General features: G+C 41.9%; 56 protein-coding genes and 1 pseudogene (1 of these 57 running past the window's edge). 25 read left to right on the top strand and 32 right to left on the bottom strand.

From position 1 onward, the window contains the following. The 9 genes from rpsD to AACZ11_RS08335 form a co-directional block, all read left to right on the top strand. Positions 1–211, top strand: partial view of a 30S ribosomal protein S4 gene (rpsD, locus tag AACZ11_RS08375; protein ID WP_290628528.1) — the end only. The gene continues 395 nt to the left of window position 1, outside the view; 211 of the gene's 606 nt are visible here — the last part of the coding sequence; its start codon lies off the left edge, out of view; its stop codon occupies positions 209–211. Between the two features lie 21 nt (positions 212–232). Further along, entirely contained in the window at positions 233–1,225 is a 993-nt protein-coding gene (locus AACZ11_RS08370; RefSeq protein WP_034259279.1) for a DNA-directed RNA polymerase subunit alpha, read from the top strand. Positions 1,226–1,285: 60 nt separating this feature from the next. After that, positions 1,286–1,771, top strand: a complete 486-nt coding sequence (gene rplQ / locus AACZ11_RS08365; protein ID WP_290628531.1) for a 50S ribosomal protein L17 — start codon at positions 1,286–1,288, stop codon at positions 1,769–1,771. Positions 1,772–1,887: 116 nt separating this feature from the next. Beyond that, entirely contained in the window at positions 1,888–3,009 is a 1,122-nt protein-coding gene (gene carA, locus AACZ11_RS08360) for a glutamine-hydrolyzing carbamoyl-phosphate synthase small subunit (RefSeq protein WP_290628533.1), read from the top strand. Further along, complete coding sequence (gene eno / locus AACZ11_RS08355; RefSeq protein WP_339832124.1) at positions 3,006–4,292, top strand: phosphopyruvate hydratase; 1,287 nt, start codon at positions 3,006–3,008, stop codon at positions 4,290–4,292. The genes carA and eno overlap by 4 nt, the downstream gene beginning before the upstream one ends. Positions 4,293–4,458: 166 nt before the next feature. Next, positions 4,459–5,745 (top strand): citrate synthase, encoded by a 1,287-nt coding sequence (locus tag AACZ11_RS08350; RefSeq protein WP_290628536.1) that lies wholly within the window; start codon positions 4,459–4,461, stop codon positions 5,743–5,745. A gap of 66 nt (positions 5,746–5,811) precedes the next feature. Further along, complete coding sequence (locus AACZ11_RS08345) at positions 5,812–6,732, top strand: arginine deiminase family protein (RefSeq protein WP_290628537.1); 921 nt, start codon at positions 5,812–5,814, stop codon at positions 6,730–6,732. A 37-nt stretch (positions 6,733–6,769) separates the two neighbouring features. Next, on the top strand, positions 6,770–7,588 hold the full coding sequence (locus AACZ11_RS08340) for a transporter (RefSeq protein WP_290628538.1): 819 nt from the start codon (positions 6,770–6,772) through the stop codon (positions 7,586–7,588). A 181-nt stretch (positions 7,589–7,769) separates the two neighbouring features. Next, on the top strand, positions 7,770–8,678 hold the full coding sequence (locus AACZ11_RS08335; protein ID WP_290628585.1) for an arginine deiminase-related protein: 909 nt from the start codon (positions 7,770–7,772) through the stop codon (positions 8,676–8,678). Between the two features lie 13 nt (positions 8,679–8,691). On the opposite strand, the gene AACZ11_RS08330 is transcribed toward AACZ11_RS08335, so the two are convergent. Further along, on the bottom strand, positions 8,692–10,122 hold the full coding sequence (locus tag AACZ11_RS08330; protein WP_290628539.1) for an SDR family oxidoreductase: 1,431 nt from the start codon (positions 10,120–10,122) through the stop codon (positions 8,692–8,694). A gap of 112 nt (positions 10,123–10,234) precedes the next feature. Here AACZ11_RS08330 and AACZ11_RS08325 point away from each other — a divergent pair, with 112 nt between their 5' ends. Continuing rightward, positions 10,235–10,441, top strand: a complete 207-nt coding sequence (locus tag AACZ11_RS08325; protein WP_290628540.1) for a hypothetical protein — start codon at positions 10,235–10,237, stop codon at positions 10,439–10,441. A gap of 3 nt (positions 10,442–10,444) precedes the next feature. Here the strand turns inward: AACZ11_RS08325 and AACZ11_RS08320 are convergent, their stop codons facing one another. Continuing rightward, a complete protein-coding gene (locus AACZ11_RS08320) occupies positions 10,445–10,876 on the bottom strand; it encodes a hypothetical protein (protein WP_290628541.1) in 432 nt (143 codons plus the stop codon). A gap of 151 nt (positions 10,877–11,027) precedes the next feature. Between AACZ11_RS08320 and argS the strand changes: the two genes are divergently transcribed. Further along, positions 11,028–12,803, top strand: a complete 1,776-nt coding sequence (argS, locus tag AACZ11_RS08315; RefSeq protein ID WP_290628542.1) for an arginine--tRNA ligase — start codon at positions 11,028–11,030, stop codon at positions 12,801–12,803. On the opposite strand, the gene AACZ11_RS08310 is transcribed toward argS, so the two are convergent. The 9 genes from AACZ11_RS08310 to AACZ11_RS08270 form a co-directional block, all read right to left on the bottom strand. After that, positions 12,804–13,484 (bottom strand): hypothetical protein, encoded by a 681-nt coding sequence (locus tag AACZ11_RS08310; RefSeq protein WP_290628543.1) that lies wholly within the window; start codon positions 13,482–13,484, stop codon positions 12,804–12,806. A gap of 5 nt (positions 13,485–13,489) precedes the next feature. After that, positions 13,490–14,134 carry a response regulator transcription factor gene (locus tag AACZ11_RS08305; RefSeq protein WP_290628544.1) on the bottom strand — a complete coding sequence of 215 codons (645 nt, stop codon included), beginning with the start codon at positions 14,132–14,134 and terminating at the stop codon, positions 13,490–13,492. Then, complete coding sequence (locus tag AACZ11_RS08300; RefSeq protein WP_290628586.1) at positions 14,131–16,092, bottom strand: ATP-binding protein; 1,962 nt, start codon at positions 16,090–16,092, stop codon at positions 14,131–14,133. The genes AACZ11_RS08305 and AACZ11_RS08300 overlap by 4 nt, the downstream gene beginning before the upstream one ends. A 43-nt stretch (positions 16,093–16,135) precedes the next feature. Continuing rightward, positions 16,136–16,675 carry a hypothetical protein gene (locus AACZ11_RS08295; RefSeq protein ID WP_290628545.1) on the bottom strand — a complete coding sequence of 180 codons (540 nt, stop codon included), beginning with the start codon at positions 16,673–16,675 and terminating at the stop codon, positions 16,136–16,138. Between the two features lie 45 nt (positions 16,676–16,720). Next, positions 16,721–17,272 (bottom strand): hypothetical protein, encoded by a 552-nt coding sequence (locus tag AACZ11_RS08290; RefSeq protein WP_290628546.1) that lies wholly within the window; start codon positions 17,270–17,272, stop codon positions 16,721–16,723. Between the two features lie 139 nt (positions 17,273–17,411). Then, positions 17,412–17,951 carry a hypothetical protein gene (locus AACZ11_RS08285; protein ID WP_290628547.1) on the bottom strand — a complete coding sequence of 180 codons (540 nt, stop codon included), beginning with the start codon at positions 17,949–17,951 and terminating at the stop codon, positions 17,412–17,414. 124 nt (positions 17,952–18,075) lie between these two features. Further along, positions 18,076–20,634 carry a carboxypeptidase-like regulatory domain-containing protein gene (locus tag AACZ11_RS08280; RefSeq protein WP_290628548.1) on the bottom strand — a complete coding sequence of 853 codons (2,559 nt, stop codon included), beginning with the start codon at positions 20,632–20,634 and terminating at the stop codon, positions 18,076–18,078. Then, positions 20,615–21,523 (bottom strand): FecR domain-containing protein, encoded by a 909-nt coding sequence (locus AACZ11_RS08275; protein ID WP_290628549.1) that lies wholly within the window; start codon positions 21,521–21,523, stop codon positions 20,615–20,617. The genes AACZ11_RS08280 and AACZ11_RS08275 overlap by 20 nt, the downstream gene beginning before the upstream one ends. Before the next feature lie 61 nt (positions 21,524–21,584). Beyond that, complete coding sequence (locus tag AACZ11_RS08270; protein WP_290628550.1) at positions 21,585–22,094, bottom strand: RNA polymerase sigma factor; 510 nt, start codon at positions 22,092–22,094, stop codon at positions 21,585–21,587. A 108-nt stretch (positions 22,095–22,202) separates the two neighbouring features. Here AACZ11_RS08270 and AACZ11_RS08265 point away from each other — a divergent pair, with 108 nt between their 5' ends. Together AACZ11_RS08265 and AACZ11_RS08260 are read left to right on the top strand one after the other, a co-directional pair. Then, complete coding sequence (locus AACZ11_RS08265; protein ID WP_290628551.1) at positions 22,203–24,002, top strand: hypothetical protein; 1,800 nt, start codon at positions 22,203–22,205, stop codon at positions 24,000–24,002. A gap of 10 nt (positions 24,003–24,012) precedes the next feature. Beyond that, positions 24,013–24,495, top strand: a complete 483-nt coding sequence (locus AACZ11_RS08260) for a hypothetical protein (protein WP_290628552.1) — start codon at positions 24,013–24,015, stop codon at positions 24,493–24,495. 80 nt (positions 24,496–24,575) lie between these two features. Here the strand turns inward: AACZ11_RS08260 and AACZ11_RS08255 are convergent, their stop codons facing one another. From AACZ11_RS08255 to AACZ11_RS08240, 4 genes are all read right to left on the bottom strand, one after another. Continuing rightward, the gene (locus AACZ11_RS08255; RefSeq protein ID WP_290628553.1) at positions 24,576–24,983 is read right to left on the bottom strand and encodes a hypothetical protein; all 408 of its coding nucleotides are present in this window, start codon (positions 24,981–24,983) and stop codon (positions 24,576–24,578) included. Positions 24,984–24,985: 2 nt separating this feature from the next. Beyond that, positions 24,986–26,467: a M28 family peptidase gene (locus AACZ11_RS08250; RefSeq protein WP_290628554.1), complete on the bottom strand. Its 1,482-nt coding sequence runs from the start codon at positions 26,465–26,467 to the stop codon at positions 24,986–24,988. A 16-nt stretch (positions 26,468–26,483) separates the two neighbouring features. Continuing rightward, complete coding sequence (locus AACZ11_RS08245; RefSeq protein ID WP_290628555.1) at positions 26,484–27,113, bottom strand: carbonic anhydrase; 630 nt, start codon at positions 27,111–27,113, stop codon at positions 26,484–26,486. 151 nt (positions 27,114–27,264) lie between these two features. Beyond that, a complete protein-coding gene (locus AACZ11_RS08240) occupies positions 27,265–27,801 on the bottom strand; it encodes a nuclear transport factor 2 family protein (protein ID WP_290628556.1) in 537 nt (178 codons plus the stop codon). Positions 27,802–28,057: 256 nt separating this feature from the next. On the opposite strand from AACZ11_RS08240, the gene AACZ11_RS08235 reads away from it, so the two are divergent. Beyond that, positions 28,058–29,317 carry a DEAD/DEAH box helicase gene (locus AACZ11_RS08235; protein ID WP_290628557.1) on the top strand — a complete coding sequence of 420 codons (1,260 nt, stop codon included), beginning with the start codon at positions 28,058–28,060 and terminating at the stop codon, positions 29,315–29,317. A 21-nt stretch (positions 29,318–29,338) separates the two neighbouring features. Here AACZ11_RS08235 and AACZ11_RS08230 read toward each other — a convergent pair whose 3' ends face one another. Continuing rightward, positions 29,339–30,112: a hypothetical protein gene (locus tag AACZ11_RS08230; protein WP_290628558.1), complete on the bottom strand. Its 774-nt coding sequence runs from the start codon at positions 30,110–30,112 to the stop codon at positions 29,339–29,341. Between the two features lie 688 nt (positions 30,113–30,800). Between AACZ11_RS08230 and ffh the strand changes: the two genes are divergently transcribed. Further along, positions 30,801–32,129, top strand: coding sequence for a signal recognition particle protein (gene ffh, locus AACZ11_RS08225; RefSeq protein WP_290628559.1), 1,329 nt, complete (start codon positions 30,801–30,803; stop codon positions 32,127–32,129). A gap of 30 nt (positions 32,130–32,159) precedes the next feature. Further along, positions 32,160–33,041, top strand: coding sequence for a bifunctional 5,10-methylenetetrahydrofolate dehydrogenase/5,10-methenyltetrahydrofolate cyclohydrolase (locus AACZ11_RS08220; protein ID WP_290628560.1), 882 nt, complete (start codon positions 32,160–32,162; stop codon positions 33,039–33,041). On the opposite strand, the gene AACZ11_RS08215 is transcribed toward AACZ11_RS08220, so the two are convergent. The 8 genes from AACZ11_RS08215 to AACZ11_RS08180 form a co-directional block, all read right to left on the bottom strand. After that, a complete protein-coding gene (locus tag AACZ11_RS08215) occupies positions 33,038–33,463 on the bottom strand; it encodes a YkvA family protein (protein WP_290628561.1) in 426 nt (141 codons plus the stop codon). The genes AACZ11_RS08220 and AACZ11_RS08215 overlap by 4 nt on opposite strands. A gap of 103 nt (positions 33,464–33,566) precedes the next feature. After that, positions 33,567–34,598, bottom strand: a complete 1,032-nt coding sequence (locus tag AACZ11_RS08210; protein WP_290628562.1) for an AI-2E family transporter — start codon at positions 34,596–34,598, stop codon at positions 33,567–33,569. Between the two features lie 6 nt (positions 34,599–34,604). Further along, positions 34,605–35,024 carry a VOC family protein gene (locus AACZ11_RS08205; protein ID WP_290628563.1) on the bottom strand — a complete coding sequence of 140 codons (420 nt, stop codon included), beginning with the start codon at positions 35,022–35,024 and terminating at the stop codon, positions 34,605–34,607. A gap of 16 nt (positions 35,025–35,040) precedes the next feature. After that, positions 35,041–35,751 carry a hypothetical protein gene (locus AACZ11_RS08200; RefSeq protein WP_290628564.1) on the bottom strand — a complete coding sequence of 237 codons (711 nt, stop codon included), beginning with the start codon at positions 35,749–35,751 and terminating at the stop codon, positions 35,041–35,043. 223 nt (positions 35,752–35,974) lie between these two features. After that, entirely contained in the window at positions 35,975–36,214 is a 240-nt protein-coding gene (locus AACZ11_RS08195) for a Rho termination factor N-terminal domain-containing protein (RefSeq protein ID WP_290628565.1), read from the bottom strand. Positions 36,215–36,256: 42 nt separating this feature from the next. After that, complete coding sequence (locus AACZ11_RS08190) at positions 36,257–36,454, bottom strand: hypothetical protein (RefSeq protein ID WP_290628566.1); 198 nt, start codon at positions 36,452–36,454, stop codon at positions 36,257–36,259. Between the two features lie 97 nt (positions 36,455–36,551). After that, complete coding sequence (locus AACZ11_RS08185; RefSeq protein WP_290628567.1) at positions 36,552–37,115, bottom strand: hypothetical protein; 564 nt, start codon at positions 37,113–37,115, stop codon at positions 36,552–36,554. A gap of 25 nt (positions 37,116–37,140) precedes the next feature. After that, on the bottom strand, positions 37,141–38,673 hold the full coding sequence (locus tag AACZ11_RS08180) for a helicase HerA-like domain-containing protein (protein ID WP_290628568.1): 1,533 nt from the start codon (positions 38,671–38,673) through the stop codon (positions 37,141–37,143). An 81-nt stretch (positions 38,674–38,754) separates the two neighbouring features. Here AACZ11_RS08180 and AACZ11_RS08175 point away from each other — a divergent pair, with 81 nt between their 5' ends. After that, complete coding sequence (locus AACZ11_RS08175; RefSeq protein ID WP_290628569.1) at positions 38,755–39,252, top strand: RidA family protein; 498 nt, start codon at positions 38,755–38,757, stop codon at positions 39,250–39,252. Between the two features lie 38 nt (positions 39,253–39,290). On the opposite strand, the gene AACZ11_RS08170 is transcribed toward AACZ11_RS08175, so the two are convergent. Together AACZ11_RS08170 and AACZ11_RS08165 are read right to left on the bottom strand one after the other, a co-directional pair. Then, positions 39,291–40,028, bottom strand: a complete 738-nt coding sequence (locus tag AACZ11_RS08170) for a hypothetical protein (protein ID WP_290628570.1) — start codon at positions 40,026–40,028, stop codon at positions 39,291–39,293. A gap of 1 nt (position 40,029) precedes the next feature. Next, complete coding sequence (locus tag AACZ11_RS08165) at positions 40,030–40,770, bottom strand: hypothetical protein (RefSeq protein ID WP_290628571.1); 741 nt, start codon at positions 40,768–40,770, stop codon at positions 40,030–40,032. Between the two features lie 264 nt (positions 40,771–41,034). Between AACZ11_RS08165 and AACZ11_RS08160 the strand changes: the two genes are divergently transcribed. Next, positions 41,035–41,664: a 7-carboxy-7-deazaguanine synthase QueE gene (locus AACZ11_RS08160; protein ID WP_339832103.1), complete on the top strand. Its 630-nt coding sequence runs from the start codon at positions 41,035–41,037 to the stop codon at positions 41,662–41,664. A gap of 17 nt (positions 41,665–41,681) precedes the next feature. Here the strand turns inward: AACZ11_RS08160 and AACZ11_RS08155 are convergent, their stop codons facing one another. Beyond that, positions 41,682–42,227 carry a DUF2911 domain-containing protein gene (locus tag AACZ11_RS08155; RefSeq protein WP_290628573.1) on the bottom strand — a complete coding sequence of 182 codons (546 nt, stop codon included), beginning with the start codon at positions 42,225–42,227 and terminating at the stop codon, positions 41,682–41,684. Positions 42,228–42,497: 270 nt separating this feature from the next. Here AACZ11_RS08155 and gyrB point away from each other — a divergent pair, with 270 nt between their 5' ends. From gyrB to secDF, 6 genes are all read left to right on the top strand, one after another. Beyond that, positions 42,498–44,438, top strand: a complete 1,941-nt coding sequence (gene gyrB, locus AACZ11_RS08150) for a DNA topoisomerase (ATP-hydrolyzing) subunit B (protein ID WP_290628574.1) — start codon at positions 42,498–42,500, stop codon at positions 44,436–44,438. A gap of 162 nt (positions 44,439–44,600) precedes the next feature. Further along, positions 44,601–45,527: a malate dehydrogenase gene (mdh, locus tag AACZ11_RS08145; RefSeq protein ID WP_290628575.1), complete on the top strand. Its 927-nt coding sequence runs from the start codon at positions 44,601–44,603 to the stop codon at positions 45,525–45,527. Positions 45,528–45,651: 124 nt separating this feature from the next. Further along, positions 45,652–46,023: a hypothetical protein gene (locus AACZ11_RS08140; protein ID WP_290628576.1), complete on the top strand. Its 372-nt coding sequence runs from the start codon at positions 45,652–45,654 to the stop codon at positions 46,021–46,023. A 75-nt stretch (positions 46,024–46,098) separates the two neighbouring features. Further along, positions 46,099–48,153: a TonB-dependent receptor plug domain-containing protein gene (locus AACZ11_RS08135; RefSeq protein ID WP_290628577.1), complete on the top strand. Its 2,055-nt coding sequence runs from the start codon at positions 46,099–46,101 to the stop codon at positions 48,151–48,153. A gap of 22 nt (positions 48,154–48,175) precedes the next feature. Then, positions 48,176–49,033 (top strand): hypothetical protein, encoded by an 858-nt coding sequence (locus AACZ11_RS08130; RefSeq protein ID WP_290628578.1) that lies wholly within the window; start codon positions 48,176–48,178, stop codon positions 49,031–49,033. A gap of 135 nt (positions 49,034–49,168) precedes the next feature. Further along, positions 49,169–52,174 carry a protein translocase subunit SecDF gene (gene secDF / locus AACZ11_RS08125; RefSeq protein ID WP_290628579.1) on the top strand — a complete coding sequence of 1,002 codons (3,006 nt, stop codon included), beginning with the start codon at positions 49,169–49,171 and terminating at the stop codon, positions 52,172–52,174. Positions 52,175–52,276: 102 nt separating this feature from the next. Here secDF and AACZ11_RS08120 read toward each other — a convergent pair whose 3' ends face one another. From AACZ11_RS08120 to folE, 5 genes are read right to left on the bottom strand one after another with little or no spacing between them, the layout of a single operon-like run. Then, positions 52,277–52,771, bottom strand: coding sequence for a DUF192 domain-containing protein (locus tag AACZ11_RS08120; RefSeq protein WP_290628580.1), 495 nt, complete (start codon positions 52,769–52,771; stop codon positions 52,277–52,279). Continuing rightward, positions 52,768–53,598: a prolipoprotein diacylglyceryl transferase gene (gene lgt, locus AACZ11_RS08115; protein WP_290628581.1), complete on the bottom strand. Its 831-nt coding sequence runs from the start codon at positions 53,596–53,598 to the stop codon at positions 52,768–52,770. Before lgt ends, AACZ11_RS08120 begins: the two co-directional genes overlap by 4 nt. A gap of 60 nt (positions 53,599–53,658) precedes the next feature. Further along, on the bottom strand, positions 53,659–53,901 hold the full coding sequence (yidD, locus tag AACZ11_RS08110) for a membrane protein insertion efficiency factor YidD (RefSeq protein ID WP_290628582.1): 243 nt from the start codon (positions 53,899–53,901) through the stop codon (positions 53,659–53,661). Next, positions 53,902–55,386 carry a cysteine--tRNA ligase gene (cysS, locus tag AACZ11_RS08105; protein ID WP_290628583.1) on the bottom strand — a complete coding sequence of 495 codons (1,485 nt, stop codon included), beginning with the start codon at positions 55,384–55,386 and terminating at the stop codon, positions 53,902–53,904. It abuts the gene before it with no gap. A gap of 18 nt (positions 55,387–55,404) precedes the next feature. Then, complete coding sequence (gene folE, locus AACZ11_RS08100) at positions 55,405–56,082, bottom strand: GTP cyclohydrolase I FolE (protein ID WP_290628584.1); 678 nt, start codon at positions 56,080–56,082, stop codon at positions 55,405–55,407. A gap of 147 nt (positions 56,083–56,229) precedes the next feature. On the opposite strand from folE, the pseudogene AACZ11_RS08095 reads away from it, so the two are divergent. After that, positions 56,230–57,671, top strand: a pseudogene (locus tag AACZ11_RS08095) (hypothetical protein); the annotation flags it as partial.

Raw genomic sequence — 57,671 nt, 5'->3', positions numbered from 1 at the left:
CCAGTTACAAGCAGGGGATGTCGTTGCTGTAAGAGAGAAGTCAAAATCTCTTGAAGCTATTCAAAATTCGTTGGCGAACGCAAGTCATGTCTACGAGTGGATCACTTGGAACGGCGAGAAAATGGAGGGAACGTATGTTTCTATTCCTCAGCGTCTTCAGATCCCCGAGAACATTAACGAGCAGTTCATCGTTGAATTATATTCTAAATAATTAAAACACACGAGTCACACTATGGCAGTATTTAGTTTTCAGAAGCCTGATAAAGTTATCATGATTAATTCAACCGATTTCGAAGGGAAATTTGAATTTCGTCCTTTGGAACCCGGATACGGATTAACCGTTGGTAACGCATTAAGAAGAGTACTACTTTCTTCATTGGAAGGATTCGCAATCACTTCGGTACGTATCGAGGGTGTTGATCACGAATTCTCAACGATCGCAGGAGTTGTGGAAGATGTAACCGAGATCATCTTGAATTTAAAACAAGTTCGTTTTAAAAGACAAATTGATGAGATCGATAATGAGACCGTTACTATTTCTGTAAGTGGATCTGATCAAGTAGTTGCTGGAGATTTCCAAAAATTTATTTCAGGATTTCAGGTGTTGAACCCGGAATTGGTGATCTGTAATATGGAAAAGAAGGTGAACCTTAATTTCGAGATCACGATCGAAAAAGGAAGAGGATACGTTCCTGCCGAAGAGAACAAGAAAGCAAACGCTCCTCTTGGAACCATCTTTACAGATTCTATCTACACGCCTATTAAAAATGTGAAATACAGCATTGAGAATTTCCGTGTAGAGCAGAAGACCGACTACGAAAAGTTAGTTTTCGAGATCGTTACAGACGGTTCTATTCATCCTAAGGATGCGTTGACCGAAGCGGCCAAGACCTTGATCCATCACTTTATGTTATTTAGTGATGAGCGAATTACGCTTGAAGCTGATGAGATCGCACAAACGGAAACCTACGATGAGGAATCATTGCACATGCGACAATTGCTTAAAACAAAGTTAGTTGATATGGACCTTTCGGTACGTGCACTTAACTGTTTGAAAGCGGCTGAAGTGGATACACTTGGAGACCTTGTTTCGTACAATAAGAACGATCTGATGAAATTCAGAAACTTCGGAAAGAAATCATTAACCGAACTTGAAGAGTTGGTAAATGTGAAAGGACTAAACTTCGGGATGGATCTTTCAAAATATAAATTAGATAAAGATTAATACGTCATATTTTGCTCCTCAAAGCGGGTTGTAGCAAGATGATGATTAAAAAACAATGTCATGAGACACGGAAAAAAGACAAATCACTTAGGTAGAAAAACAGCGCATAGAAAGTCTATGTTGGCGAATATGGCCTGTTCCCTAATTGAGCACAAGCGAATCAACACAACGGTTGCAAAGGCAAAAGCATTGAAGCAGTTTGTAGAACCTGTAATTACGAAATCTAAAGAAGATACCACGCATAACCGTCGTATCGTGATGGCAAAACTCCGTCAAAAGGATGCCGTTACCGAATTGTTTAGAGACGTGGCAGTTAAAGTTGGCGATCGTCCGGGAGGATACACCCGAATTATTAAATTGGGAAATCGATTGGGAGATAATGCAGACATGGCGATGATCGAGCTAGTAGATTACAATGAGTTGTATAACGCAGGAAAAGCTAAGAAAACGAAGTCTACACGTCGTAGTCGTCGAGGCGGTAGCTCTAAAGCCGCTGCAACAGCTCCGGCTGCGAAGGCAACTGAAGCTAAAAAAGAGGAAGAATAAATGAAGCCTCCTTCATAAAATTCAAAAGGGATAAACTTTCAAGGTTTGTCCCTTTTTTTATGCCTGCATTGTACAGGTTTATCTTTTAAAGTATTTTTGCAAAACATTTTTAAGGTATGAAATATCAAACACGTAAAAAAGCAATCATTTTATTGGCAGACGGTACAATTTTCTATGGCAAGGCTGTTGGTGGAAAAGAAGGCTCTGCCTTTGGCGAAGTCTGTTTTAATACCGGAATGACCGGCTATCAAGAGATCTTTACAGACCCTTCCTATTTCGGACAATTAATGGTCACTACCAATGCGCACATCGGAAATTACGGCACTCATAAAGACGAGGTGGAATCTGAAGGGATCAAGATCGCCGGACTTATATGCCGCAACTTCAGTTATCATTTTTCACGTCCTGCCGCAGACGATTCTTTAGAGTCGTTCTTGAATCAGCATAACCTTCTTGCCATTAGCGATGTGGATACCCGTGCGCTCGTAAGTTATATACGGGATAATGGCGCAATGAATGCTGTGATCTCTACGGAAGTTGATAATATTGACGGTTTAAAAAAGCAATTGGCGAAGGTGCCCGATATGAAAGGGTTGGAGTTGGCATCCAAAGTTTCAACGGACGCTCCGTATTTCTTCGGAAACGAGGATGCGACATATAGGATATCTGCTTTGGATATTGGGATCAAAAAGAATATCCTTCGCAACCTGGCCGAACGTGATTGCTACATCAAAGTATTTCCATACAATACTTCGTTCGAAGAGTTAAAAGCGTTTCAACCCGATGGATACTTCTTATCAAACGGCCCCGGAGATCCGGAACCACTCAAAGAGGTGATCGAGACCACCAAAAAGATTATAGCGTCCGGTGCGCCACTCTTCGGAATATGTCTGGGACACCAGATTTTGGCCTTGGCAAACGGAATTTCAACCTATAAAATGCACCATGGTCACCGAGGAATCAATCACCCCATCATGAACCTGCTAACGGGTAAAGGGGAGATCACTTCACAGAACCACGGGTTTGCAATCAATCGTGAAGAAGCTGAAGCGCACCCCGAGATAGAGATCACGCATCTGCATCTTAACGACAAGACAGCGGCAGGAATTCGTATGAAGAATAGACCGGTCTTTTCGGTACAATACCATCCCGAAGCCAGTCCCGGACCGCACGATGCTTCGTATCTTTTTGATGACTTTTTAAATTATATTAAATCTCATAATCCACAACCAGCATGAGCATCATTATAGACATCCACGCACGACAAATATTCGATTCACGGGGGAACCCCACTATTGAGGTAGATGTGATCACCGAAAATGGTTTTATGGGGCGTGCTGCGGTGCCTTCGGGAGCGTCCACAGGAGAACATGAGGCAGTAGAGATACGTGATGGTGGCGATGCATATATGGGGAAAGGTGTCTTGAAGGCCGTTGAAAAAGTAAACGGAAAGATCGCCGGAACGCTTTTGGGGATCTCTGTGTTTGAACAAGCACTCATCGATCAGATCATGATCGATCTTGACGGTACTGCCAATAAATCTAAATTAGGGGCGAATGCTATTCTAGGTGTTTCTTTGGCGGCGGCAAAGGCAGCTGCGAACGAGCTGGGGATGCCATTATATCGCTACGTTGGGGGTGTGAGTGCAAAAACGTTGCCCGTGCCCATGATGAACATTATAAATGGGGGTTCTCACAGCGACGCGCCTATTGCGTTTCAGGAATTTATGGTCATGCCCGTAAAAGCAAAAAACTTTACGCATGCGATGCAAATGGGAAGTGAGATCTTTCATCATCTAAAAAAAGTGTTACACGACAGAGGGCTTAGTACCGCTGTGGGCGATGAAGGTGGTTTTGCTCCAACACTCTCGGGAACCGAAGATGCTCTGGATACCATCAAACGAGCAACTTCAAAAGCCGGATATCAACTTGGAGAGGATGTTATGATCGCTTTGGATTGTGCTTCAGCCGAATTCTACAAAGATGGCAAGTACGATTATCGTATCTTCGAAGGCGATAAAGGCACCGTGCGTTCCTCCAAAGAACAAGCCGATTATTTGGCCGAGCTTTGCGCCAAGTATCCAATCATTTCTATCGAGGACGGTATGGATGAGAATGACTGGGACGGTTGGAAATATCTTACTGAAAAGGTTGGGGATACGGTACAGTTGGTTGGAGATGATCTTTTTGTTACCAATGTAGATCGTTTGTCGCGTGGTATTTCTGAAAAGACAGCTAACTCTATACTTATCAAAGTAAATCAAATAGGAACGCTTACTGAAACCATTGCAGCAGTAAATATGGCACACAACGCCGGTTATACTTCTGTGATGTCTCACCGAAGTGGAGAAACTGAAGATTACACCATTGCAGATCTTGCCGTGGCGCTAAATTGCGGCCAAATAAAGACCGGTTCGGCATCGCGTAGTGACCGTATGGCTAAATACAACCAATTGCTTCGTATTGAGGAGGAGTTGGGTGAAGTTGCCTATTACCCCCAACGAAAAGCGTTTAAGGTATAAATACGGACTCCTTCCTATTGTAAGGAAAGGAAAGCTTTCAGAAATTATTCTGACACAACACTTATTTAAGGTTTTTTTAACCTAACAAGTGTTAGTAGTTGTTAAAAATTCGTTCAATATTTTGTAATTTTACAATTCCGAATTTTTATAAAATCAAATTAAGTATATGTCAAAAACTGCCATCCTCGAGATCGACGGAAAAAAGTATGAATTTCCAATTGTTGAAGGTACCGAGAACGAACTCGCTATAGATATAAAATCACTTCGTGGGGACACGAACGGGATTACAACATTGGATCCCGGATATAAAAATACCGGCTCCTGTGAAAGTGCCATTACGTTTCTTAACGGGGAGGAAGGAATCCTTCGTTATAGAGGGTATTCTATTGAAGAATTGGCAGAAAAGGCTGATTTCTTGGAAGTGGCCTATTTACTAATTTTCGGAGAATTACCCACTAAGTCTCAATTAGAGAAATTTCATAATGATATTAAAGCGCAATCCCATGTGGATGAAGATGTAAAGAAGATCATCGATGGGTTTCCAAAATCAGCCCATCCCATGGGCGTGTTGTCTTCGCTTACTTCGGCATTGGTAGCATTCAACCCTTCTTCCGTAAACGTAGATAGCGAAGAAGAAATGTACAATGCCATAGTTCGTATCCTAGCGAAATTTCCGGTATTGACAGCTTGGGCCTACAGAAAGCGTGTTGGCCTGCCTTTGGATTACGGTGATGATAATCTAGGCTACGTTGAGAACTTCCTTAAAATGATGTTCAAAAAACCAAGTGGTGAGTATGTTTCAAATAAAGTAGTAGTAGAATCTTTAGATAAACTGCTAATTCTTCATGCAGACCACGAACAGAACTGTTCTACTTCTACGGTACGTATGGTGGGATCTTCGCATGCAGGACTTTTCGTATCAATTTCGGCAGGTATCGCTGCTTTGTGGGGACCACTTCACGGAGGTGCCAATCAAGCTGTGATCGAAATGTTGGAAGCCATCAAGGAAGATGGTGGAGATACTAAGAAATTCATGGCCAAGGCTAAAGACAAGGACGATCCTTTCCGTCTTATGGGCTTCGGACACCGTGTATATAAGAATTTTGATCCGCGTGCGAAAATTATAAAAAGATCTGCAGACAATGTCTTGGACGCATTGGGGATCGAGGATCCGGTCTTGGATATTGCTAAAGGATTAGAAAGAGAAGCATTGGAAGACTCTTACTTTGTGGATCGTAAGTTGTACCCCAACGTCGATTTCTATTCAGGGATCATCTACCGTGCATTAGGTATTCCTGTAGAGATGTTCACGCCTATGTTCGCTTTAGGGCGATTACCCGGCTGGATTGCTCAATGGAGAGAGATGAGACTCCGTAAAGAACCTATTGGGCGCCCTCGACAAGTGTATATAGGAGAAAAACTAAGATCTTTTAAAGACATTAGCAACCGCTAAGACCCTTTGTAATATTATTTTGGAACCATCCGGTAGCAGCGGATGGTTTTTTTTATATTTACCATTATGATTCACTTACATATTACAGACGAAATCTCGAGACTTAGAGCTGTTGTTCTGGGAAGAGCAGACAGTAATGGACCTGTGCCTAAATTGGAAGATGCGTACGATCCTAAATCGGCAGAGCATATCGCAGCAGGTACCTATCCGAAAGATGAGGACATGGTAAAGGAAATGGATGCTGTGGCAAAGGTTTTTGAAAAGTATGATGTAAAGGTCTACCGTCCTGATAAAATAGTAGATTACAATCAAATATTCTCACGTGATATTGCTTTTGTCATCGACGATAAGTTCATTAAGGCGAACATCTTGGAAGACCGATCTCGTGAGATCGACGCCCTTCACCACGTGATCGAACAGATCGACGCATCGAAGATCATTGAGTTTCCAGAAGATGCCCATATAGAGGGTGGCGATGTGATGCCTTGGGGCGATTATATTTTTGTAGGTACCTATTATGGGGACGATTACTCACAGTATATAACGGCTCGAACCAATATGAAAGCCGTCAGACATCTTCAAACGTTGTTTCCGCATAAAAAGGTAAAATCATTCAATCTCCGAAAATCGAATACTGTGGCAAAGGACAACGCCCTGCACTTGGACTGTTGTTTTCAACCATTGGGGAAAGGTAAATGCATCATCCATAAAGAAGGATTTTTAGAAAACGATGAATATGAATGGTTGCTGGATTTCTTCGGAAAAGAAAACTGCTTTCATATTACCAAAGAGGAGATGTATGAAATGAACAGCAACGTTTTCTCTATAAGCCCAGAAGTAATTATTTCTGAAAAGAATTTCAGCCGCCTCAATAGCTGGTTGCGTTCTCAAGGTTTTACCGTGGAGGAGGTTCCATACGCCGAAATATCGAAACAGGAAGGTTTGCTACGCTGTACAACCATGCCTCTAGTTCGCGACCCTCGTTAGTTTGTAACTATCTTTTCGACCTAGCTTAAAAAAGGGTATGAAAAAAGGAATCGGACTTTGCATCGCTTTATTATTAACTTTCACAGTCATTGCACAAGGTAGCATTGATGGTTTTTACCGTGGAAAAGGAAATGCAACCTTCGTTCTGGGAGGAGGTTATAAAAAAGGTAACGCCTACTTTGCGGGCAATGACAAGCTTGATATTGGCAGAGAAGAATTCTATGTGAGTCTTTTTGGTTCCTACGGAATAACAAATATCTTCGACGTACAAGTATCGGTGCCATACACTGAAATTGGCCCTAATAAAGCATTTCAGGATATCAGATTCTTTGCCAAATATAGGTTCTATGAACAGCAAAAGAACTCTGCTTCTTTTCAGTTGAGCACTGCCTTGGGATTTTCAACTCCACTTTCAAACTATACCATTGGCGGTCTTAATGATATAGGCCAACAAGCTACTTCGTTAGAACCAATAATTATGGGACATTACCAGTTAGACACCGGTTGGTTTGTAACACTGCAAACGGGCTATGCGTTTAAATTTGACGAGGTTCCCGATGCGTTGCCTACTACATTGAAGCTGGGTAGAGCACTGCAAACGTGGTACTTCGATGGATACTACGAATCACAATATTCTTTTGGGGGCATTGATTATAGAGGGACGCCGCGACCACAGAATTTTAAGGAATTTGCGGTGGATTATCATAAGATCGGCGGAACAATATTTAAACCCCTTTTTAAGAATTTTGGGATCTACGGTAGTGTTTCTTACGTGTTCGCCGGGAGAAATATCTTTCAAGGGCCCGGCTACGGATTGGGGTTGGTGTATGATCTCAAAAAGAATAATGCTGAATAAAAATGAGATGTTACGCAGTAGAACACTAATGTACGTATACGGAATCGAAATAGTGTAAAACTTGCAAGGAAAATATTTGAGAATTATGTTATGATTTACCACCGATTCCGACTAGAAAAACACGTAAATTTGCACCTTAAAATTGAAACATTTGGCACAGCAGATCACCAATACCATTTTAATGATTCGCCCCGTGGCATTCCGTATGAATGAGGAGACCGCGGTCAATAATTATTTTCAGGAAGATATCGACCTGAAGAACAGCGAGATCAATACCAAGGCTCAAGCCGAATTTGATGCCTTTGTTGCAAAACTGCGTGCGGTAGGGGTTCGAGTGATTGTTGAGCACGATGACCTTAAAATGGATACACCGGACTCCATATTTCCAAACAATTGGGTAAGTTTTCATGAGAATGGTGTAGTGGCTTTGTATCCTATGTTTGCAGTGAACCGGCGGCGAGAAAGACGCGAAGAGGTCATGGATCGTTTGGAAAGTGAAGGTTTTGTCATTGATGCGTATATGGACTACACCAGTGCCGAAGAAGAGGAACTTTTTCTGGAAGGTACAGGCAGTCTTCTACTAGACCGCGTGCATAAAAAAGCATATTGTGCTTTATCGCCAAGAGCCGATGAAGAGCTACTGATAGAATTTTGTGAGGATTTTGATTATTTTCCGGTGGTTTTCACGGCAAATCAAACTGTGGACGGACAGCGCATGCCTATCTATCATACCAATGTGATGATGGCCCTTGGTGAAAATTTTGCGATTATTTGTTTGGACACTATTGATGATAAAGCTGAGAAAAAGAATGTTGTTCACCATCTGCAAGAGGACGGAAAAGAGATCATCGCCATTACCGAAGCTCAAATGCATCGCTTCGCAGGAAACATGCTTCAGGTGCGAGGTGCAAACGACTCAAAATATTTAGTTATGAGCAAGGCTGCACACGATAGTCTCACTCCCAATCAAATTCAAGCGATCGAGCAATATTGTGAGATATTGAGTAGTGATCTTGAAACTATAGAAACGTGTGGTGGTGGTAGTGCGCGGTGTATGATGGCCGAAGTCTTTCTTCCGGAAGCGAAATAAGAAATCCCGTTGCTTAATTTGCGGCTTCTTTGGCAATATTCCGTATCATCCCTCCGAAGATAAAATAATGAAACGGTAATACCGAATACCAATAGAGTCTTCCCCATATCCCCTTGGGTCGGAAGGTGGCTGTTTGATGTAGTATATTTTCGTTGTCAATACAGAATTCAAGCCAGGCTTCGCCCGGTAGTTTCATTTCGGCAAATAATAGTAATCGGCGTTCGTCTTTATCTGCATAGATCACACGCCAAAAGTCCAATGCATCACCGGCATACAGCTTATTTTTATGCGTACGGCCACGACGTAATCCCACACCTCCTACAATAAGATCCATAAAACCTCGAATTTTCCACAGCCAGTTCCCGTAATACCAGCCACGGGAACCGCCAATTGACCAAATATTTTCAAGAACGGTCTCCGGGTTTGTAAGTTGTATTTTCTTTTCATCCTTCAAACAACCGTATTTGGGTACTTGAATGTATCCCTTTAAGTTTGTAAACCGGCCGGACACCAAAGCATCCTTCCAGCTTGAGATCACCAGATTTTGCTCGATCTTGATGAAAGCTTTCTTTATGGATTCTTCGTAAGAGATAGGCTCGATACCTAATATCTCTTGAAGTTTATTATCCTTTGCTACTACTTCCATTTTCATGCTATCCACTAGATTTACGGCAAGTTTATAGGAGGTACTGGTTACAAAATACAACCAATAGGAGGAGAGTCTCGGCGACATTACAGGAACTGAGATGATCCACAGCTTTAGTTTACGCACTTTTGCATAGATAAGTAACATTTCTTTGTAGGTGTAGATGTCCGGTCCTCCAATATCAAAGGATTGATCGTAGCAGTTTGGATTGAGGATCACTTCCGACAAGAAGGCAATAACATCACGAATCGCAATGGGCTGAATACGGGTCTTTAACCACTTAGGCGCGATCATTATAGGAAGTTTCTCGCAGAGATCCCGTATGATCTCGAAAGATGAGCTTCCGCTCCCTACAACAATTCCGGCGCGAAGCACGGTGAGATGATACGTTCCTTCGTAAAGAATGTCTTCTACATTTTTTCGAGAGGATAGGTGTTTGGAAAGTTGCTCTTCATTGACGATACCACTTAAATAGATTACCTGCTTTACTGTGGTGCCGGCCATATATTCGTTGAAATGAGTGGCAGCGGTAGCTTCCATTTCGTCAAAATTGTTGGTTGAAGCACTCATGGAGTGAATGAGGTAATAGGCGACGTCAATATCTTTTGGAAAGCTACTCGCATTTACAGCTTCCACAAAATCAACCTCAACAACTTGTACACGCTTTAACGTTTCGGGATCTATCGAGAGCCTGTTCTTATCTCGTACACAGCAAATAACTTCGTGACCTTTTTCTAAAAGCGCCGGAAGAAGTCTCATTCCTATATAACCGTTGGCGCCTGTAAGTAGTATTTTCAATTTTTTGTTTAAAGATAGATAATTGTGATTAAACAGGTGGTTAAAGTGTCGTTAACATAAGCTAGGCTATCTATTTAAATGATATCTTGGTATTGTATTTAGTGTAAAGAATATGAAAATATTGAAGATCGTTTTACTTGTTGTTGGTCTTATCTTAATAGTTATGGGACTTTATAACGCTTTTGTGCCTCAGGAAGTTTTGGATATCGGTCCGCTGGAGGTTTCGGCCAAGGAAGGATTAAGCAATCAAACCTTAGGGATGATTGGCTTAGGCGTATTGGCACTGCTTGCCGGGACGTTCTTGAAAAACAGGCGATAGCTTTTAGAGGTCTTCCAATCGTGTGGGTAGCGCCTTGGCTTTAGCGTTAAGAACTTTCAGCATAAAGGAATGGACGGCCGTATCTTTTGATTTGGCTTGTACCTTAACGTAATAATCATCCCGATAGATACTGTATTCTTCGGCATTGCCCTTATACAAAACCAATTTGTAATACGGAATGATTAACGCATACGACTCTAATAGGGATCGAAATCCCACAATAATTCCTCTAGGTCGCAATTCGATATTACATACGTTTCTGTTTGAATCGAGAATAAGTAAATTGTGAATGTGAATGCTAGAGTCGCTGATTAAAAGACGTGGGGACCCTATGCCTCTTTGCCTAATTCGCTCTTTCAATGTAAAAGGTTTGCCAAGTTCTTCGTCAATCTTTGTAGTGATCGGTTTGTTATTGTAAGATACATTCAAGAGCATTCTGTACGTGCTTTTCTTTTAAAGATACCATATTACGGGCAATTCAAACGTTAAATTTCTTGTATCTTTGCACCCGAACACCACACATGTGTTTCCGAAGAGAATCGCGAAAATCACAATGTAGAAAGGTGTTCTTATTGTTCCAAAAGGTATGAACTTACAAGACATTTTAGAAAAGGAAATACAAAAAGCTGCCGCAGAGATCTACGATGTGACATTGGAAACCGTCGAATTTCAAGCGACTCGCAAAGAATTTGAAGGGGATATCACCGTGGTGGTATTTCCCATGTTACGTGTCATCAAAGGAAATCCGGTGCAGATCGGGGAAGCTATTGGAACGTATCTTCAAGAAAAAGTAGCTGCTGTTTCCGGTTTTAACGTGGTGAAAGGATTTCTAAATGTGGTCTTGAGTGACACGTACTACCTTTCTTTTTTTAATGGTATTGGCGATTTTTCTTCCTTCGGAAGAGTGCCTCAAAGCGATTTTACCATGATGGTTGAATATGCATCTCCCAATACGAACAAGCCTTTGCATTTAGGACATATTCGAAATGTATTGCTGGGTTATAGCGTTTCAGAGATCTTAAAAGCGGCCGGTCGAAAGGTATATAAAACACAGATCATCAACGATAGGGGCATCCATATTTGCAAGAGCATGTTGGCTTGGAAGCGTTTCGGAAACGGGGAAACTCCCGAAACTACAGGGTTGAAGGGCGATAAACTGGTAGGGAACTACTATGTGAAGTTTGATAAAGAATATAAGAAAGAAATAGCACAACTTGTAGAAGAAGGAGTTTCAGAAGAGAAAGCGAAAGCAGAGGCACCATCGTTAGTTGCTGCTCAAGAAATGCTTCGCCAATGGGAAGCAGGGGACCCTGAAACGGTAGCGCTCTGGAAGATGATGAATGGTTGGGTGTACGAAGGATTTGATGCTACGTATGAAGCTATTGGGGTTGATTTTGACAGCTACTATTACGAAAGTGATACCTATTTGCTTGGAAAGGATGTGATCGCTGAAGGTTTGGAGAAAGGTGTCTTCTACAAAAAAGAGGACGGCTCTGTATGGTGTGACCTTACACCGGATGGCTTGGACGAAAAAATCGTTTTGCGAAGCGACGGAACCGCCGTCTACATGACACAGGACATTGGAACCGCCATACAACGAGTGAAAGACTTTCCGGATATTAATGGAATGATCTATACCGTTGGAAACGAGCAAGATTATCATTTTAAGGTGCTGTTTCTCATCTTAAAAAAATTGGGATACGACTGGGCCGAAAATCTGCATCATCTTAGTTATGGTATGGTAGATCTGCCTTCGGGGAAGATGAAGAGCAGAGAAGGTACGGTCGTGGATGCCGATGACCTTATTGCTGATATGTCGAAAACTGCCCAAGAGATAAGTGAGGAACTGGGTAAGATCGATGATTTTTCCGAAGAAGAAAAAAAGGATCTCTATCACACTATTGGATTGGGTGCTTTAAAATATTATATACTGAAAGTCGATCCCAAAAAGCGCATTTTGTTCGATCCTGAAGAAAGTGTCGATTTTCAAGGAAATACCGGTCCGTTTATTCAATATACCTATGCACGTATACAGTCTATTTTGCGAAAAGCAGGAAGTCTCCCGGAGCAAAGTACTATGTACGGTTATGTGCTTCAGGAAAAGGAAAAGGAAGTCTTAAAGCAGCTTCAGCTTTTCCCGGAAGTCATTCAGCAAGCCGCCGAACAGTACAGTCCGGCTTTGGTTGCAAATTATACTTATGATTTGGTTCGTCTTTACAATTCATTTTTTCAGAACGTTCCCATCTTTGGGGCCGATACTCAAGCTGAAAAAGAATTCCGCATACGGCTGTCTCATGCCGTAGGAGCAGTGATAAAAACTGCTTTTGAGGTATTGGGAATTGCGGTTCCTGACCGCATGTAATTATTCGAAGAAGCGAAAGCCAATCACCTTATCTTTACCTTCGGCTTTGTCTATATTAACAAAATAGCCAATTGTGCCTTTCTCAAAGACCAGATTGGCCTGGAATTGGTAGATCTCACCAATTTCGTCTCTGTCTTCAGACACCCCGAATGGCTGATAAGCCAGAAGATCGCCGTAGATCATTTCGTTATTTCTAATGGTCTTCTTGACACCGTCACCAATAGAAATGGGGATGTCGGCATCACTTTTTAAAGCATCCAGTTTTCCAAAGTTTCCGTTGACGATGCTTTCAGAAAAGCGTTTGAAATTACCGGACTTCGTAACGAGACTTTCAAGCAATTCGGAAGGATAGAAATAAGAAGCCGAATCTTGTTTACTGTTTATAAGGTCTACACTGATACCGTTGTAGGCTTTTTTTTCTTCTTCGGAAAGACCCTCAAAGACCAGTAATGCGATATTTCCAGACGTTACCGTGGGTGGTAGCGTATCGATCATTTTGCTGTTTGATACCACAATGTTGAACTCTTTCTTGGTACCCTGCGCTACGTCAAAGCTACTTTTCTTTGAATAGGCAGTAGTAGCACCGTAGATTTCTTCTACGGAGTTAAGGCTCTTTTTCTCTGTTTCTGAAGCACAACTTACTTTGATGAGTGCCAAAAGGATAATGGTTAATAGTCTCATAACTTCTATTTTTTATGTAGTTCGTATTCTAATGCAATGCGTACTAGACCAGCGGTATTTCGTGCTCCGGTCTTAATGAGCATATTTCGGCGATGGGTCTCCACCGTACCAAAACTTATAAATAATGTATCTGCGATCTCCTGTGTGGTACATTCTTCGAGGATAAGGAGCAGGATTTCTTTTTCCCTTTTTGACAATGTTGGGAACGGACTCTCAACGCGTTGTTTGCTTCCGTTCGCTACACTGTTGACCACAATAGCGTTTACGGTATCATCCAAGTACATGGCACCTCCATGAACGATCTTGATAGCATCTATAACTTCTTCCTGTCCTGCGTTCTTTAGTACATATCCTTTGGCACCGCTGCTAAGCATGAGTTTAATAAGGCTGCTCTCTTTATGCATGGAAATGGCAATGACCTTAAGGTTTGGAAACTCCTTTAATAAGTGTTTGCACGTCTCTATACCGTTCATTTCCGGCATATTGATGTCTAAGAGTACCACATCGGTTTTTACCGTAGGAATCAATTGAAGGGCCGCTTCACCACTTAGCGCTGTCCCTACCACTTTAATTCCGGGCTCATCTTTTAGCAGTAGTTGCATTCCCTCTATGACCATTTTATGGTCGTCTACTATAAACACATGTATCATACAATAGGAATATTAATGGTTATGGAAGTTCCTCTGCCCGGCTGCGTATCCCAATCAATGGTACCATCCAAATATTGAACTCTGCTGTTTATGCTTTTAAGTCCGAGTCCGCCACGCTCGGTAGCTCTTTGTTGTTCGAAACCTTTACCATCGTCTTCTACAATAATGTTCACATTTCCGTTGTAACCAATTATTTGGATAAGAATTGATTTGGCTTCAGCGTGTTTTCGAATATTAGAAATGATCTCTTGCAACAGTCGATAGATCATGATCTCCCGTGTGGGATCCATTTTTTCAGGTAGCTTGTTCAATTCTAAAGTTACTTCATACCCTTGTTCATGCAATTGTTCACCTATATCTTCTACGGCACCCTTCAACCCGGAGAGCGATAAGGCGTGCGGCATCATATTGTGCGAGATCCTGCGCACTTCCAAACAGGCTTCGTCTATGAGCGCATTTGTCTTTCCGGTAAGATTGAGTTGCTCCAATTGTTCTATTTCACGCTGTACGGTTGAGAAATGTGCTTTTACGGTACTTAAGAGTCCGCCTAAACTATCATGAAGATCTTTCGCAATACGCAGTCTTTCGGCTTCTTGTCCCTCGATCATGCTACTAAGAGCCAATAATTTATTCTTTTGTTGAAGTTCTGTGATGCGCTGTGTTTGAAGGGTTTCTTTTTGATGGGCAATGGTCTTTTGATATTTTAAACGCTTACTGAAGAACAAGAAGGAAACCAACAATAAGATACCTAAGGCGATCAACCCAATTAAGATCTGGGTCTTTTGTTTTGAATCTTTTTCGATCTGAAGGTTTTGCTCTGCAATCTTCCGCTCTTTGATCTCGGTATCGTATTTTACTTCAAGCTCTGCAATGTTCCTCTGCATCCTTTGTGAAGAGATACTGTCTCGCAATGAAGCTTCTAAGATCTTATAGGTGTAGGCGTCCTTAAAGTTTGAAGCCGCCACGTTGATTTCCGCCATTTTGGTATACAGATAAACAAGCACTTGTGGTTTTTTAACACGCGTCACCTTTTGTATGGCTCCTTCAAGAAAAGGGATCGCAAGTTCGGGCTGTCCCATTTTAGCATAGGTGTCGGCCAAGGCCATGGTGTTGAATGCAAAAGAATTTATGCTGTTCAAACTGTCACTAATGGTAATGGCTTCCTTTAATCTTGGAATGTTGGACGGATCGGTCCTTTTTTCAAAAATGCTTTTTATAGGCATGTGACCGGCCGGGGTATTGGGGTGTGCTTCTTCATAATAGGCTGCCAATCGCTCGGTATATTTGGCAAGTTCCAAAGGAGCATCCACTTGTGAGAAGTGGTCCACGAGGATATACAGCACAAATCGGTTGGAAGGGGTGTTTCCTGCATCCTCAGTGAGCAATCCCATTTTACGGTAATAGGCTGTTTGGCCTTCAACATCGCCCAACATGTTTTGAAGCAGACCCTTATGGTAATAGAAGTTCCAGAGAAGGTCCCGATTCTCCGCCTTTTCTGCCATGGGCTGTGCCGCATTGAGGTGAAATAATGCCTTGTCTGGTAAATTCTGAAAGAGATACGCATTTGCCACCGAAATATGATACTCGATCGTCGCCCGTTGGTCCTGCAATTTTTCTGCCAACTCCAATCCTAACAACTTGATCTGTAACGCCTGATCGGTGAGTCCCTTTTGAGATAATTTTTGACTGAATCGCGTATAAAGAACCATACGCCCTAAATCTGTACTGTCCTTAGAAAGTGCATATTCAAAGAGCGCTTCGGCACCGGAATGATCTTTAAGTATTAAGGAGTTGATAAAATGGTATGCTTCCTTTTTTTCTTCGTAGGGTTTATCGCTGAGTGTTTGTAATGTGCTGTCTAAACGTTTCTTTATATCTTTCTGCGCCAAAACCAATTGCGGTATTCCGAGGAAAACCGCAATTGGAAACAAAAAACGAATGGAAATATTGGCTAGCATACTCAAAAGATATAAAATTTTAACGAGTGTTATTATGAGTCGCCTATCGGGACTTCATAGAAACAACCAATGTAAACTCACCTTCACTTAGCCCATCTGCTCCAGTAACTCCAATCACAACGCGATACGGATTGTTAATTGCTACCAGATTGGTCACTTTTCGGGTGTGGTCCTGTGGCGCTTTGCCGCTAAAGTTTCGTTCTTGTTTGTGATCTGCTTCACAGCGAATACATCGCGGCAGATTTGGTACAAGGTAATTACTGTTAACTCCAATCTCATAGGCATACACACTAAAATTGGCAGTGGGATCCTTCGGGATTACCGTTACTTCCATTTCACTGTATTTAGGAATGATCCCTGTAAAAAAGAGATGTTTGCCCGTAAACTTACTTTTCTGAGTTTCAGGAAAACATGCGTTGGAACTGTTCCAAGCCCACGACAGGTCGTCTAGTACTATGCCTTCTGAAAGATCCCCCGAATAGGCTACCTCTTCATTTGGTATAGGTTCTATGGTATATACCTGAGGTTGTGCCTGAAGTATATAGGTGCCAAGCACCAGTGCAATGATTAATGTTGTTTTCATATACAAAGGATTAGGGAGCGTTGCCACTCCCGGTTGCATGCTGCTTTATGCTTTTTTCCCGTTGATTCGGTATTTGAACTTATTTCCTACCGAAAGGTTCTTCATGGCGACAATAATGATCTTTCCACGAACATTGTTTAGGGTAAAGGTTTTTACCTTTCCGTTTTTGTCGTTTGGAAATTCGTAAGTTGCTTTTTGTGTGGTTACACCATCGCGGCCTTGTACGCAAATTACGACACCGGTTTTCGCCTTTCCGTCGTATTTATTAATGGTGATCTTTACCGAATCGTCAAAGGATGGTGGAGAGACAAAGGTACTTTTGGTCTGCCCGGCAATGCTTCCGGTTTCATTTCCGCCATCCAGTTCCAAAAGTCGGGGCCCGATGGTTGCACCGCCATTGGCAGCGATCCAATTCCATACATTCTTGATCTTTTGCACTTCGGCCTTAAAAGGGATGAGTTGGATGTTGGGTTTCCAAGGGCCCCATTTTTCCCAGGTCTTTTCGGCCAATTTTACTCCCTGATTACAATTTTGTGCTGTCGTTTGCATATTGAATGCCAAGAGTGCGATGATAATGATGATACTTGCTTTTTTCATGATTGCTTTAATTTAATGGTAATTAATGGTTTAAGGTATTTTAAAGGTAACGTGTCCGGCAAGAATTTCTATCTTAGAATTCTGAGAGGAGTTTAAAATGTATGAATTCCGATAGCTTGCTTTCTTTCGATCGCGGCCGTTAAAATGCTGCGATCTGAAATTCAAATTTTTCCGAAGCCTCTTTGTTCTTGATGGCTATACTTATAATTTTTCCTTTGACCGCTTCCAGAACAAAGGTTTGGTCGCTTTCTTCACCGGTAAAATGAAATTGATGCATATTTTGAGTCGCACCTGTTTTGTCGTGAGCGCAGATCACCACCTCGGCTCCAGCACGGTGTTGTGTATTTTGTATGGTGATGGTAATGGATTCCTTCGGAACAAGAGAAGTGATGTACACGCGCTTTTTAAGACTCTTAATGGTTCCTCGTTTTTGTTTCCCATTTATAAAAAGTAGCTTGGGAGCATCGCTTTTAAATGATAAGGAAGTGAGTGAGTTGCTTAATGAACCTTTCAAGGTGTTGAATTCGTCCATTACAGCGTCGGGGTTGGTAAGTACCTGTTCCAGTGTTGCTTTTTCCAAAAGGGAATTGACCATGTCCAAACCTTCATTGCATTCCTGCGCACTGGTGGTAACCGAAAATACCAAAATAATGATTGTAACAAATAATGCCTTTTGCATGCTGTGAGATTTACAGGTGTAACATAGTGCTAAATTACTGTGTATCTTCATGTAAGGCATCAAAGAATTCTACTAGCAATTTAAAATATATGATTTCAGGGAGAGCTTTTGAAAAGAATGGTACTTAGAAGAGAACTTGTACAGATAGATTGGGTGTAAAACCTAAGGAGACTTCCTTTACTTGATTGATCCGTGCGTTGCCGTTGGAATCGGTATCCAAGGCATAGCGAATGTTTAAAGTGTTTTTTTGATCTAGCAAGTTCAAGACAGCGAGATTGAGCTTTGCATCGACCCCTTCGGAAAGTTCCCAGAGATACTCGGCAGAAACATCGGTGCGATAATAATTCGAAAGACGTTCTGCATTGGGTGCTGCATAGAGAATCGTCTCGTCTCCATCAATGATCTCAATGGCATCTGTGGCCCGCGGGAAAGTATTTGGCTTCCCTGTTCGATAATGAAAGCCTACGGCAAATTTCAGCTTGTTTAATGTATACGAGCCTGCCGCTGTTAGCGAATGTCGAATGTCGAGGTTGTGGGGAAAAGGATTGGGATCGAGCGTTGCAAAAGTATAATCGTTTTTCATATACAAATAGGTGAACCAAGCACTAAAGCGATTTGTCTTTCTATTTAAAGTGAATTCGGCTCCTTTTGAGGCATAACTACCTTGTGCGCTTACAAACTGAAATTGATTTTGAAACCCTTGATTTGATGCTGTGATGCCTTCTACCTTTTTGTAAAACCCTTCCAGATTAACAAACCACACATTCTTTTTATACAGCAATCCTACCGATAGTTGCTTGCTTTGTATAATAGGTGTTTCCGTCTCATCGGCCAAGACCCAGCGGCGCTTTTCTACACCTAGAAAATCACTGTCGAAATCGATACGCTGTGTGACGGCCTGGCTTTTCAATTCGCCCAAAGCTTCCAGCGCAAAGCCGCCTCCCAATTTCTGATGTATACTAAATCTGGGCTCCGGAAGAAATCGATCGAACTTTTCATAATAATTGGCGCGTAAACCACCTCTTAGAATAGAATTCTTATTGGAGGAGGTATAGATGAGGTCTGAGAACAGCACATGGGACCGTAATACTTTCTTTTCGTAGATTCTGAAACGAGGTAAATTAACATCTTGTAGATTGGCGATCCCTATTTCCGAAAAATGATAACCTCCCTTTAGCTGAAGCACGTTATCTAAGCTATAGGCAGCATCTAGTTTTAAACCGGCATCGATCACTTCATTTTCCTGTTGTTGAACTTGGGTGGTAAAGATGTCGTTATTGGTTGCGTCTAAAAGATAATAACTACCATAGACCAGTGCCGTGGTCTCAAAGTAGGCTGTCCAATTTCGGGTCCAAGCAATACCTGCCAATACGCTTCTTTGTTCTAGATTACTCGTTTTGGAGTTAGCAGCAGATTGTAACGTTTCGGTAAAATCTAGCTTATTGTCTGCCGTGAATGTGGTGAACCGTATTTTATCCTTTTCTGAAAGGTCCCATAGAAATTTGGCACTGAGATCGTAGAAGCTAAATGTTTCGGACAAGGATAAGGTTCCCGGCGCAGAAGGATTCTCCTGATTGGTGATTTCAGTATCCTGGAAGATTCTTTCAGAATAGGTCTTATAGACGGGAGTTTCAAAAAGGGAGTTAATAGAATGCCTTCCTGAGAGTTGCACAGAGCTCCTATAAGAAGTTGGAATGTCCAAGTAAAAGTTACCGTTGATCAAGTTCACGCCTGCTCCGCCTTCAAATTTTGAGGTGATCTTGTCTTTGGAGCGCATGTCGATCAGCCCAGAAACACCTTCGCCATACCGGGAAGGCGTTCCATTTTTATACAGTGTCACCTTTTTTGTAAGATCGGGATTGAATGCAGAAATAAGTCCGAAGAAATGGCCGCTCTGATACATTTTTATATCCTCGTACAGAATTAGATTCTCATCATGCGTTCCGCCGCGAATATTGATGTTGGAAATGGTCTCGTCTGCACTTTCAACACCGGGAAGTGCCTGTGCAATCTGTAACACGTCATTTTCTACCTGTCCGGGGAGCAGTCCAAAATTATCGGTGTTTAGAACGATGGCTCCCTGAGTTGTCTTTTGGATACCTTGGGTGAACAAGGTCTCTAAGGTGATGGCATTTAACGCTGTTACCGAAGGAACCAACAGAATGCTGTAACAATCCTCAGTAAGCCGATTAGTACTTATTTCGGTGGTCTCGTACCCCACATGAGAGATCTGAAGTGAGGTATTCGAGTATGTTTCGGCTACATAAAAAATACCTTCGTTGTTGGTAACTACGGCAAAACTTCCGTCTATGGTCTGTATCGTGACGTCCGGGAGCGGTAGGCCTGTTTTGGCATCGTAGATCTTTCCGCAGTAGGAGGCTTCCTCATTTTTAAGCGTGGCAGTAATATAACGATCGTCGATGCGGGTAAAACGCAAGGGGGTGTTTTGGGTAAGATAGTCTAGGGTGTTTTCCAACGAGTTCCCCTTGGAAGGCGGAATGATAACAATTCCTGTAACGTCTGAAGTAGCATAGGAAATACTCACATTGTAGGTTGTCTCTACCTGCTCGATCACCGCTGTCAAGGAAATTTTTTGTGTATCTTGGGAAAGCACTCGTGAACACCACAAAAGTGCTAGGACTGTAAGCAATGCAATGTTCTTTCTACTGACTGCCTTGTGCATATATTAGTACTTCCCCATTAGTTACCGTATACTGTAATTGTAGCGGTTCACACACCGATTTTAATGCAAGCTCCAGATCTGAGTGTGTAAAACTACCGGTGAACCGTTGTGACAGATCGATCTTCGCTGCATTCACCTTTACGGGATAATACCGCTCAATTTCTTGTAAAATAACACCAACAGGCATGTTCTCAAAATGACTTTCGTCAGTTATCCAAACAGGTGCTGTTGCATTGGTAGGTGTATGTACTACTAACGTTCCGTTCTCGACTTTTAGTTTATTGCCTGCGGGCAATTTAATGAGTGTGTCGTTATAAGCAACACTCACTAGACCTTCATAACATTGTACATGAAATAACGAGTCGCGTGAGAAAACGTTGAACTGTGTTCCCAGTACAGTGACCACACCTTGCGAGGTATTCACAGAAAAGGTACTGCCTTTAGAAACTTTAAAATAGGCTTCCCCACTAAGAGAGAGGGAGCGCTCACGCTTCCAATCACTCTTGTTATAGGAAAGTTGTGAATCGGCATTGAGTAGTACTTCCGAAGCATCGGGTAACACAATAGACTCTTTTTGGGCAATCCCTGTGCTTACAGTAGTATCCAGCGTATTTAGATATAGATAACCCGCGCAGATCACGGCTACAACCGCTGCGATCTTTAAGAGTGTCTTTACAGGGTTGAGTTTTTTGACGGAAACTTGTGTATCTCGTTTTGAAAGAATAGCTTGATACGTGCCGGCACTATCAAACTGCGGTGCCTCAAAACCCAAAGCCGCTTCCGAGATCTCCACATAGGAAGCATATTCGGGAGAGGACCTAAGAATCTGGATCTCTTCTGCGCTGGCTTCGCCATTCAAATATTTATGTAATATGTAATTTTTATCCATGATTTGCGTATATCATACCTACTAATAGAACAGGGATCATCGCATTTACCCTACCCTTAATTTAAATTTTCTCGATATCGTTTCGCAGGGCAGCCAGCGCCTGACTCATACGTTTTTCTACAGCTTTCACCGAAATATCCAAAATCTCGGCGATCTCTTTATACTTTTTGCCTTCAATTCGGTTCATTAAAAAAGCGGTGCGTTGTGCTTCGGTAAGCCCTGCGATGGCATTCTCTATTTTTTTGAGATATTGTTTTTCCTCCAATAGGAATTCCGGAGATTGATCATTAACCTTCATGGGCTCAAGAGCAGCATGCTTTAATACCACCTTTTTATGTGCTACCTCATTGAGAAACGCATTGTTCGTAACGGTATATAAAAAGGATTTTGCTTTCGACAAAGGGACCTTGGCACAATTTTGCCATAATTTTATAAATGCATCCTGCACAAGATCATCTGCCTGAGCCGTATTGCCACATTTAAAGTAAATGAAGTTCCAGATCTGTTTACTGTAATCTTCATATACTTTCGTAAAATTATGCTCCTTACAAACGTTTTCGTTTTCTTCCATATAGGGTGAGGTCTTGCCCAAAGATATTTAAAAACTTTTTTTATATACAACGTAGGGTATTTTAAAAGTGAATTGTTCTATACATAAAGACCCCAAAAAAATAGTGCAATGAAAAATTTACTTAGAATTCACTTCCTGATCCTTCTCGTATTAACGTTGCTTTTTGGCGCCTGTCAAAAAGAAGAAGAAGAATTTATTGATGAAACCGAAGAAGAGACCATTACGGCTAATTCAACAGCGACCCAACTTCTTATTCGATCTTCCGAAAACGCAGGAGATTTTGATGACATTATCGACGGAAACAGTTGCGCAAGTGTTGTCTTGCCGGTTACCGTAGTTGCAAATGGCCAAGAAGTAGTAATTAATAGCGAAGACGATTATGATATCGTTGAAGCAATTTTTGACCAATTTCCAAACGATCAAGATACGCTCGAGATCCAATTTCCTATCACCATCCTCCTGGAAGATTTTACCCAGATCGTTATTAATGATCAAACCGAACTGGATGCTATCATCGCGGCTTGTGACGCAGATATTGATGACTCTATTGGCTGTGTAGATTTTGTTTACCCTATCACGTTCTTTATCTACAATTCCAATCAGCAGCAGATAGGCACGAACACCGTGCATAGTGATGTAGAACTTTACCAGTTCTTGAGCAATTTAAGCAGTGACGAATACATAAGTATCGATTTTCCAATTGCCGTGATCGTGAACGGAGTGCAATTTCCGGTGGCAAATACCCAAGAGCTTATTGCTATTATAAGCAGTGCCAATTGTGACGATGATAGTAACCATGATCCTATCGATAACACTCAATTTACAGAGGACCTTACGACTGGGGTTTGGTACATCACATATTACTTTGATGATTACGATGAGACTTCAGATTTTAATGGCTACGAGTTCGATTTTGCATCAGATAATACCGCAACTGCCACCAGTGGAACTACCACAGTAAATGGTACTTGGAATTTGACAGGCAGCAGTTCTCCGGACTTGGTTCTTTTCTTCGGAACGAATGATCCTTGGGACGAACTGGACGAAGACTGGGACATCATTGAAGCAACCTCAGAAATCATTCGCCTACGTGATGTAAGTGGTGGCGATGGAAGTACCGATTATTTAACCTTTGAGCGTACACCCAACGACGGGGGATCCAATACAGATGTCAATGAACTTATTACGCAATTGACAACCGGAGATTGGTACGTGAACCTTTACGATGATGAAGGCGATGATGAGACGTGCGATTATGTCGATTATACTTTTACGTTCAATACCAACGGAACTGCAACTGCCCATAGTAATTCAACTACCAAGAACGGCTTTTGGAGTGTGGAAATTAGCAGTGACAATACCTTAGACCTAATCCTGAATTTTGAATACGACAATGAGGACGATCCTTTTGAGGACCTTAATGACGATTGGGATGTACTAGGTTTTGATGCCACTTTTATCAACCTCCGTGATATTAGCGGCGGAAACGGCGGCACCGATCTCCTTAATTTTGGAAGAACGCCTTACGACGACTGCAACGGCGGTGGTGGCGGGGGAGATGATCCCGACCCACAAGAACTTCGGGACATTATGGAAACAGGTACTTGGTATGTAGACACCTATTTAGATGATGGTGATGATGAAACCGCAGATTATTCAGGATATACCTATACTTTTTATTCCAATCAAACAGTATTGGCTACAAACGGTTCCGAGAATGTGCAAGGGATATGGATTGTGACTGTGGTTGCAGCAGAACTCAATTTTGAGTTCGATATGGACAGCCCTGTTAACGGTACCGATGACGACGAATATAAAGTAACAGCATTTTCCAATAACTCCGTGACGTTTATAACAAGGGATAGCAGTGGCAATGTGGAAGACACTTTAATAATTAAGAGAAACTAATAAATACACTATGAAAAAAATGAAAAAGAAAATGATCCGTCTGGTTGTAGCAACCTCTCTATTAACTGCTGTAATCGCTTGCAGTCCTTCCAACGACGACTCCTCGTCTAATGATGCAAGTGCCCAACAAACGGCAGCGATTGCCCGAAACGGCACCTGGGAAATCACCTACTTCTATGACACAGACCAAGAAGAAACCGGTAATTTTAGTGGCTATAGTTTTAGTTTCAATGAGAACGGAAGCTTAGTTGCGGTTAATGGCAGCACTACAGTTACCGGTACCTGGTCTGTAACGAATTCCAGTAATTCCAGCGATGATGATGGAAGTAATGACGATGATGATGACTTCAACATCTTTTTCGCGTCTCCGCGTGAGTTCGAAGAGCTAAGCGACGACTGGGACATCATTTCGGTTACCGAAACCAAGATCGAATTGATCGATGTGAGCGGAGGAAACGGAGGAACCGATTATTTAACGTTTGAAAGACAGTAACTCCTCCATGATTGTTTTTGCCCCAAAGAGCCGGCTGGAATTTTTCCGGTCGGTTTTTTTATGCTGAAAATGTTCCTTGCTCAATCGGGGCGCAGCGAAGCTAATAATGTTTCCAAAGTTTCCCTCGCTTCGGAAGGAGCCAAAATTACACTGCGTCTACTTCCATTTTCGGTGCTGCTAAGTATGGCAGTACGCATCGCTCTCTTTGTGCGATGTGTTTCTGAAGCATCCAGTAAACTTTCAGCTAAGGAAGCGATCTGAAGAAAGGATTTTTCAGAAAGGATACACGCAAAAGGTGTTCCGCCACTATAATACCCCGATGAACTTTCCGAAGCCGTCACAGGATCGAAACGAACCTTATTCCCCGAAATGTGATAGGTATTGTTGTTCATGTCGGTGTAGGTATACACAATCGAAGTTTTAAAGGAAGCACATCCCGTGTTTGCGATCGAAAATAATAGGAGCATCATGACTATGGTTCCTCTCATCTCTATTTTTTATAAAGTTTTTTCCCTGCTTCTTCATATTTGTCGCCTGCTGTCCAGAAAGGGGTCACGGGATCATTGGCGATCTTACGACCGGACAATACATAGGCACTAAAAAACTTGAGGAGATAGTCGTAATCCAGGCTTTCTGCCTCGTCCCCCGGGCGATGATAATATTGGGTAAGTGTTCCATCAAACGCTGTAAAACCTAAACTAAAGGTAGGTGCTGGTATCCCCTTGGCGGCAAATTTTACATTATCGCTACGGTCAAAAAGTCCTTGCTCGGGTGCAGGGTCATCTACGGCGGTAAGTCCAAATGCTGTGGCTGCTTCTTTTATGTGTGAACCAGCAGAGGTCCGGTTCAAACCAATAATGGTGGCAAGGGAAGTATCGTTATACCCTGCATTATCACTGTTAAAGCAATAGACCATCTGCTCTAGCGGAAGCACGGGGTTCTCCACGTAATATTCACTACCTAACAATCCTTTTTCTTCTCCGGTGAACAGAATGAACAAGGCACTTCGTTTTGTAGGGTACTTGGCCAGATTTTGTGCCATGCTCAATACGGTTGTGATACCCACAGCATTGTCTCGCGCACCATTATAGATAGTATCTCCTGTCTCATCCGGTGTTCCAATACCCACGTGATCGTAATGACCCGAGTAGATAATGTATTCATCTTTCAACATAGGATCTGTGCCCTCCACCATGCCTACCACGTTTTGGGTTGTAATAGTTTCGGTGACAGCAGCCTCCATTTTCAATGTACTCTTTACCGTATTTTTTTCGCTAAAAATTTTTGAATAGGATCCAGTTTCGTCCCACACCCAAATATAAGGCAGGCCGTTTGACTTAGGTGCCTCTTTAGCTTCGTTGGTGGCAAGACTAATTCGTGAGTTGGTAAAATTATGATCAATGAATCCCCACAGGTTCTCGTCGGTAGAAAGCAGTTCGATCACACCCGCTGCTCCTGCTTTTTTCGCCAAAGCCATTTTCTTGTCACGATATCCAAATGCGCTACGGGCATCTGTGGCATCGGGCCCTCCGGCCTTCATTACTACAACTTGGTTTGCCACATTCTTTCCTGTATAGTCTGCTTCAAGTCCATATCCAACAAAGACGACATTTCCGGTATATTCTAAGGGTACCGCTTCAATAGCCACTTTATGACGAACCGATACTCCATCCAACGTAAGGTCTGTGTGTTTTGGTGGGCTCACTCTTTGCATTGGGATATTTTGGTAGAAAGTTCCTTCCTTCGATGCCGGTTGTACTCCATAGCCCCGCATTGTATTTGCCAAATAGGAGGCGGCGATCTTGTTCTCTGCGGTTCCCGTTTCTCTTCCTTTTAGGAGATCATCTGCCAAAAAGTAGATATGGCCTTCTATGGCACTCTTGCTAACGGTATTTTGGACTAGCTCTTTATCGGTTTGTGCTAAAATAGTGATGCTGCATACAAAGAGCAGCGAACTGAACATTAATTTCATGCGTATGTTTTAAGGGTTATTTCTCTAAATGGTAGATTTCCATGATATCTTTAAGTATGTTGTTGAAATCGATCTTTAGGTCTATTATTTTTCCGGTATGTATATCGAATACCCAACCATGTACCCGAAGGTCTCTCTTTCGATAGGCTATTTGGACATCGGCTGTTTTAATGACGTTCACGCATTGTTCTTGAACATTGAGTTCAACCAAACGGCGGTATTTTTCCTCTTCATCTTCAATGGCGTTTAGAGCAACACGATGAAGTCGGTAAACATCTCTAATGTTGCGTAACCACGGATTTAAAATACCGAGGTCTTGTGATTGCATAGCAGCTTTAATACCACCGCAGCCGTAGTGTCCGCAAACAATAATATGATTTACTTTAAGAAAACGTACGGCATAATTGATCACAGACATGGCACTTAGATCTAAGTTGGAGACCATATTGGCAATATTTCTTAGAATAAATGCTTCACCGGGTTTTGCTCCCATAAGTTCTTCGGCTGTCACTCGGCTATCACTGCACCCAATATAAAGTACTTCGGGGTGTTGCCCTTCACTTAAGTTTCTGAAATAGTTAGGGTCAAGTCCTAGCTTTTCGTTAACCCAAGCTTGATTGTTCTTAAAGATCTGATCAATATTCATACGTAGATTTCGTGATCAATATTTTTTAAAGATAGGTAAACTTTAAAAATAGAAGCATGAGCCATCGTTAACTTTTTCAGAAAACAGAAGGCCGGTTCCCAATATAGAACCGGCCTTTTGTAATAGTGAGATGTATCTTATTGAAAGTTACTTATTCCATTTCTGTATCTTCCTCCATGCTTGCTTCTTCTTGCGCTGCCTGCATTTCCATTTGTGCTAGCACGATTGGGCTGCGATCGTAATAAGCATACTCTTTAACTACCTTGCCATCTATAAATTGCGCAGTAAGGTGTACCGGCATCTTGTACGTTTGATTGTTCGCTGTCATGGTACCTTCCCATACACCCCAAAAATTTACCCAAGTTTCACCATCATCAGTCACGACCATTTCAATATCGCCTTCATCTTTCACGAATCCGTAAGATGAGTAGGCAGCCGTTGTTTCCTTAAATGCATTTGCATTGTCTGCAGCCGATAAAAATTTATCAGAAGTATTGTGGTAGATCTTTGCCGTATCGGCATAATGACTCTTGTATCCTTCCCAGTCCCCGGCTTCATACGCCGCCATTGCAGCTTTTAAAGAATCGATCTCCGGTGAAGTTTGCGTGTATCTTTCGGGTTGTTCTTGGCAGGCCGTAAACATTAAAAGTGTTAAGAATAAAATTCCTGCGTTTTTCATTGTTTTCATACGATAGTTAGTTAGTTAATATTGGTTTGAAAATTATAGTAGTATAGCACAGCAGGAGACTAAGTGAGAGAAGGAGGCATATGTATTTGAAATACAACACTTTAAATATACATATTTTTAGAATAGTATTTCTACGTATTACTACGTATTCTGTTATTATTGTTAAATATAAAGGGCTAGCGCACTAATTAAACATATCTTTGTGCAACATAAAGAAATGACGTTACTCTAAATTGTCATTTTATAAACAATTTATATGTCATTTAAAACGCTTGGGCTTTCCGATGCCCTGTTGAGGTCCATCAGCAAAAAGGGATACACTTCCCCGACGCCTATCCAACAAAAAGCCATCCCCAATATTTTAGAACGCAAGGATATCTTAGCCTCGGCACAAACCGGTAGCGGAAAGACCGCTGCTTTTGCTTTACCAATGCTTCATATATTAAACAATCAGACACAATTAAGACAGCGCCCGGTACGCGCCTTGATCCTAACCCCAACCCGAGAATTGGCAGCACAAGTGTATGAAGAATTTAAAGAGTATGGGGAGTTCACATCCTTACGCGCTACCGTCATCTTTGGAGGTGTTAATGCGAATCCGCAAATAAGAACCCTTCGGCAAGGCGTAGATATTTTGGTCGCTACCCCCGGCAGATTGTTGGATTTACAAAATCAGCGGGCCGTGACTCTTTCAAATGTTGAGATTCTTGTACTGGATGAAGCAGATCGTATGCTAGACATGGGATTTCTTAGGGATATAAAAAAAATTATTGCCTTATTGCAGGGGAAGAGACAAAACCTGCTTTTTTCGGCAACCTTTTCAAAAGAGATAAAGGAATTGGCAAACACTTTTTTGCACCAGCCCGTGCAAGTGGAAGCCACTCCTGAAAATACTGCGGTAGAGATCATCGATCAAATTGTGTATCGAACCGACAAGAGCAAGAAGACCGACCTTGTAATTAAGCTGATATCGGAAGGAGACTGGCAACAAGTCCTCATCTTTACACGAACAAAACACGGTGCCAACAGATTGTGTCAAAAACTAGATAAGGCAGGGATTAGTGCTGCGGCAATTCATGGAAATAAAAGTCAAGGGGCACGCACCAAGGCGTTGTCTGGTTTTAAAAGCGGGAAGGTACGTGTGCTCGTTGCAACCGATATTGCTGCACGTGGGCTCGATATACCTTTATTGCCGCATGTAATCAATTATGAGCTCCCTAACGTTCCTGAAGATTACGTGCACCGAATAGGTCGTACCGGAAGAGCAGGAGCCTCCGGAGAAGCGATATCTATTGTAAGCGTAGATGAGAATGAGTATGTGGCCGGTATCGAAAAGCTGTTAGGAGAACCCCTACAAAGCGAAACGCTCCCCGGTTTTGAAATCACCGAAACCCTTACAGAAGTTCTGGAACGTAAAGCAGAGAATAAAGCACAAAACCAACGCGGTCGCCAAAACAATACTAAAAAGAAACCTCAGCCCAAAGGCGGAGGTTATAAACGCCGCGGAAGACGTTAACATCAATACCGGATCATCTCTCTACTTCGTTCCTGCCGGAATATAAGAAAGGTCTCTCCTCATATAGCCATTGAGCGTTTCAACACGAATGATCGAACTCAAGAGTTGCTCATATATCTTGTTGCGTTCTTCGGCTAACAATTCTTTGTTTTCCTTGCGGATACGCTCGTAATCTTCCGGACTTTTAGCAGAAATTGCTACCAAAATAAATTGCCCGGGAGCCCCGAAACCACTACGGTAAACGCGATAGTGTTCAGGTGAATTTTTCTTAGCGTAAAGCTGTTTGAACTGCATAGCCAGATCCAATACCTTATTAAAATTTTGCGGGGTGGTATACCAGAATTCTAATTTTCTAAATTCCAAGCCGTCTTCGGCAATATCCACGCCTCCCGGCATATAGGAAAGCTCATTATCCAGGTGGATGATGTAGTCGCTGTGAGTATCATAACAGTTGTCGAAATTATCGAACAATTGATTGAACTCCTGTTCTCCCATCTTACTCTGAAGCCCCGAAAATCGGCTCTTATCAAGATCGGCCATGTTGTCTATCGGAGATAAGTGAAAATACCGTAAATCGTCGGTGGAAACGGTATACCAATGGGCAGTGTCAATATTAAATTTCTTACAGTTGTTTGCAAGAATGCTGCAGTACTCTTCATAATCGGCTACCTTAGCCGGATATACCGGGTCTTCATGAACCCAAAAGGCCTGTGAATTCGTATCCTGTGCATAATGTGCTTCAGTAACAAACAGTAGTGCGATCAATACTAAAATAATGGATTTTGGTGATTTCATATGCTTCGAATTAGTGTTGGTGTGGTAGTGCTACAATCCGAGTGTAACAAATAGTAAAAAGCATTCTGTGATGAACCTTATATACCGTCAACCTTTAAGTGACGTCTTCTATCCTGTGCTATTTTTGAATGATACATCCTTTTTTTAGGCTGTATTGCAAGGTAACTTCCTATTAAAGATACAAAAGATTTATATATGCGGCATGTTTGTAAAAGAAGGAGTTGTATTTTCTTCGGAAGAAACCTCCTAATAGCATTCTTATAGCAGTTAAAGATCAGTCACACCAAGGTCTTTAAAGCCAAATTGTAAAAAGCGGAGCGAAATAAGGATTTCTGAAGGATTTATTACGGCATGGCACCTGCTTGTTAAGTATTAGGTTTATGGGATTTTACCGTTTATATGTGTTGAAGAATATTACTGTTTTCTTAATTCTTATTCATAAATGAAAGCGACCTCGCGTAATTTTTTAACGACAAAGACCATGAATTTAAATCAACTGTTGAAAGAGGGGGTATAAAGTCAATCTTTACGAAAAAAGTGATAACATGAGGTAGGTCTATTATTTTTAATTACGCGTTTTATCTTTCCATACTTCCTACTTTGTAACTCCCTTGTCAATTAGTATCTTTGCACCTCCAAACACCCAAGTCAAGGAAGCGGGTGGATTGCAACCCTAAAGAGAAAGAGTATGTTCGATAATTTAAGTGATAAATTAGATAAAGCGCTACACGTACTAAAAGGCCACGGAAGCATTACCGAGGTAAACGTTGCGGAGACTTTAAAAGAAGTTCGCCGTGCACTGCTTGATGCCGATGTTAACTTTAAGATCGCTAAAGAATTTACAAATACTGTCAAAGAAAAAGCCTTGGGTCAAAATGTATTGACGACTTTACAGCCGGGACAATTGATGGTGAAACTGGTAAAGGACGAGCTCACTGAACTCATGGGGGGTGAAACCGCCGGTATCAACTTGCAAGGTTCACCAAGTATAATTTTGATGTCCGGACTTCAAGGTAGCGGTAAGACCACATTCTCGGGGAAATTGGCAAATTATCTAAAAACAAAAAAAAGCAAAAAACCATTATTGGTCGCTTGTGATGTTTACCGTCCGGCTGCGATCAATCAGCTGCATGTTGTAGGCGATCAGGTTGGGGTAGAAGTGTATAGTGAAGAGGGGAATCTGAACCCTGTGGAGATCGCACAAAATGCGATTGCGCATGCCAAAGCGAACGGACATAATGTAGTTATTGTGGATACGGCAGGACGTTTGGCCGTAGATGAGGAAATGATGACCGAGATTGCCAATGTTCATAAAGCGATCCAGCCTCAAGAAACATTGTTTGTGGTAGATGCGATGACAGGGCAGGATGCTGTTAATACTGCGAAGGCCTTTAATGAACGGTTGAATTTTGAAGGTGTAGTTCTTACAAAATTAGATGGAGATACACGAGGAGGTGCCGCTATCTCTATTAAGAGCGTGGTAGATAAACCCATTAAATTCATTGGTACCGGCGAAAAGATGGATGCGATTGATGTGTTCCACCCTGCTCGTATGGCCGATCGTATATTAGGGATGGGAGACGTTGTTTCCCTTGTAGAACGTGCCCAAGAGCAATTTGATGAAGTGGAAGCGCGTAAGCTTCAGAAGAAAATTGCAAAAAACCAATTTGGGTTTGACGATTTTATAAAGCAGATCCAACAGATCAAAAAGATGGGAAGCATGAAGGATCTGGTAGGGATGATCCCAGGGGCCGGAAAAGCGTTAAAGGATGTGGATATCGATGATGATGCTTTTGTTCATATTGAAGCGATTATTCATTCCATGACCCCCGAAGAGCGAAGTACACCTTCTGTAATCAACGGAAGCAGAAAAAAGAGAATTGCCAAGGGGAGTGGAACATCGGTGACTCAGGTGAATCAACTGTTGAAACAATTTGATCAAATGAGTAAAATGATGAAGATGATGCAAGGGGGCGGAGGTCGCAAGATGATGCAAATGATGGGCAAGATGAGATAATAAATAAAAAACAACCATATATATACGCCCATGACCATACTTGACGGAAAGAAAGTATCCAACGACATTAAAAACGAGATCACTGCCGAAGTGGCTAAAATGAAAGCCAACGGTGAAAAAGTACCCCATCTTGCCGCAGTGATCGTGGGTGATGACGGGGCAAGTCTAACGTATGTGGGCAGTAAAGTGCGATCCTGCGAACGTGTTGGTTTCGAGTCGACCATGGTGCGACTACCACACACAACGAGCGAATATGAATTGCTTCAAAAAATTAAGGAGCTTAACGAAAATGACGACATTGACGGTTTTATAATTCAACTGCCACTTCCGCCGCAAATCAATACGCAAAAAGTATTGATGGCAGTGGATCCAAGTAAGGATGTGGATGGATTTCATCCGGAGAATTTTGGGAAAATGGCCTTGGACATGAGTACTTTCATACCGGCAACTCCATTTGGGATATTGGAACTTTTAGAGCGGTATGATGTTGATACTAAAGGGAAACATACAGTAGTCATAGGCAGAAGTCACATCGTGGGGAGACCCATGAGTATTCTAATGAGTCGTAAAGGGTGGCCCGGTAATAGCACCGTTACGCTCACGCACAGTAACACAAAAAATATTGCGCAAATCACTACGCAGGCGGACATTATTATATCAGCCTTGGGTGTGCCCAATTTTCTGAAAGCAGAGATGGTCAAGGATGATGCGGTGGTGATAGATGTTGGTATTACGCGTGTAGCCGATGAATCTCACCCAAAGGGATACGTGATTACCGGAGATGTTGATTTTGAGAATGTGAGTAAGAAAGCAAGCTTTATTACCCCGGTTCCAGGTGGTGTAGGGCCTATGACGATCGCAATGTTATTAAAGAACACTCTGCTCGCCAGAGAACAACGTAAATCGAATTAAATTCCCTTTCCTTGTTGGAGTTTCCAGTCCAGATAGCGATGCAAATCGCTTTCAATCCATCCAATCCCAATAGAGAGGATTGCCAGATCATCCAAATACCCTATTCCGGGAATGAAGTCGGGAACAAGATCCATAGGATTCAATACATAGAGGAGCGCCATAACAATGGTGGCAATGGTAAACCAAGGAACATTGCTATAGTTCCCATTTTTCATGTCCTTCACCATGGCCATCATGAGCTTTCCAATTTCCAAATACTTGCTTAAGGGGCTGGCATTACTAAGTTTTTTCGAAATAGCCTCTTGATTTTCCATTAGAATTTCAACATCACCATCCTCAACCTTGGTGATTTTCTCTTTGGCGTACGATTCGGCCGCATCGTTTGAAGCTTCGGTCTTGGATTTATTTTTTCTGAATAGCATAAGTGTCATTGTTAGTTCAAGAAAGGTACTTGAATTGCTTTAGAAATTATTTTAAAGAAACGTTATAAAATTTCGAAAAGAGCCAAAATTTTGTGAACAAAAATTAGAGCCGTTCTTCTCCGTTGCCCACTTCTTTCCCGTATTCATTTTTGTAGATACGAAGGACGATAAGGAATAAACTAATAAGTAAGGGGCCGAATATTAATCCAATAAAGCCAAAGAGAGGTACCCCAACAATCACCCCTATTAAAGTAATTAACGGATGGACATTGTCGAGTTTTTTTAATACATACAGTCGTATGATATTGTCGGTAGAACCAACAATTACAAAGCCATAGATTAGAATTCCCCATGCCTGGAAAGTATCCCCGGACGAAAGGGTTAGGATAAACACCGGCAAGATGCCCAATAATGTACCTACAAATGGAATCATGGAGCCAATGGTGACAATTACGAACCAAAACAACGGATCCTCAATTCCAAAAATTAAAAAGCCTATAAGAGCAACGATACCTTGCGCTAAAGCCACCAATGGAATTCCCAAAGCATTGGACCTTACCATCATTTGGACTTCTTTGCCTATGGATTTTAGATTTTTTCGATTGATGGGAATGTATTCGTAAAGCGATTCTTTTAGCTCACTTCTGTTGGTAAACATATAGTATAGAAGAAAATACATAAGACCAATAGAGATGAACATGTTAAAGGTTCCCCCGGCAAAACTCTGCAAATTTTCTGAAAGCCAAGAGGATACGGCGCCCGCATCGATTTGCGAATTGAGATCATACCCTACTTTTTCTTCAATGGATGTCAATTGCTCTTTAAAAGCTTTCACTACCCGTTCCGAATTTTTAACGGCATTGCTTATCTTGTTGGTAAGCATAAGGACGATCCCTGTGACGGGAATTAAAATTCCAACAAAGGAAAGAAACATTAAAACCCCGGCAGCCAGATCGGGATGCCATCCTTTTCTCACTAAGCGAGCCATCCATTTTCGCATGAGCACGTAGATGGTGATAGCGCCTAACACGCCCGATAAATAAGGCAACATCTCCCTAAAAATTAGTCCGCCCATAAGAAGGATGAGCAGCAGGACAAAGATTTGTCGGATGATTTTCGGGTTGATAGATCTCATATTATTTTATTTCGCAAACAATTGATCAAGGTTCTTGAATGCTTTAAATGCTAGTGCATTTCCCGAAGGGTCCTTAAAGAACATGGTAGCTTGCTCCCCGGTTAGCCCTTTAAATCGAATGTAAGGTTCAATGATAAAAGTAATGTTATTTTTTTTGAGTTTTTCTGAAAAGGCCGTGAAAGTTTCCATGTCCAATACAACCCCAAAATGAGGAACCGGAACATCTTTTCCGTCCACCAAATTTGTTATCGCTTCTTCTGAAGCACCCTCCTTGTAATGGATCACCAATTGATGCCCGAAGCAATTAAAATCCACCCAATGATCACTACTGCGTCCTTCAGAGAAACCAAGCACATCTCTATAAAAAATTCTACAGGTGTTGAGGTCGTGTACAGGGATTGCCAAATGGAATGGTGCTACTGTCATTTGTACTAATTAAGGATTAAGAATAGTTGTTGGCCTTTAAAAAAGCGGTTATAAATAGTTTCGTATTTTTTTTAATGGCGTCTATGGAAGTGTCATCTTCATAGTCTAAATAATACGTTACAAAAATAAGCCGGTCCCTAACAAGTACTGCAGTCATAGAAACGCCCATGGTACGAGCTTCATTTTCATTCGCTATGTTCATAAGTAGGATAAGGGTCGAGGACCTACTGTTCAATTTGTATTTTTCGATAAGCGTAGGTTGACTCACTTCAATTTTCTTTTCTGAAAATGCAGCACTGTCATTTACTGCTTCCATGGTCTTGTCTAAGAAGCCGCTGGTCATCATGGTCATGATCTGGTTCATCTCATCCGCCGTCATGTGGTAGTTCTTTGCCATGTTCGCAGCATAGATCTGATAATAATTATCGTAGGAGACATTTCCAAAGGTCGAAGCATTCTTACACAATGTGTCTTCAATATAATACCCCAAAATTGTATTCTCTGAATCGTTGAACTGATCCACAGCAGCGCGTACATTAGGATTGTCATAGCATTCACTAAGACCTGAGATTTCTGGGAAGCATACACTTAGATCCCCAAAGGTCGCTTGACTCTCACAGTGGGGTGCATCTTGAATGGCTGTTGGCGATGCATTGTTCTTTTCCGAAGGGTCTTTACAACCTACCAAAGTAGCGAGCAATAAAAGAAGTAAGATGGTTTTTTTCATGACCCCCAATTTTAATTTTTGTAAGGGTGATGAAGTTTCGTTGTAATACTTACTGTGTTCATACTACGCCCTTAAAGCAGTTGCGCCATATTGTTTGTAGAGGTTTTCTTGGACACATTTTTGCTACATCCTTTAAAAACAGCTAAGACGAAATACACGGCATAACCGCTTGACTATTCGAAGGTACAAAATTATCTCTAACACTACTTTATTCAGACATACTCTAATTAGAGCGCAGCGACTTAATGAGTTGCTTTTTATTCATTGTAGAGCGTCCATCGATACCAACCTTCTTCGCTTGTTGGTATAGTTCCTTTTTCGTCCACGCTTCATACGGTTGTGCTTTTCCCCCTTTTTTCCCGGCATCAGGCGTATTTGCGATACGGGCAGCCTTTTCTTTGCTGTATCCTTTATCGCGAAGTGCTTCGTACTGGTCTTCATTTTTAATTCTTGGATCTGGCATAGCAATTAAATTTAAAAACCCTCACAAGGAGGGTTCATGTTATTAATTATTAGATTCGGCTACATCGGTATCCTTTCTGTATTTCAGCAAGCCTATTCCTGCAAAAAAGAATACAACGCCTAAAATAATAAGGGCCCAAGGGCTAAGTCCTACATTCGCACTTCCAAAAGCGCCTAAGACGCCCATGACCAAGGAGATTCCGCCTCCTATTGTTAGAATAAATCCTAAAATCTTAATCATAATTTTCAGGTTTGGTGGTTAATACGATTAAAATTAGGAGATAAGAATTACATGCCGAAGGAACTTAACAAAACCTTGGTATAGTTTTTAGAGAACTTTAATCTTCGGCATCCCAACCGATCATAAAATACTTAAAGGTCGCCTCATCCGGAATTTGGGTCACTTCGATCTTTGCATTGGAGTCATACCTTAAATTTTCGGGAAGTTGTTTTTTATCGATGGTTATAAAAATATCACTGTTCTCTAAAAAAACGACCACTGAATTTATAGTTGATTCAATATCTGCGATCGTATAATTCTCTTTTACCGTTTTAAACGTACTGTTCATGTTAAGCCCCTTATCTGTCTCGTAGCGCTCATCGAACACCTGAACATTGGTGATCACCGAGGTTGGGTCGCTTTCATTATCGGGGGATAGCAATAGTAATTTCTTGCCTCCTTTTTCATATATCTCTACTTCCCCTTGAGTTCCTAGAGCATCGGCTATAGGGTTTAACCGCACAATGGAATCTTGTGCAAAAATAGAATCGATCTGCTTCATCTGTACATCTTTGGTAAGATTGCCAATAGCCCCTTGTTTAATGAGGAAAGGGTCGTTGTCTTTTCCGCATTGTACAAATAAAAGGGTGAGTAATGCTCCTAAAAATAGAGTCTTTTTCATATAAAGTTTGGTTCTTTTTGAGTTATTAACGCATCATTTTTCCGAGAATTCCCAACACGCTGCGTATTACAGTTGGGCTCGTAAGGGTTTTTACCAAAGGATTTTGAGGAGCACGGCGGCGTCTGCTGGTTGTAGTTCTGGACGAACTTCGTTCGACAGCTTCTTTCTCCCGTCGTGCTTTTTCTTTAGCTTCTTCTTGATCAGCAAGTTCTATCTTCTCATTGAGAAGTTCATAAGCACTTTCCCGATCGATGGTTTCGTTGTATTTTTTAATTAATTTGGAATGAGCTGTCAATTCTTCCAACTCGCTATCTTCAAGCACGTCCATACGCGACATGGGTGCACGCAGCAGGGTAGCGGCAAGCGGTGTAGGGATCCCTTTTTCATTTAAAGCCGAAACAAGGGCTTCTCCAATTCCCAGCGAAGTGAGTACTTCATCGGTCTTATAAAAGGTGGAAATGGGATAATTTTCGGCCGTAAGCTTGATCGCTTTTCGGTCCTTAGCTGTAAATGCCCGAAGGGCGTGCTGCACCTTCAATCCCAGCTGACTCAATACAGCATCGGGTACATCGGTAGGATTCTGGGTAACGAAGTACAATCCAACGCCCTTTGAGCGAATGAGCTTAACGATACTTTCAATTTGATTTAACAAGGCTTTGCTCGCTTCGTTGAAGATTAAATGTGCTTCATCAATAAAGATAATTAACTCGGGTCTTCCCGTATCTCCCTGTTCGGGAAAAGTAGCGTAGATCTCAGCCAAGAGCGATAACATAAAGGTGGAGAACAGTTTAGGGCGGTCTTGTATGTCTGTTAACCTCAGTATGTTGATATAACCGAAACCATTCTCGTCGATACGCAAAAGATCGTCTGTATCGAAGGATTTTTCACCAAAGAACAGATCTCCGCCTTGTTGTTCCAATTCCACGACCTTTCGAAGGATCGCTCCCGTAGATGCCGAAGAGATCCTGCCATAATCTTTGGCAAGCTCTTCTTTTCCTTCCTCGGTGGAGTATTGAAGTATTTTTTTAAAATCCTTCAGGTCTAGTAATGGCAGCTTGTTATCATCGCAATATTTGAAGATGACCGAAACGATTCCCGATTGGGTATCGCTCAAATCTAAAATACGGGACAGAAGCACGGGCCCAAATTCACTCACGGTAGCTCGCATGCGAACCCCTTTTTGTACAGAAAGGGATAAGATCTCCACAGGAAACTTCTTTGCTTCAAATGGGATTCCTATTTTTTCATGACGTTCATCGATCTTGGCGTGTCCGGGACTGGGTTGCGCGATACCGCTAAGGTCTCCTTTCATGTCCATTAAAAGTACTGGAATGCCTTTTTCTGAAAGATTTTCGGCCAGTACTTGAAGCGTTTTTGTTTTTCCGGTACCCGTAGCTCCGGCAATAAGTCCGTGACGGTTCATGGTCTTTAAGGGAACTTTTACCAATGCATTTGTAATGGTTTCTCCGTCCAGCATGGCCGCACCTAACGTAATGGCATCTCCCTTAAAGGTATTTCCTTCAGTAATATGGTCAAAAAATGTCTGTTGATCTGCCATCCTTCAAATTTTCGATAAAAATAACAATTGTCACACTGCCAGTGAAATATTCCGTACTTTAAAATTCTAATTTTATAACAAATGAAACAATTATTGATGCACTTCGTTTTGTTTTTCCTTTTCTTCGGAATGGCAAGTTGTAATTTTTCAGAAAAAGATAGAGAATCGCTCCCTGTTTCCGAAGCAGAAAACATACAAGAGATCGTTTTTCATCCTTCTCACGAATCGGCAAAGGCAAATGTTCCCTTTAGTGATGTCGTACAGGTAGGTAATTTTTACTTTCTTTCGGGTCAAATTGGTATGGACCATAGTACGCGCGAACTGGTTCCGGGTGGGATCGAGAACGAAACAGTACAAACCTTAGCGAATATAAAAGACGTGTTACAGCAACATGGTTTGGACTTAGGAGATGTTGTAAAAGCGACGGTCATTCTGGAAGATATGGAAGATTTTGAGGTTTTTAATCGTATCTACAGTCAATATTTGCCGCAAAAACCGGCACGCACGACTTTTGCAGCAAAGGGATTAGCAAGAGCGGCAAAGATCGAAATAGAAGTGGTCGCTGTTAGAAAGGATTGAATTACCGTAAGGTTAGATCACTTAGAAAAAATAGACTGCTAATTTATCTTCTCAATGTATAGATTGGACGATCCCACAGAACGTAATACCGCCGCATTTGAAGCACCCGATTCGATAACCTTTACGGTAATAATATCGTTGGCATTGAGGGTGAAGATTTCATTGAGATGTAACGATGATTGTTCATGGTTGTTGGCAAGTCGTATATAACCGGTAGAGGCATAAGCGCCCATTCGATTTCCGTTAACGGCAAAATAGATCTCAGGAGCCTTTCGTCCGTCGTTTGAGGAACTTGCAATCGAAATATTTACATTTAGTTTATACCTTCCGCTTTCGTTGATCTGTAAACGATTTCCCGAAACCCGGAACAAGCTTGCATTGTCGTTCCATTCCTCATTTCCGAAGATAGGAAGATCGATCACCATCGCAGGATTGATGTCTGTGGTGATATTGGTATTGGAATACTTGGCCGACTGACCAAGATCTGAGGTTCGCGTACTGCGATCGTGAACGGATATCCAGCTCGGTATGACTGGAGTTCCTTCGTTATAATCGAATGTATTGGTAGAATTATTGTAAATAAAGAGCCCTTTTGCAGGAAGCAGAATAAGGTTGCGTTGGGTAGTGGTCATGCTTGGAATCAACATACCTTCAGAAACAGATTCAACTTGTAAAATGGCAGAATTGTCTACGGTCTCGGTGCCAATTCCAATTTGTGAAATTCCGAAGAAAGAAAGAAACAAGAAGCAAATTGTGAGGGAGCGCGTATGTTTCATCTTATAATTTCTTTTCAACGTAGAAGGTTGTGCTTCCGGCATCACGTAGTAGGACAGAACCCGTATTAGCTGCTCGAAAAATTCTTACGGTTACTATATCATTGGCATTTAATTGTAGCACCTCCCTGAGGTGCAGCGATGTTTCTTCATGATTATTGGCGCTTCTAATGTACCCTGTGGAAGCGTATGAGCCAACGGCGACACCGTTAACAAACAGTCGCATTTCAGGAGCATTCCGGTCGGTCGAACCGTTATTGGCTATGGAAGCGTTAACAATAAACTCGTATCGTCCGCCCTGCGTAATAGTCAATTGATGTCCTGAAACCACATACAGTCCAGTATCATCGTTCCATAGCGCGTTCCCGAATACAGGAAGGTTAATGGCACTCGCTTGATTCACATTGGTGGTAACATCTGTATTGCTGTATTTAAGAGAGCTGCCCGGGACGCTTGAAGAAGTGCTCGTTAAGCTCAGCGCTCGCCACACAGGCGTTGAGGGAGTATTTGCATTGTATTGAAATTCATCCGAATCGGTATTATAGATCATTAGTCCGTTGGCAGGATTGCTAATCGTATTTCTTTGCGAAGTGGTCATGCGCGGCACCAACATCCCTTTATTCGTGGAGAAGACGTCGAGTGCTGAGGACGCGTCCGGAGTGGTCGTGCCTATGCCAACTTGAGCGAGAAAAGAATTGGTAATAAAAAGAAGAGCTATTAGTGAGGAGAATGTGTTTATTTTCATGGCGCGGGGGAGCGATGTGTTTAAAAATATACGTAAAAATAGAGTTGTAGGTTTTTACTTGAAAACAAGATTGATTTTTTTCGTTTAAAGGGGATTATTTAGGGATGACCGACATTAGGGGATCATTTTTTTTATGATATTTTGTAAGAATTCCAGAAAATATCACGGGAGTTTTTTATTGCAGAAAAATAGTGATACCGGCCTATTCAGTTTTTTTTATTTCGGCTACCTGTCCAAGCACTTAAAAATGTACCTTTGCACCCTATGCAAAAGGAGATTCAAGTACAGGTAGAACAGGGAGTCATGCTTCCGTTGATGGAAGAGTTCTATACCATTCAAGGGGAAGGATTTCACAAGGGAACTGCGGCTTATTTTATACGTATTGGTGGCTGTGATGTGGGATGCCATTGGTGTGACGTAAAGGAGAGTTGGAACGCTGCCATTCACCCGCCCACCTCCATTGATGCTATTGTTAAAAATGCAGAATTGCATTCTAATACGGTAGTTGTAACCGGAGGGGAGCCGCTCACCTGGAATATGGGTCCCTTAACTCAATCCTTAAAGAATAAGGGGCTGCAAACACATATTGAAACTTCCGGAGCGTATCCGCTCACGGGTCAATGGGACTGGATCTGTTTGTCGCCTAAAAAGATCAAACTTCCTAAGGACGAAATCTATAAAGCGGCAGATGAGCTCAAAGTGATCGTCTATAATAAAGATGATTTTCGTTTTGCCGAAGCACAAGCCGCTCAAGTTTCTTCAACATGTATCCTGTATCTGCAACCGGAGTGGAGCAAACGCGACACTGTAATTCCTTTAATTGTAGACTATGTCATGGCAAATCCCAAATGGAAGGTTTCCTTACAAACACATAAGTACTTAAATATTCCCTAGATAACGAAGAGTGCCTCTTAAAGCGACTTGAACGGAATTTCTATGTACGTACTATCCCAGCCGATCATAAGGGTCGTGCCATCGGGATCGGGGCGAAAGACCATGGACAATGATTCTGTGGGTGCCACGGTTTCTCTGGCAGGAACATTAATTCGGGCAATATCCTTTTCTTTTTTGTAGCTGTAAGCACCCCAGGCGTTGGTATCACTGTTTATGATCACGGTCCAGATTTCTTTACCCGGAATGGTATACAGGGTGTATGTACCCGGTTGTAAGGTATGGGTACCGAACAGCATAGGCTTGTAAAGGGTAAGCTCGGTTGCTTCATTGGCTCCGGTGCGCCACACCTTATCAAAAGGGACCAGATCACCAAAAATCACGCGACCTTTCTTAGAGGGGCGGCTGTATATTACACGCGCCATAGGAGGCGCATTTCTGTCGGCTCTGGCGATCGCAAGATCCATGGGGCTTGCATCCATTTTCGGAAAGGCTTGTGCCTCTAAAGATTGAGAGAACGATAAGGTGGTGAATGTGAGAAAAAGAATAGAATAGAATGTTTTCATAAAATGGCGTTCAATTTTTTTTTGATTGAATAAAAGCAACGGATAAAAAACCACAACTTTAGTGCCAATATAACGCTAAAAATACAGTTTAAAGTATACAATGCGCAAGCGAGCATTTCATATTTAATTTAAAGCATTCAGGAGCCGTATTTTTTTCACAAGAATTTGTTAATAACTTGATGCCTATAAATGGCCGAATCCCCATATTTTAATAGGGGTTTTGTTATATTTGTTCGTTATTAAAGAATTGAACAAAACGACCTAATTTTTATGAGCGAAGAACAAAAAAAAGGCAGCTATGGTGCCGACAGTATTCAGGCATTGGAGGGAATGGAGCACGTACGCATGCGTCCGTCCATGTACATTGGTGATGTTGGTATACGCGGGTTGCATCATTTGGTCTATGAGGTAGTAGATAATTCCATCGATGAAGCGATGGGAGGTTATTGCGATACGATTGACGTATGGATCAATGAGGATAATTCCATAACCGTTAAAGATAATGGACGAGGAATCCCTGTTGACCTACATAAAAAAGAGGGTGTTTCGGCTTTGGAAGTGGTTATGACCAAGATTGGTGCGGGAGGAAAGTTCGACAAGGATTCCTACAAGGTTTCCGGAGGATTGCATGGGGTTGGGGTTTCTGTGGTAAATGCGCTGTCTGAAAACCTGAAAGCTACTGTATATAGAGACGGAAAGATTTGGGAACAAGAGTACGAGCGCGGTAAGACGATGTATCCCGTTAAATCGGTTGGTGATACCAATGAGCGCGGTACTACGGTTACTTTTAAGCCGGATGAAAAGATCTTTCAGCAATCGTTAGAATACAACTACGATACCTTGGCGAGCAGGATGCGTGAGCTATCCTTTCTAAACAAGGGGATTACTATTACGTTGACAGACAAGCGCCAAACAGATGAAAAAGGTGAGTTTGTGAGCGAAACCTTTCACAGCGAGGAGGGGTTGAAAGAGTTTATCCGATTTTTGGACGGGAACCGAGAGCCGTTGATCGCAGATGTGATCTCTATGGAAGGTGAGAAGAACGATATTCCGGTAGAAGTTGCCATGGTATACAATACATCGTTCAACGAAAATCTACACTCTTATGTAAATAATATCAATACGCACGAAGGAGGAACGCATCTGTCGGGATTTCGTCGCGGGTTGACCACAACATTGAAAAAGTATGCCGATGCTTCCGGAATGCTGGACAAACTGAAGTTTGAGATCTCAGGCGATGATTTTCGGGAAGGATTAACTGCGATCATTTCGGTAAAGGTAGCCGAACCACAGTTTGAAGGACAAACGAAGACCAAGTTAGGCAACCGTGAAGTGACTTCGGCTGTAAGTCAGGCAGTTTCTGAAATGCTGGAAAACTATCTGGAGGAAAACCCCAACGATGCTAAAACCATAGTACAAAAAGTGATCTTGGCGGCTACGGCAAGGCACGCCGCAAGAAAAGCCCGGGAAATGGTGCAGCGCAAGACCGTGATGAGCGGTGGCGGACTCCCCGGAAAACTATCCGATTGCTCCGAGCAGGATCCTGCAAAATGTGAGGTCTTTCTTGTGGAGGGTGATTCGGCAGGAGGAACGGCCAAACAAGGCCGGGACCGTAATTTTCAGGCAATTTTACCCCTTCGCGGTAAGATCCTGAATGTGGAGAAAGCAATGCAGCACAAGGTCTTCGAGAATGAAGAGATCCGAAATATCTATACCGCACTGGGAGTGACCATTGGTACCGAAGAAGACAGTAAAGCACTTAACTTAGAGAAATTGCGCTACCACAAGGTAGTGATTATGTGTGATGCGGATGTAGATGGTAGTCACATCTCTACCTTAATTCTCACTTTCTTCTTCCGTTATATGAAGGAATTGGTCGAAGCCGGTTATGTATATATTGCCACCCCACCACTATATTTAGTAAAAAAAGGGGCAAAAAAGGCTTATGCTTGGACCGATAAGGAACGGGATGCCTTGAATGCAGAATTTGGCGGAAGTGCAAATATTCAGCGATATAAGGGTCTTGGAGAAATGAACGCCGAACAATTATGGGATACGACCATGAATCCGGATTTCAGAACGCTACGACAGGTAACCATCGATAACGGAACCGAGGCAGATCGTATCTTCTCTATGTTGATGGGAGACGAAGTACCGCCGCGACGGGAATTTATCGAAAAAAATGCGGTGTATGCTAATATCGACGCATAATTATTTTTAGTTAAAATGAGCAAGCGCCCGGAAATCTTCCGGGCGTTTTGTTTTTAAGAGAATCTTATTCCATTTTAAAACAGATAATTGTACTTTTGCACGACATTTCGAAAACGATCTTTTCAGAAGGAAAAACAATAACCATATAAAAAATCTATTTACATGAAAGTAACAGTTGTAGGAGCAGGTGCGGTAGGCGCAAGTTGTGCCGAATACATTGCAATTAAGAATTTTGCCAGTGAAGTGGTGCTTTTGGATATTAAGGATGGCTTTGCCGAAGGAAAAGCAATGGACCTTATGCAAACAGCATCTTTGAACGGTTTCGACACCCGTATTGTGGGGACGACCAATGAGTATTCAAAAACGGCCGGAAGCGATATCTGTGTCATCACCAGCGGGATTCCTCGTAAACCCGGAATGACGCGCGAAGAATTGATCGGGATCAATGCGGGGATCGTAAAGGAAGTGGCTTCTAACCTTGAAAAACATTCTCCCGACATGGTATTGATCGTGGTGAGCAATCCTATGGATACCATGACCTACTTGGCCCACAAAGCCACAGGACTTCCGAAAAACCGAATTATAGGTATGGGAGGCGCATTGGACAGTGCGCGTTTTAAGTATCGCTTGGCGGAGGCATTGGATGCGCCTATTAGCGATGTAGACGGAATGGTGATTGGTGGACACAGTGACACCGGTATGGTGCCGTTAACACGCCTGGCAACGCGAAACAGCGTGCCGGTCTCCCAATTCATGTCCCAAGACAGGTTACAACAAGTTATGGAAGATACCAAAGTTGGTGGCGCAACGCTTACGAAGTTATTAGGAACTTCGGCTTGGTATGCTCCGGGAGCAGCTGTTTCTTCCTTGGTTCAAGCCATCGCATGTGACCAAAAGAAAATGTTCCCTTGTTCCGTAATGCTGGAAGGGGAATACGATATGAACGATATTTGTATTGGAGTACCGGTTCTCTTAGGAAAGAACGGAATTGAAAAGATCGTAGAGATCGAATTGAATGCTGAAGAAAAAGCGCATATGAAAGAAAGTGCCGAAGGCGTTCGTAAGACCAATGATTTATTGGAAGTGTAGATCGATAAGGCTTTGTATATCAGTCCTCATGAGATGCTTCTCATGAGGATTTTTTGTATGATGCAAACGCATCGGTATGACGAATATCAGTTTTTAAAAGAAGGGAGCGACGTAATTTTGTCGCATGAAATTGATAGTCCTATTTACTGCACTCTTAATTCTTGCCAAGCCATTATGGCCTGTAGCAGAGTATGTAATGAATTATGATTTCATCGTGGAGCGCTTGTGCGAAAACCGTGGCAAACCTGAAATGGAATGTAACGGGAAGTGCTACCTTTCCAAACAACTTTCCAAAGAAGCGGGAGATTCACAAAACAATCCCTTCGAAAAATCATCTGCAAAAGACTTTCTACAACAATGGGTACGTTTTGAAGAACGTGCCATTTTCCAATTCCTTAACCTCGTTTCAAAAACAAAAAAAACAATACACTTTAGGGCAAAACCTGTTCATTCCGGTCTGTTTGCCTTCGCACTCCCAAAACCCCCGGAAGTTTGATATTTTTCATCTGCCTTTTCATGCATTGCATCGAAATAAGGTCTTACTGAATAATCAATATCAAAATTTCAACTCATGAACATTGCTAATAACAGGCCGCTCCCGCTATGGGATCCCGGCAAGATGTCTGGTGTCATCTTATGGGTGCTCGTGCTATGCGTGTTTTGTTCTAAATCACATGCACAGGAAATTTCTGTAGATAGTTTATACATACTTCCTGTCGATTTGAACGAAGTGGTCATTCTGGGAGCCAAAAAGCGCCTCACACATCAAAAACAACACAAACCGTTGTCTTCTTTAGACGAATATTTAGAGACCGCGCAAAAGATAAATCTCATTAAAAGGGGAGCCTATGCGTGGGAACCCTCCCTAAATAATATGACTTCAGAAAGGCTTGCTGTTACAATAGACGGGATGCAGATCTTTGGAGCTTGTACCGATAAAATGGACCCTACCACCTCCTACGTGGATGTTTCTAATCTGGAAGAGGCACAAATTCAGTCGGGTCAACAAGGTGCTCTGTTTGGAAATACCATTGGTGGCGGTATCAATATGAAATTGGGTCACAGTCGCTTCAAGGATAAGGGCTGGTACGGAAGCGTGGAAAATGCTTATGAAAGCAATAATAATTTACGCATTGTTGGTGCCGAGTTGAATTATTCCAAACCTGAATTTTACATCGACGGTGATATTATCTATCGCAAGGCTGACAATTATTTTGCTGGCGATGGTGAAGAGGTGGTATTTTCACAATTCGAAAAATACAATATTTCTTTGAACAGTGGAATTCAATTTTCCGAAGGGAAAAAGCTGGCAACCACGCTCCTTTTCGATCAAGCAAACGATGTAGGGTATCCTGCTTTACCTATGGATGTATCTCTCGCGAGGGCTGTAATTACTTCGGTGAGTTGGCAGCAGGATTCTATTACAGGAAATTTTAAAGATTGGGAGACAAAAATCTATTACAACAACATAAAACATGTAATGGATGATACAAAACGCCCCAATGTGCCCATTCACATGGACATGCCGGGTTGGTCAACAACTGCTGGAGTTTATTCTCAAATGGAGCGAATAAGCGGGAAACATGCACTTTTATTCAAGATCGACGGATTTTATAACAGGTCCTTGGCAGAAATGACTATGTACCCCAATGACCCAAATGAGAATGAGATGTTCATGCTTACGTGGCCCGATGTTCGTACAACCAATACCGGAATATATTTGGCAGACATCATAGCGCTTAAATCGTTTACGGTAGCGCTTTCTGGACGTCTTGGGCTTCAAAATACAAATGTGGCAGATGATTTTGGATTCAACAGTTTAAAGATCTTCTATCCTGAAATGGAGCGTTCTAATACCCGTTTTCTGAAAAGTTTTTCGGTGACTTTTAGCAAGGATCTAAATGCTTTTAGCATGAGTTTGGGCGCAGCTTATGGCGAGCGAGCTCCTTCGGTTTCTGAAGGATTTGGGTTTTATTTGTTCAATAGTTTCGATGCCCATGATTATATAGGCAACCCAAACCTTACGAATGAACAATCGTTGGAGACGAACGCGAAAGTATCCTACAAAAAAGAAAAACTTTCTGTTTCGGCAGAAGTCAATTTCTTTCACATTCCTAATTATATAATCGGTGTTCTCGATTCAAACCTATCGCCTATGACTATTGGAGCTGCCGGTGTTAGGGTGTATACAAATTTGGAGTACGCACAGGTGTTCAATTCGGCTATGTCTGCGAAATATCAATTGCTCAAGGGAATTCATTGGAGCGCCGGACTGTCGTGGCATCGTGGAACCGATAACGAGGGCGAAAACCTTCCGCTCATTAGTCCTTTGACATACAATTCGAGTCTCAGCTATACAGGGAAACGAACTTCCGCATCAATTTCCGTCTCAGGAAATGGAGTGCAGGAGAACTTTAGTGTCCGGTACGGCGAGGATCAAACAAATGCCTATACGGTCGTGTCGGCTACATTAGGACGCCGCTTGGTGATCCACAAAAACGACCTCTACGCAAAAGCCGGGATCGAAAATATATTTGACACTTCGTATTCTACTTTTTCCGATTGGAACAACATTCCAAGAATGGGACGCAACATCTTTATGTCTCTTTCTTATTCAATTAATTAACAACAACTTTAAAACATAAAAAATGAAAACTATAAAAAACATATTATTTCTACTGCTTGCAATAATGGCAGTAACCTCTTGTTCAAAAGACGATACCGAAATCATTGAAGAGACCGTTGATCCCATGGCAACCTATAATCTGATCAAAGCATTGGATTATACAGATCATGTGATAGAGATCTATTCTGAAAAGGAAGCACTCACCGTGGGCTACAATCCAATGTTCATTCGAATAAAGGATAAAATTGCTGGAAGCTATATCTCAAACCCGAACCTTTCTTGGAAACCCATGATGCACATGGAAACGATGATGCATTCGGCTCCTGCTTCAGAAATATCCGGAAGCGCGTATCCTACGGTTTTTTCAGGCTATATTATTTTTCAAATGCCCGGAAATGCTACCGAGTATTGGGACATTACCTTAAATTATACTGTGGCAGGTGTCGATATGACCAAAACAGTACGTATTGATGTTGTAATGCCTTCCGACGGTCTGAAGAAATCACAGGTATTTATGGGAAGCGACGATGTGCGATATATTTTGGCGTATGTGGATCCAAAAATGCCTCAAGTGACGGTCAATGACTTTACGGCTGTTCTATATAAAATGGAAGACATGTTGACTTTTAGCGTGGTCGAAAATTATAAAATTGCGGTAGACCCAAGGATGCCGGGTATGGGGAATCACTCTTCACCCAACAATCAGGATCTTACATATATGGATGCGGACAAGATGTATCACGGTAAACTTTCCTTAACCATGACGGGATACTGGAGGATTAATCTTAAACTCATGAATGAGGCGGGAGATGTCTTAAAAGGAGAAGATGTTACAGATACCAACACCGAAAGTAGTTTGTATTTTGAATTGGAATTATAATCTTAGTACAGACACCCAAAAAAAGGCCGCCATAAACGGTCTTTTTTTGTTAAACAATTAAAAAGAAAATAATTGTCATTTCTTTTTTGAAAACCTATATTTGCACGTTTTTAAAATTATTTAAACATTCATAGAATGCAAAACAAAGGACTAATTACAGTATTTGCGATATTATTTGGATTGGTGAGTTTGTACCAACTTTCCTTCACATACATTGCAAACAAGGTTGAAGATGAAGCGAAGGTGTTTGCAGATGCCAAGTACCCTAAAGAGCAATCGGAGGAGAGAGATGCGGCCGAGGTTCAATACCTGGATTCTGTGGCGCAGGAGCCTGTTTTCTTAGGGATTGATTACAAGACCGCAAAAGAAAAGGAGCTTAACAAAGGACTGGATCTAAAAGGAGGGATCAATGTGATCTTACAGATCTCTGTAAAAGATATCTTGAAAGGTCTTGCAAACGATTCTAAAGATGCCGCTTTCAATCAGGCGTTAGCTAACGCTACCGAGCTTCAGAAACAAAGTCAGGATACGTACTTAGAATCTTTCTTTACTGCATTCGAAGCCCTACCGGGGGATAACCGATTGGCTTCTCCAAGCATCTTTTTCAACAAGAACTTAGAAGAAGAGATCGATGCCAATATGACCAATGATGAGGTAAAAAGCGTGATCGAGAAAAAGATTGATGAGGCGATCGTCTCTGCTTTTGAGGTATTGAGAAAACGTATCGATAAGTTTGGTGTAACACAACCCAACATTCAGCGTATAGGAAATTCTGCTCGTATCTTAGTGGAACTTCCGGGAGCGAAAGATATTGAAAGAACCAAAGATCTTCTTCAGAAAACAGCACAACTCGAATTCTGGGAAGTCTATAAAAGTGAAGAGATGGCAGGTTTCTTAATAGAAGCCGAACAAAAAGTGGTGGAGCTTACAAAAGCCGAAACTCCCGAAGAAGAAGCACAAGATAGTACAGCTACCGAAGATGACGAGATCAACGAGCTGTTGAAAGGAGAGGATGTAACCGAGACCGAAGGGGATGGAATAAAGACCAATCCTATCCAAGCACGAATTATTTCACCGGGATTCCAAGGGACACCTATCATTGCAACTTTTACATTAAAGGACACAGCGGTTATCAACAGCTACTTGCGCATGCCTCAGGTGAAGAATGTGCTTCCAGCCGATAAACGTACTACTCGTTTTGTATGGGGAAAACCGGAATTCAATGAGCAATTAAATCAGGACGTTACTTCTTTATATGCTTTAAAGGTTGGTAAAGATGGAAAACCACCATTAAGTGGAGGAGTCGTTGTAGATGCGGCACAATCATACGATCAAGTAGGACGTGTTGCGGTAGATATGCAAATGAATGGTAAGGGAGCAAAGACTTGGGAAGAAATGACGGGTAAAGCGTTCAATACGCAAAGTCAGATCGCCATTGTGCTGGATGATATCGTATATTCTGCTCCCGGTGTAACTTCGGGTCCTATATCCGGAGGACGTAGCTCTATTACCGGAGATTTTACAATTACCGAAGGGCAGGATCTTGCAAACGTTTTACGTGCGGGTAAATTACCTGCTTCCGCAGAGATCATCCAAGGAGAGGTCGTAGGACCAACCTTAGGGCAAGAAGCTATTGATAGTGGAATCATTTCTTTCGTGTTGGCATTGGCATTCGTATTGTTATGGATGATCGGGTACTACGGCAAAGCAGGTCTTTTTGCAGACGTTGCATTGGCAGTGAATATTCTATTCATATTTGGGATCTTGGCAGGACTTGGAGCGGTGTTAACGCTTCCGGGAATCGCGGGTATCATTTTGACCATTGGTATGTCTGTGGATGCGAACGTGCTTATCTTTGAGCGTATCCGAGAGGAACTCGACAAAGGTAAAGCTCAAAAAGATGCGATCAAGGACGGTTTCAATAATGCCTTGTCTTCTATTTTGGATGCAAACATTACAACAGGTCTTACCGGTCTTATCTTATTGGTCTTCGGAACAGGACCTATTCAAGGTTTCGCAACCACCTTATTGATAGGTATTCTTACCTCTCTGTTCACGGCGATCTTTATTACGCGCTTGTTCATTGACAGCTATACTAAGAACGGGAAACCGCTACCTTTCTCAACAGGAGTTACTAAGAATCTATTTAAAAATGTAAATATTAAGTTCCTTGAGAAACGTAAGATCGCTTACGTGATCTCCGGAATTTTGATCTTGATTAGTTTGGGATCCTTATTTACTGTAGGACTGAACCAAGGTGTTGATTTCGTTGGAGGTCGCACATATACAGTTCGTTTTGCACAAGATGTAGACGCTGTTGCGGTTCAAGAAGATCTTATCGAGGTGTATGGAAGTGCCGAAGCAAAGACCTACGGTGGAGACAACCAATTAAAGATCACTACAAAGTATAAAGTAGACGACAGCGGTAATGAGGTTGATCAAGAGATCGAGCAAATGTTGTATCAGGGATTGCAGCCGTACCTTCCTGCTGATATGACCTTTGAGGACTTTACTTCAGATCAGGAAGATAAGACCGTAGGTAGAATGGAATACTATAAAGTAAGCCCTACCATTGCAGATGATATTAAAAAATCATCTTTTTGGGCAGTACTGGGATCTTTGATCGTGGTTTTCCTATACATCCTATTGCGCTTTAGAAGATGGCAATTTAGTTTGGGAGCCGTTGCTGCGGTATTCCATGATGTTCTAATTGTATTGGGGATCTTCTCTCTTACGTACAGGATCATGCCATTTAGCATGGAGATCGATCAATCGTTCATCGCAGCTATCCTAACGGTTATTGGATACTCGCTCAACGATACGGTGGTTGTTTTTGACAGAATTCGTGAGTATTTCAACGAACATAGTACTTGGAAAATGAACCGAGTGATCAACGCTGCATTGAACAGTACTTTGAGTCGTACGTTAAATACATCCTTAACCACCTTGATCGTATTGTTATGTATGTTCTTTATTGGAGCAGAATCAATACGCGGATTGCTATTTGCCATCATCGTAGGAATTGTGGTAGGTACATATTCATCTTTGTTCATTGCAACACCGGTGATGTACGATACTGTGAAGAAAAAAGGTATCGACCTTTCCGATAAGAAAAAAGAAGAGCCTGTAGAAACAGTGTAATTCTCTTTTCTAATACTGAAACAAAAAATCCCTTCGATCTTCGAAGGGATTTTTTTTATGTTGTAATTATTTTTTCTGAAGCAATAAGTGCTTACACCATCCTTATTGTTCCAATCGGCTCCAGTCAATGCTGTCTCCTTTTTCAAGCCCCCACGTATCACTAAGTCCGGCATTGACCTCCAGTACATAAATAGCTGGTGCTTCTGAAGGTAGAGAGGTTTCGTCAAAAGGTTGTGCATTTTTCCTAATAGTAACGATCTCATTGTTCTTATTGATAAAGAGGATGTCCAGTGCAAACTCGGTGTTCTTCATATAGAATGCGCGACGTTGTTCATTTTCAAAAACAAAGAGCATCGCCTGCGAATCGGGCATTGATTTTCGATACATCAGTCCGGTTTCAGTTTGGTAGGCGTCATCGGCGATTTCGATATCCAGTCGTGCCACGACCGAGTCTGTTTCAGCCTTACGTAATGTGAGCTCTCCTTCTTTGGTAAATGTAACCTCTTTGGTAAGTACTTTTTCTTCGGTTTTTTCTTTGCAGCTAAGCGGCAATACGAGCATTCCCGCTATTGCCATGGTGATCCAATATCGTTTCATTGGGTATAAGGCTTTTTTGAGGATTGAATCATAAAATAGATTCCGGCAATTATGAATGGAATACTTAACCATTGTCCCGTAGACAAAGCGTTTCCAAGAGCACTTTCAAAGCCGCCCTGACTCTCCTTCACGAACTCTACAAGAAAACGAACGGTCCACAACAAGATTAAAAAGACGCCAAAGATATACCCCAAAAAATTTCGTTTGTCCGTCTTCCAATAGATGTACCACAATAGTAAAAAGACAATAATATAACCTGCAGCTTCATATAATTGAGCAGGATGGCGGGGGAAATCTTCATTCAATTGCTTAAAGACGACACCATAATTGCTATGAGTTGCATCCCCAATAATTTCAGAATTGATAAAATTCCCGATACGCACAAAAATACCACCACAGGCCACGGCAATTACCACGCGGTCCAAGATCCAAAGTACCGGTTTCTTCAATACTTTCTTACTGTAGATGAACATGGCGATGATAATGGCAATGGCGGCACCGTGACTTGCCAATCCTCTAAAGCCCGTGAATTCAAATTCAGGAACCGTTTGAAAGGGCAAAAAGACCGAAAGGGGATCTTCATTGAAGATTTCAGGTTCATAAAAGATCACATGGCCTAAACGAGCCCCTACCAGTGTGGCGATGACCGTATAGATAAAAAGACTGTCCAATTTTTCCAGCGGAATGCCTTCATTCCTGAAGATTCGTTTCATAATGAACCAACCCAACGTAAAGGCGATCACGAACATTAGACTGTAATAACGGATCATGAAAAAACCAAGATCGATCCCTTCACTCGGATCCCAAACAAAACTTAAATACTGCATGGTTTTCTATTAAAATTGCCCGATAAAGATAACAAAATAGGTGAGGGAAGCTAAGTGGTTTTATGTATTTTCTTTTTCTGAAGAGGGTACGGGATCATAACCCGAGCCCCCCCATGGATGACAGCTTGCAATACGTTTTATAGACAACCACCCGCCGCGTAGTAGTCCGTGTTTTTGCAAGGCTTCAACAGTATAATGAGAACAGGTAGGCGTGTATCTGCAACTGGAAGGTAGCAGTGGAGAGATAAAGGATTGATACCCGCGAATCAAAAGTATGAATGGGTATGTAAGATACCGTTTCACCTAGTTCAAAGAAAAAGATGTACCTTCTTTACCGTCATTGAGTTGAATGCCTACTGCGGCAAGTTCATCACGAATTCGGTCACTGGTGTCAAAATCCTTGTTGGCACGCGCTCTGTTACGCAATTCAATGAGCAATGCTACGGCACCATTTAGTTTTTCGGTTACTTCCGAACCCTCGTTCGAAGCATCTTCCAGACCCATTACATCAAAAATAAAGTCGCGCATTGTTTCTTTGAGCATTTTCTTATCTGCTTCGGAAATGGTTGCAGAGCCGTCTTTAACTGCATTGATAAATTTCACCCCTTCAAACAACTGTGCAATTAGGATAGGACTATTGAAATCGTCATTCATGGCATCATAGCACGATTGCCGCCATTCAGAAATACTTGTACTGCTTGGGGCAGAAGTAGGCAGCGCATCAATAGCATGATACGCTTCCATCATTCGATGAAACCCCTTTTCTGAAGCAAGTAATGCTTCATTGGAAAAATCCAGAATGCTTCGGTAGTGTGCTTGATACATAAAGAATTTAGCCACTGTGGGAGAAAACGCTTTGCTTAAGATATCGTTGTTGCCGGAGAACAATTCGTTGGGTAGTATATTATTTCCGGTCGATTTTGACATCTTCTTGCTGTTCAGTGTTAACATATTGGCATGCATCCAATAATTTACAGGTGTTTGTTGCGTAGAAGCCTCCGCTTGTGCGATCTCACATTCGTGATGCGGAAATTTTAGGTCCATCCCGCCGCCGTGAATATCGAACTGATTTCCCAGGTATTTTGTACTCATCGCCGTGCACTCGAGGTGCCAACCCGGAAAACCGTCACTCCAAGGAGATGGCCAACGCATGATGTGTTGAGGCTCTGCTTTTTTCCAGAGTGCAAAATCCTGTGGATTCTTTTTTTCAGATTGGGCCGCTAATTCTCGCGTATTCGTGATCATATCTTCCAGCTTTCTTCCGCTCAATTTCCCATAGGCGTGTTCTTCATTGAATTTCACCACGTCGAAATACACAGAGCCGTTCTTTTCGTAGGCGTACCCTTGAGCAATGATCTTCTCCACTATTTGAATCTGCTCAATGATATGGCCTGTCGCAGTGGGTTCGATACTTGGAGGTAAGGCATTGAATTGTGCCATAATGGTATGGAAGTCTACCGTATATTTTTGAACCACTTCCATAGGCTCCAATTTTTCAATTCGGGCTTTCTTTAAAATGGGATCATCCCCGCTTTCACCGTCATTTTCCAAATGGCCCGCATCTGTAATGTTGCGCACATACCGAACGGTATATCCCAAATGTCTCAGATAGCGAAAAACAAGGTCGAAAGACAAGAACGTACGGCAGTTTCCCATGTGGACATTACTGTAAACAGTAGGACCACAGACATACATTCCCACGGCTCCGGCATGGAGCGGGACGAATTTTTCTTTGGTCTTACTAAGGGAATTGTAAATATAAACGTCCTGTTGCTCGTAACCTTTCATTCGGTGCGTTTAAATCAATTAAAATTCGGTATCTAAATGGATATAATCTAAAAATTCTCGTCTTGTTTGCGGGTCTTTAAACTTCCCTCCAAACTCGCTGGTGACTGTACTGCTGTCAATGTCACGGATGCCTCGGGAATTCACACATAGATGTTTTGCATCGATCACGCAGGCAACATCTTCGGTGCCGAGCACTTTTTGTAATTCTTCTACGATTTGCATGGTAAGACGCTCCTGAACCTGTGGGCGCTTTGCGAAATAGTCGACCACTCGGTTCATTTTCGACAAGCCCACCACGGTACCGCTAGAGATATAGGCAATGTGTGCTTTACCCACGATGGGTAGTAAGTGATGTTCGCAGGTAGAGTATAAAGTAATGTTTTTTTCTACCAACATTTCACCGTATTTGTATTTATTCTCAAAGGTAGAAGCTTTTGGCTTTCGATCGGGGTGCAATCCGCCAAAGATCTCTTGAACAAACATTTTTGCCACACGAGTGGGTGTCCCTTTTAGACTGTCGTCTGTTAGATCTAACCCAAGTGTGTTCATGATGTTTTGAACATCTTTTTTAATAAGGGCAATCTTTTCAATATCACTAAGCTCAAAAGCATCGGGGCGCAATGGGGTATCTGTTGAAGACCCAATATGGTCGTCTCCTTGTGCTTCAATCGCTCTAAGCTGTTTTTCTAGATCCATATACATAATGATTCAGCATGCAAAAATACAAGGGGCAAAGATACGCATTCAGCGAATGCTATAAAAGATTTCAATGTCACTATTTTTAAAACTAAAGGGATAATTTCATAATATTTTCTTAATTTTCAGACCTTTTAATTTATTATAATGAAAAATAACTATTCCCCATTTTTAATACTACTTTTTGTTCTTACATTTTCTTTTTCAGGATTTTCACAAGGCGGCGTATGTGCCGACATTGAACCTTTTTGTGCGGGAGATCAAGCCTTGATTTTTCCAAATTGTAATAATGTAGACCCTAATTGTAATAACTCTGCTGAATTAGGACCGGATTATGGCTGTTTAATAACTCAACCATATCCCGCATGGTTCTTTTTGCAAATAGATCAGGCAGGTGACCTTGACTTCCAAATAATACAAAATACATCTTTCGATGTTAATGGAAATCCTACAGGAACAGGGTTGGATGTTGATTTTATTTGTTGGGGACCTTTTAATCAAGGTGATGATCTCTGTGATTATTCTCAGCTGCAATCTTTTAATGAAATTGACTGCAGTTTTTCTATTGCTCCTGTTGAAAATTTTACGATTCCGGGAGCAGTTCCGGGACAGATTTATGTATTGGTCATAACAAATTACAATCAGAGCCCCGGATTTATTAGTTTACAACAAACAAATGCGGGAACTCCCGGTTCCGGTTCTACAGATTGTTCTATTCTTACCACTCAAATAGGTTGTGAAGGAGACGTATTCACGTTGGATGCAACTACCTTAGGAGCATCAAATTATTTATGGGAATATGATGATGGCACAGGGTATGTAGTTATATTTAATGGAAATTTCCCAAGTATAAACGTAACTCAACCGGGAGATTATAGAGTTACTATAAGTTTCAATTTAGGTACCGATCAAATTAGAGAATTTGAAGTTATAATTTATCCGCAGCCCGTAATCGCCTCTCCTCCCAATAACCTCTTTCAGTGTGCCGATACCGGTACAGGCATTTTTGATTTGACGGTAAACACACCCCTTGTTCTAGGTGGTCAAAATCCGGCTGATTATAATATTACCTATCATACTTCACAAGCCGATGCAGATTCCGGCGCAGCTCCGATTGGAACTCCCGGTGCCTATCTTATTGCCACTCCACCTGTAGAAACTGTTTATGTACGTATTGAGGATCTTTCAGGAACGTGTTTCGCTACAGATTCGTTTACTATTACATTCGCAACGGTGACCTCTGGTCCCGTCACTCCCAATCCGTTTATTATATGCGATCAAGATAACAATGGAATGGAGGTCATCAATCTTTCAGCGGTTTTCAATCCTATGGTGCTTGCCGGACAAAATCCCTTGGATTTTACAGTAAGTTATCACACAAGCCAAGCCGATGCCGATAACGATGTTGCGCCCTTGCCAACATCCTATATCGTCACAACGGCAAATGCAGGTTCAACGATTTATATTCGAGTTGAGAATAATGACGAAACGACTTGTTTTGATACCAGTCAAAATTTTGTCATTAACATGGATACACCTCCTGTTGTCAATCCAATGCCGGACCCTTTGGTAGTTTGTGATGATGACAA

It is taken from the genome of uncultured Altibacter sp., from assembly GCF_963972995.1.
In the GTDB taxonomy this organism is placed as follows: Bacteria; Bacteroidota; Bacteroidia; order Flavobacteriales; family Flavobacteriaceae; genus Altibacter.
The sequence above is the reverse complement of the archived record's forward strand: the minus strand, read 5'-3'. Positions and strand labels throughout refer to the sequence as shown.

Excerpts from the sequence above, each read along its gene's own strand:
- AACZ11_RS08370 (WP_034259279.1), top strand. The coding sequence starts at position 233 with ATGGCAGTATTTAGTTTTCAGAAGCCTGATAAAGTTATCATGATTAAT.
- rplQ (WP_290628531.1), top strand. The coding sequence starts at position 1,286 with ATGAGACACGGAAAAAAGACAAATCACTTAGGTAGAAAAACAGCGCAT.
- carA (WP_290628533.1), top strand. The coding sequence starts at position 1,888 with ATGAAATATCAAACACGTAAAAAAGCAATCATTTTATTGGCAGACGGT.
- eno (WP_339832124.1), top strand. The coding sequence starts at position 3,006 with ATGAGCATCATTATAGACATCCACGCACGACAAATATTCGATTCACGG.
- AACZ11_RS08350 (WP_290628536.1), top strand. The coding sequence starts at position 4,459 with ATGTCAAAAACTGCCATCCTCGAGATCGACGGAAAAAAGTATGAATTT.
- AACZ11_RS08345 (WP_290628537.1), top strand. The coding sequence starts at position 5,812 with ATGATTCACTTACATATTACAGACGAAATCTCGAGACTTAGAGCTGTT.
- AACZ11_RS08340 (WP_290628538.1), top strand. The coding sequence starts at position 6,770 with ATGAAAAAAGGAATCGGACTTTGCATCGCTTTATTATTAACTTTCACA.
- AACZ11_RS08335 (WP_290628585.1), top strand. The coding sequence starts at position 7,770 with ATGATTCGCCCCGTGGCATTCCGTATGAATGAGGAGACCGCGGTCAAT.
- AACZ11_RS08325 (WP_290628540.1), top strand. The coding sequence starts at position 10,235 with ATGAAAATATTGAAGATCGTTTTACTTGTTGTTGGTCTTATCTTAATA.
- AACZ11_RS08320 (WP_290628541.1), bottom strand. The coding sequence starts at position 10,876 with ATGCTCTTGAATGTATCTTACAATAACAAACCGATCACTACAAAGATT.
- argS (WP_290628542.1), top strand. The coding sequence starts at position 11,028 with ATGAACTTACAAGACATTTTAGAAAAGGAAATACAAAAAGCTGCCGCA.
- AACZ11_RS08310 (WP_290628543.1), bottom strand. The coding sequence starts at position 13,484 with ATGAGACTATTAACCATTATCCTTTTGGCACTCATCAAAGTAAGTTGT.
- AACZ11_RS08305 (WP_290628544.1), bottom strand. The coding sequence starts at position 14,134 with ATGATACATGTGTTTATAGTAGACGACCATAAAATGGTCATAGAGGGA.
- AACZ11_RS08300 (WP_290628586.1), bottom strand. The coding sequence starts at position 16,092 with ATGCTAGCCAATATTTCCATTCGTTTTTTGTTTCCAATTGCGGTTTTC.
- AACZ11_RS08295 (WP_290628545.1), bottom strand. The coding sequence starts at position 16,675 with ATGAAAACAACATTAATCATTGCACTGGTGCTTGGCACCTATATACTT.
- AACZ11_RS08290 (WP_290628546.1), bottom strand. The coding sequence starts at position 17,272 with ATGAAAAAAGCAAGTATCATCATTATCATCGCACTCTTGGCATTCAAT.
- AACZ11_RS08285 (WP_290628547.1), bottom strand. The coding sequence starts at position 17,951 with ATGCAAAAGGCATTATTTGTTACAATCATTATTTTGGTATTTTCGGTT.
- AACZ11_RS08280 (WP_290628548.1), bottom strand. The coding sequence starts at position 20,634 with ATGCACAAGGCAGTCAGTAGAAAGAACATTGCATTGCTTACAGTCCTA.
- AACZ11_RS08275 (WP_290628549.1), bottom strand. The coding sequence starts at position 21,523 with ATGGATAAAAATTACATATTACATAAATATTTGAATGGCGAAGCCAGC.
- AACZ11_RS08270 (WP_290628550.1), bottom strand. The coding sequence starts at position 22,094 with ATGGAAGAAAACGAAAACGTTTGTAAGGAGCATAATTTTACGAAAGTA.
- AACZ11_RS08265 (WP_290628551.1), top strand. The coding sequence starts at position 22,203 with ATGAAAAATTTACTTAGAATTCACTTCCTGATCCTTCTCGTATTAACG.
- AACZ11_RS08260 (WP_290628552.1), top strand. The coding sequence starts at position 24,013 with ATGAAAAAAATGAAAAAGAAAATGATCCGTCTGGTTGTAGCAACCTCT.
- AACZ11_RS08255 (WP_290628553.1), bottom strand. The coding sequence starts at position 24,983 with ATGAGAGGAACCATAGTCATGATGCTCCTATTATTTTCGATCGCAAAC.
- AACZ11_RS08250 (WP_290628554.1), bottom strand. The coding sequence starts at position 26,467 with ATGAAATTAATGTTCAGTTCGCTGCTCTTTGTATGCAGCATCACTATT.
- AACZ11_RS08245 (WP_290628555.1), bottom strand. The coding sequence starts at position 27,113 with ATGAATATTGATCAGATCTTTAAGAACAATCAAGCTTGGGTTAACGAA.
- AACZ11_RS08240 (WP_290628556.1), bottom strand. The coding sequence starts at position 27,801 with ATGAAAACAATGAAAAACGCAGGAATTTTATTCTTAACACTTTTAATG.
- AACZ11_RS08235 (WP_290628557.1), top strand. The coding sequence starts at position 28,058 with ATGTCATTTAAAACGCTTGGGCTTTCCGATGCCCTGTTGAGGTCCATC.
- AACZ11_RS08230 (WP_290628558.1), bottom strand. The coding sequence starts at position 30,112 with ATGAAATCACCAAAATCCATTATTTTAGTATTGATCGCACTACTGTTT.
- ffh (WP_290628559.1), top strand. The coding sequence starts at position 30,801 with ATGTTCGATAATTTAAGTGATAAATTAGATAAAGCGCTACACGTACTA.
- AACZ11_RS08220 (WP_290628560.1), top strand. The coding sequence starts at position 32,160 with ATGACCATACTTGACGGAAAGAAAGTATCCAACGACATTAAAAACGAG.
- AACZ11_RS08215 (WP_290628561.1), bottom strand. The coding sequence starts at position 33,463 with ATGCTATTCAGAAAAAATAAATCCAAGACCGAAGCTTCAAACGATGCG.
- AACZ11_RS08210 (WP_290628562.1), bottom strand. The coding sequence starts at position 34,598 with ATGAGATCTATCAACCCGAAAATCATCCGACAAATCTTTGTCCTGCTG.
- AACZ11_RS08205 (WP_290628563.1), bottom strand. The coding sequence starts at position 35,024 with ATGACAGTAGCACCATTCCATTTGGCAATCCCTGTACACGACCTCAAC.
- AACZ11_RS08200 (WP_290628564.1), bottom strand. The coding sequence starts at position 35,751 with ATGAAAAAAACCATCTTACTTCTTTTATTGCTCGCTACTTTGGTAGGT.
- AACZ11_RS08195 (WP_290628565.1), bottom strand. The coding sequence starts at position 36,214 with ATGCCAGATCCAAGAATTAAAAATGAAGACCAGTACGAAGCACTTCGC.
- AACZ11_RS08190 (WP_290628566.1), bottom strand. The coding sequence starts at position 36,454 with ATGATTAAGATTTTAGGATTTATTCTAACAATAGGAGGCGGAATCTCC.
- AACZ11_RS08185 (WP_290628567.1), bottom strand. The coding sequence starts at position 37,115 with ATGAAAAAGACTCTATTTTTAGGAGCATTACTCACCCTTTTATTTGTA.
- AACZ11_RS08180 (WP_290628568.1), bottom strand. The coding sequence starts at position 38,673 with ATGGCAGATCAACAGACATTTTTTGACCATATTACTGAAGGAAATACC.
- AACZ11_RS08175 (WP_290628569.1), top strand. The coding sequence starts at position 38,755 with ATGAAACAATTATTGATGCACTTCGTTTTGTTTTTCCTTTTCTTCGGA.
- AACZ11_RS08170 (WP_290628570.1), bottom strand. The coding sequence starts at position 40,028 with ATGAAACATACGCGCTCCCTCACAATTTGCTTCTTGTTTCTTTCTTTC.
- AACZ11_RS08165 (WP_290628571.1), bottom strand. The coding sequence starts at position 40,770 with ATGAAAATAAACACATTCTCCTCACTAATAGCTCTTCTTTTTATTACC.
- AACZ11_RS08160 (WP_339832103.1), top strand. The coding sequence starts at position 41,035 with ATGCAAAAGGAGATTCAAGTACAGGTAGAACAGGGAGTCATGCTTCCG.
- AACZ11_RS08155 (WP_290628573.1), bottom strand. The coding sequence starts at position 42,227 with ATGAAAACATTCTATTCTATTCTTTTTCTCACATTCACCACCTTATCG.
- gyrB (WP_290628574.1), top strand. The coding sequence starts at position 42,498 with ATGAGCGAAGAACAAAAAAAAGGCAGCTATGGTGCCGACAGTATTCAG.
- mdh (WP_290628575.1), top strand. The coding sequence starts at position 44,601 with ATGAAAGTAACAGTTGTAGGAGCAGGTGCGGTAGGCGCAAGTTGTGCC.
- AACZ11_RS08140 (WP_290628576.1), top strand. The coding sequence starts at position 45,652 with ATGAAATTGATAGTCCTATTTACTGCACTCTTAATTCTTGCCAAGCCA.
- AACZ11_RS08135 (WP_290628577.1), top strand. The coding sequence starts at position 46,099 with ATGAACATTGCTAATAACAGGCCGCTCCCGCTATGGGATCCCGGCAAG.
- AACZ11_RS08130 (WP_290628578.1), top strand. The coding sequence starts at position 48,176 with ATGAAAACTATAAAAAACATATTATTTCTACTGCTTGCAATAATGGCA.
- secDF (WP_290628579.1), top strand. The coding sequence starts at position 49,169 with ATGCAAAACAAAGGACTAATTACAGTATTTGCGATATTATTTGGATTG.
- AACZ11_RS08120 (WP_290628580.1), bottom strand. The coding sequence starts at position 52,771 with ATGAAACGATATTGGATCACCATGGCAATAGCGGGAATGCTCGTATTG.
- lgt (WP_290628581.1), bottom strand. The coding sequence starts at position 53,598 with ATGCAGTATTTAAGTTTTGTTTGGGATCCGAGTGAAGGGATCGATCTT.
- cysS (WP_290628583.1), bottom strand. The coding sequence starts at position 55,386 with ATGAAAGGTTACGAGCAACAGGACGTTTATATTTACAATTCCCTTAGT.
- folE (WP_290628584.1), bottom strand. The coding sequence starts at position 56,082 with ATGGATCTAGAAAAACAGCTTAGAGCGATTGAAGCACAAGGAGACGAC.